Annotated in this window: 50 protein-coding genes, 4 tRNA genes and 1 other annotated feature; of the genes, 35 read left to right on the top strand and 19 right to left on the bottom strand. The window is 52.3% G+C overall.

Annotation, left to right across the window (positions count from 1 at the left end):
- The coding region (locus HEP82_RS17635) for a hypothetical protein (protein ID WP_225622541.1) at positions 1 to 635 on the top strand (635 nt) is incomplete at its 5' end.
- 291 nt (positions 636 to 926) lie between these two features.
- Positions 927 to 1,403 carry an NUDIX hydrolase gene (locus HEP82_RS17630; RefSeq protein ID WP_192459266.1) on the top strand — a complete coding sequence of 159 codons (477 nt, stop codon included), beginning with the start codon at positions 927 to 929 and terminating at the stop codon, positions 1,401 to 1,403.
- A gap of 38 nt (positions 1,404 to 1,441) precedes the next feature.
- Here the strand turns inward: HEP82_RS17630 and HEP82_RS17625 are convergent, their stop codons facing one another.
- The 3 genes from HEP82_RS17625 to uxuA form a co-directional block, all read right to left on the bottom strand.
- Positions 1,442 to 2,689: an MFS transporter gene (locus tag HEP82_RS17625; protein ID WP_192459265.1), complete on the bottom strand. Its 1,248-nt coding sequence runs from the start codon at positions 2,687 to 2,689 to the stop codon at positions 1,442 to 1,444.
- Between the two features lie 29 nt (positions 2,690 to 2,718).
- Positions 2,719 to 2,880, bottom strand: coding sequence for a hypothetical protein (locus HEP82_RS17620; protein ID WP_225622540.1), 162 nt, complete (start codon positions 2,878 to 2,880; stop codon positions 2,719 to 2,721).
- A 153-nt stretch (positions 2,881 to 3,033) separates the two neighbouring features.
- A complete protein-coding gene (gene uxuA, locus HEP82_RS17615) occupies positions 3,034 to 4,224 on the bottom strand; it encodes a mannonate dehydratase (protein ID WP_192459263.1) in 1,191 nt (396 codons plus the stop codon).
- Between the two features lie 325 nt (positions 4,225 to 4,549).
- Here uxuA and HEP82_RS17610 point away from each other — a divergent pair, with 325 nt between their 5' ends.
- On the top strand, positions 4,550 to 6,043 hold the full coding sequence (locus tag HEP82_RS17610; RefSeq protein WP_192459262.1) for a mannitol dehydrogenase family protein: 1,494 nt from the start codon (positions 4,550 to 4,552) through the stop codon (positions 6,041 to 6,043).
- A gap of 79 nt (positions 6,044 to 6,122) precedes the next feature.
- Here the strand turns inward: HEP82_RS17610 and HEP82_RS17605 are convergent, their stop codons facing one another.
- From HEP82_RS17605 to HEP82_RS17595, 3 genes are all read right to left on the bottom strand, one after another.
- Positions 6,123 to 6,857, bottom strand: coding sequence for an FCD domain-containing protein (locus HEP82_RS17605; RefSeq protein ID WP_192459261.1), 735 nt, complete (start codon positions 6,855 to 6,857; stop codon positions 6,123 to 6,125).
- 280 nt (positions 6,858 to 7,137) lie between these two features.
- Entirely contained in the window at positions 7,138 to 8,814 is a 1,677-nt protein-coding gene (locus tag HEP82_RS17600) for a dipeptidase (RefSeq protein WP_225622539.1), read from the bottom strand.
- A 111-nt stretch (positions 8,815 to 8,925) separates the two neighbouring features.
- Positions 8,926 to 10,347, bottom strand: coding sequence for a phosphatidylserine decarboxylase family protein (locus HEP82_RS17595; protein ID WP_192459259.1), 1,422 nt, complete (start codon positions 10,345 to 10,347; stop codon positions 8,926 to 8,928).
- Between the two features lie 524 nt (positions 10,348 to 10,871).
- On the opposite strand from HEP82_RS17595, the gene HEP82_RS17590 reads away from it, so the two are divergent.
- Positions 10,872 to 11,798, top strand: coding sequence for an alpha/beta hydrolase-fold protein (locus tag HEP82_RS17590; protein WP_225622538.1), 927 nt, complete (start codon positions 10,872 to 10,874; stop codon positions 11,796 to 11,798).
- A 142-nt stretch (positions 11,799 to 11,940) separates the two neighbouring features.
- Here HEP82_RS17590 and yjfF read toward each other — a convergent pair whose 3' ends face one another.
- The 4 genes from yjfF to ytfQ form a co-directional block, all read right to left on the bottom strand.
- Positions 11,941 to 12,930: a galactofuranose ABC transporter, permease protein YjfF gene (gene yjfF / locus HEP82_RS17585; RefSeq protein WP_192459257.1), complete on the bottom strand. Its 990-nt coding sequence runs from the start codon at positions 12,928 to 12,930 to the stop codon at positions 11,941 to 11,943.
- Positions 12,917 to 13,939 (bottom strand): galactofuranose ABC transporter, ATP-binding protein YtfT, encoded by a 1,023-nt coding sequence (ytfT, locus tag HEP82_RS17580; RefSeq protein ID WP_192459256.1) that lies wholly within the window; start codon positions 13,937 to 13,939, stop codon positions 12,917 to 12,919. The genes yjfF and ytfT overlap by 14 nt, the downstream gene beginning before the upstream one ends.
- 13 nt (positions 13,940 to 13,952) lie before the next feature.
- On the bottom strand, positions 13,953 to 15,458 hold the full coding sequence (gene ytfR, locus HEP82_RS17575) for a galactofuranose ABC transporter, ATP-binding protein YtfR (RefSeq protein ID WP_192459255.1): 1,506 nt from the start codon (positions 15,456 to 15,458) through the stop codon (positions 13,953 to 13,955).
- A gap of 99 nt (positions 15,459 to 15,557) precedes the next feature.
- Positions 15,558 to 16,514 carry a galactofuranose ABC transporter, galactofuranose-binding protein YtfQ gene (gene ytfQ / locus HEP82_RS17570; RefSeq protein ID WP_192459254.1) on the bottom strand — a complete coding sequence of 319 codons (957 nt, stop codon included), beginning with the start codon at positions 16,512 to 16,514 and terminating at the stop codon, positions 15,558 to 15,560.
- A 415-nt stretch (positions 16,515 to 16,929) separates the two neighbouring features.
- Here ytfQ and HEP82_RS17565 point away from each other — a divergent pair, with 415 nt between their 5' ends.
- On the top strand, positions 16,930 to 17,172 hold the full coding sequence (locus tag HEP82_RS17565; protein ID WP_192459253.1) for a hypothetical protein: 243 nt from the start codon (positions 16,930 to 16,932) through the stop codon (positions 17,170 to 17,172).
- 12 nt (positions 17,173 to 17,184) lie between these two features.
- Here the strand turns inward: HEP82_RS17565 and HEP82_RS17560 are convergent, their stop codons facing one another.
- The gene (locus HEP82_RS17560) at positions 17,185 to 17,754 is read right to left on the bottom strand and encodes a YbhB/YbcL family Raf kinase inhibitor-like protein (RefSeq protein WP_192459252.1); all 570 of its coding nucleotides are present in this window, start codon (positions 17,752 to 17,754) and stop codon (positions 17,185 to 17,187) included.
- A 115-nt stretch (positions 17,755 to 17,869) separates the two neighbouring features.
- On the opposite strand from HEP82_RS17560, the gene HEP82_RS17555 reads away from it, so the two are divergent.
- The 3 genes from HEP82_RS17555 to HEP82_RS17545 all read left to right on the top strand — a co-directional run bounded on the left by HEP82_RS17555 (position 17,870) and on the right by HEP82_RS17545 (position 21,119).
- Positions 17,870 to 18,709, top strand: coding sequence for a helix-turn-helix transcriptional regulator (locus HEP82_RS17555; protein ID WP_192459251.1), 840 nt, complete (start codon positions 17,870 to 17,872; stop codon positions 18,707 to 18,709).
- Positions 18,636 to 19,718 carry a DMT family transporter gene (locus HEP82_RS17550; RefSeq protein ID WP_225622537.1) on the top strand — a complete coding sequence of 361 codons (1,083 nt, stop codon included), beginning with the start codon at positions 18,636 to 18,638 and terminating at the stop codon, positions 19,716 to 19,718. The genes HEP82_RS17555 and HEP82_RS17550 overlap by 74 nt, the downstream gene beginning before the upstream one ends.
- A gap of 270 nt (positions 19,719 to 19,988) precedes the next feature.
- Positions 19,989 to 21,119 carry a YdcF family protein gene (locus HEP82_RS17545; RefSeq protein ID WP_192459250.1) on the top strand — a complete coding sequence of 377 codons (1,131 nt, stop codon included), beginning with the start codon at positions 19,989 to 19,991 and terminating at the stop codon, positions 21,117 to 21,119.
- A gap of 248 nt (positions 21,120 to 21,367) precedes the next feature.
- On the opposite strand, the gene HEP82_RS17540 is transcribed toward HEP82_RS17545, so the two are convergent.
- Positions 21,368 to 22,273, bottom strand: a complete 906-nt coding sequence (locus tag HEP82_RS17540) for a WYL domain-containing protein (RefSeq protein WP_192459249.1) — start codon at positions 22,271 to 22,273, stop codon at positions 21,368 to 21,370.
- 587 nt (positions 22,274 to 22,860) lie between these two features.
- Between HEP82_RS17540 and mgtS the strand changes: the two genes are divergently transcribed.
- Positions 22,861 to 22,956, top strand: coding sequence for a protein MgtS (mgtS, locus tag HEP82_RS17535; RefSeq protein WP_012764613.1), 96 nt, complete (start codon positions 22,861 to 22,863; stop codon positions 22,954 to 22,956).
- 229 nt (positions 22,957 to 23,185) lie between these two features.
- Here mgtS and HEP82_RS17530 read toward each other — a convergent pair whose 3' ends face one another.
- Together HEP82_RS17530 and HEP82_RS17525 are read right to left on the bottom strand one after the other, a co-directional pair.
- Positions 23,186 to 23,959, bottom strand: coding sequence for a (S)-acetoin forming diacetyl reductase (locus HEP82_RS17530; RefSeq protein WP_192459248.1), 774 nt, complete (start codon positions 23,957 to 23,959; stop codon positions 23,186 to 23,188).
- A gap of 131 nt (positions 23,960 to 24,090) precedes the next feature.
- Complete coding sequence (locus HEP82_RS17525) at positions 24,091 to 24,306, bottom strand: hypothetical protein (RefSeq protein WP_192459247.1); 216 nt, start codon at positions 24,304 to 24,306, stop codon at positions 24,091 to 24,093.
- 8 nt (positions 24,307 to 24,314) lie between these two features.
- On the opposite strand from HEP82_RS17525, the gene HEP82_RS17520 reads away from it, so the two are divergent.
- The 3 genes from HEP82_RS17520 to cybB all read left to right on the top strand — a co-directional run bounded on the left by HEP82_RS17520 (position 24,315) and on the right by cybB (position 26,606).
- Positions 24,315 to 24,968: a hypothetical protein gene (locus HEP82_RS17520; RefSeq protein WP_192459246.1), complete on the top strand. Its 654-nt coding sequence runs from the start codon at positions 24,315 to 24,317 to the stop codon at positions 24,966 to 24,968.
- 80 nt (positions 24,969 to 25,048) lie between these two features.
- Positions 25,049 to 25,678: a LysE family translocator gene (locus HEP82_RS17515; protein WP_192459245.1), complete on the top strand. Its 630-nt coding sequence runs from the start codon at positions 25,049 to 25,051 to the stop codon at positions 25,676 to 25,678.
- Positions 25,679 to 26,072: 394 nt separating this feature from the next.
- Positions 26,073 to 26,606 (top strand): cytochrome b561, encoded by a 534-nt coding sequence (gene cybB / locus HEP82_RS17510; protein WP_192459244.1) that lies wholly within the window; start codon positions 26,073 to 26,075, stop codon positions 26,604 to 26,606.
- Between the two features lie 159 nt (positions 26,607 to 26,765).
- Here cybB and HEP82_RS17505 read toward each other — a convergent pair whose 3' ends face one another.
- Positions 26,766 to 27,260, bottom strand: coding sequence for an SRPBCC family protein (locus HEP82_RS17505; RefSeq protein WP_192459243.1), 495 nt, complete (start codon positions 27,258 to 27,260; stop codon positions 26,766 to 26,768).
- Between the two features lie 1,586 nt (positions 27,261 to 28,846).
- Between HEP82_RS17505 and pncC the strand changes: the two genes are divergently transcribed.
- The 13 genes from pncC (at position 28,847) to luxS (ending at position 38,590) form a co-directional block, all read left to right on the top strand.
- The gene (gene pncC / locus HEP82_RS17500) at positions 28,847 to 29,365 is read left to right on the top strand and encodes a nicotinamide-nucleotide amidase (RefSeq protein WP_192459242.1); all 519 of its coding nucleotides are present in this window, start codon (positions 28,847 to 28,849) and stop codon (positions 29,363 to 29,365) included.
- 104 nt (positions 29,366 to 29,469) lie between these two features.
- A complete protein-coding gene (recA, locus tag HEP82_RS17495; protein ID WP_192459241.1) occupies positions 29,470 to 30,555 on the top strand; it encodes a recombinase RecA in 1,086 nt (361 codons plus the stop codon).
- Positions 30,556 to 30,590: 35 nt separating this feature from the next.
- Positions 30,591 to 31,079 carry a recombination regulator RecX gene (gene recX, locus HEP82_RS17490; RefSeq protein WP_192459240.1) on the top strand — a complete coding sequence of 163 codons (489 nt, stop codon included), beginning with the start codon at positions 30,591 to 30,593 and terminating at the stop codon, positions 31,077 to 31,079.
- Positions 31,080 to 31,216: 137 nt separating this feature from the next.
- Positions 31,217 to 33,844 carry an alanine--tRNA ligase gene (gene alaS, locus HEP82_RS17485; RefSeq protein ID WP_192459239.1) on the top strand — a complete coding sequence of 876 codons (2,628 nt, stop codon included), beginning with the start codon at positions 31,217 to 31,219 and terminating at the stop codon, positions 33,842 to 33,844.
- A gap of 324 nt (positions 33,845 to 34,168) precedes the next feature.
- Positions 34,169 to 34,354, top strand: a complete 186-nt coding sequence (csrA, locus tag HEP82_RS17480) for a carbon storage regulator CsrA (RefSeq protein ID WP_005972168.1) — start codon at positions 34,169 to 34,171, stop codon at positions 34,352 to 34,354.
- A gap of 304 nt (positions 34,355 to 34,658) precedes the next feature.
- Positions 34,659 to 34,751, top strand: a tRNA-Ser gene (locus tag HEP82_RS17475).
- A gap of 9 nt (positions 34,752 to 34,760) precedes the next feature.
- Positions 34,761 to 34,837, top strand: a tRNA-Arg gene (locus tag HEP82_RS17470).
- A 63-nt stretch (positions 34,838 to 34,900) separates the two neighbouring features.
- Positions 34,901 to 34,977, top strand: a tRNA-Arg gene (locus HEP82_RS17465).
- 52 nt (positions 34,978 to 35,029) lie between these two features.
- Positions 35,030 to 35,106 (top strand) — tRNA-Arg (locus HEP82_RS17460).
- 185 nt (positions 35,107 to 35,291) lie between these two features.
- Positions 35,292 to 35,858: a fructose-1-phosphate/6-phosphogluconate phosphatase gene (gene yqaB / locus HEP82_RS17455; protein ID WP_192459238.1), complete on the top strand. Its 567-nt coding sequence runs from the start codon at positions 35,292 to 35,294 to the stop codon at positions 35,856 to 35,858.
- Positions 35,855 to 36,283 carry a YqaA family protein gene (locus HEP82_RS17450; protein ID WP_192459237.1) on the top strand — a complete coding sequence of 143 codons (429 nt, stop codon included), beginning with the start codon at positions 35,855 to 35,857 and terminating at the stop codon, positions 36,281 to 36,283. The genes yqaB and HEP82_RS17450 overlap by 4 nt, the downstream gene beginning before the upstream one ends.
- Positions 36,284 to 36,359: 76 nt before the next feature.
- The gene (gshA, locus tag HEP82_RS17445; protein WP_192459268.1) at positions 36,360 to 37,916 is read left to right on the top strand and encodes a glutamate--cysteine ligase; all 1,557 of its coding nucleotides are present in this window, start codon (positions 36,360 to 36,362) and stop codon (positions 37,914 to 37,916) included.
- A 158-nt stretch (positions 37,917 to 38,074) separates the two neighbouring features.
- Positions 38,075 to 38,590 (top strand): S-ribosylhomocysteine lyase, encoded by a 516-nt coding sequence (luxS, locus tag HEP82_RS17440; protein WP_192459236.1) that lies wholly within the window; start codon positions 38,075 to 38,077, stop codon positions 38,588 to 38,590.
- A 67-nt stretch (positions 38,591 to 38,657) separates the two neighbouring features.
- Here the strand turns inward: luxS and HEP82_RS17435 are convergent, their stop codons facing one another.
- The gene (locus HEP82_RS17435) at positions 38,658 to 39,452 is read right to left on the bottom strand and encodes a cytochrome C assembly family protein (RefSeq protein ID WP_192459235.1); all 795 of its coding nucleotides are present in this window, start codon (positions 39,450 to 39,452) and stop codon (positions 38,658 to 38,660) included.
- A gap of 166 nt (positions 39,453 to 39,618) precedes the next feature.
- On the opposite strand from HEP82_RS17435, the gene ffh reads away from it, so the two are divergent.
- The 7 genes from ffh (at position 39,619) to tyrA (ending at position 46,260) form a co-directional block, all read left to right on the top strand.
- On the top strand, positions 39,619 to 40,980 hold the full coding sequence (gene ffh, locus HEP82_RS17430; protein WP_192459234.1) for a signal recognition particle protein: 1,362 nt from the start codon (positions 39,619 to 39,621) through the stop codon (positions 40,978 to 40,980).
- Positions 40,981 to 41,138: 158 nt separating this feature from the next.
- Positions 41,139 to 41,387, top strand: a complete 249-nt coding sequence (gene rpsP, locus HEP82_RS17425; RefSeq protein WP_192459233.1) for a 30S ribosomal protein S16 — start codon at positions 41,139 to 41,141, stop codon at positions 41,385 to 41,387.
- An 18-nt stretch (positions 41,388 to 41,405) separates the two neighbouring features.
- The gene (gene rimM, locus HEP82_RS17420) at positions 41,406 to 41,954 is read left to right on the top strand and encodes a ribosome maturation factor RimM (protein ID WP_192459232.1); all 549 of its coding nucleotides are present in this window, start codon (positions 41,406 to 41,408) and stop codon (positions 41,952 to 41,954) included.
- 38 nt (positions 41,955 to 41,992) lie between these two features.
- The gene (trmD, locus tag HEP82_RS17415) at positions 41,993 to 42,742 is read left to right on the top strand and encodes a tRNA (guanosine(37)-N1)-methyltransferase TrmD (RefSeq protein WP_192459231.1); all 750 of its coding nucleotides are present in this window, start codon (positions 41,993 to 41,995) and stop codon (positions 42,740 to 42,742) included.
- A 71-nt stretch (positions 42,743 to 42,813) separates the two neighbouring features.
- Positions 42,814 to 43,161 (top strand): 50S ribosomal protein L19, encoded by a 348-nt coding sequence (gene rplS, locus HEP82_RS17410; RefSeq protein ID WP_012768745.1) that lies wholly within the window; start codon positions 42,814 to 42,816, stop codon positions 43,159 to 43,161.
- A gap of 901 nt (positions 43,162 to 44,062) precedes the next feature.
- Positions 44,063 to 45,127: a 3-deoxy-7-phosphoheptulonate synthase gene (locus tag HEP82_RS17405; RefSeq protein ID WP_192459230.1), complete on the top strand. Its 1,065-nt coding sequence runs from the start codon at positions 44,063 to 44,065 to the stop codon at positions 45,125 to 45,127.
- 11 nt (positions 45,128 to 45,138) lie between these two features.
- On the top strand, positions 45,139 to 46,260 hold the full coding sequence (tyrA, locus tag HEP82_RS17400) for a bifunctional chorismate mutase/prephenate dehydrogenase (protein ID WP_192459229.1): 1,122 nt from the start codon (positions 45,139 to 45,141) through the stop codon (positions 46,258 to 46,260).
- Between the two features lie 46 nt (positions 46,261 to 46,306).
- Here the strand turns inward: tyrA and pheA are convergent, their stop codons facing one another.
- The 3 genes from pheA to bamD all read right to left on the bottom strand — a co-directional run bounded on the left by pheA (position 46,307) and on the right by bamD (position 49,072).
- Positions 46,307 to 47,464: a bifunctional chorismate mutase/prephenate dehydratase gene (gene pheA, locus HEP82_RS17395; protein WP_192459228.1), complete on the bottom strand. Its 1,158-nt coding sequence runs from the start codon at positions 47,462 to 47,464 to the stop codon at positions 46,307 to 46,309.
- 24 nt (positions 47,465 to 47,488) lie between these two features.
- Positions 47,489 to 47,613: a sequence feature (Phe leader region), on the bottom strand.
- Positions 47,614 to 47,718: 105 nt separating this feature from the next.
- Positions 47,719 to 48,054, bottom strand: coding sequence for a ribosome-associated translation inhibitor RaiA (raiA, locus tag HEP82_RS17390; protein WP_015854532.1), 336 nt, complete (start codon positions 48,052 to 48,054; stop codon positions 47,719 to 47,721).
- A 286-nt stretch (positions 48,055 to 48,340) separates the two neighbouring features.
- Positions 48,341 to 49,072 carry an outer membrane protein assembly factor BamD gene (gene bamD / locus HEP82_RS17385; protein WP_192459227.1) on the bottom strand — a complete coding sequence of 244 codons (732 nt, stop codon included), beginning with the start codon at positions 49,070 to 49,072 and terminating at the stop codon, positions 48,341 to 48,343.
- 134 nt (positions 49,073 to 49,206) lie between these two features.
- Here bamD and rluD point away from each other — a divergent pair, with 134 nt between their 5' ends.
- The 3 genes from rluD to clpB all read left to right on the top strand — a co-directional run bounded on the left by rluD (position 49,207) and on the right by clpB (position 53,622).
- Positions 49,207 to 50,184 (top strand): 23S rRNA pseudouridine(1911/1915/1917) synthase RluD, encoded by a 978-nt coding sequence (rluD, locus tag HEP82_RS17380; RefSeq protein ID WP_015854530.1) that lies wholly within the window; start codon positions 49,207 to 49,209, stop codon positions 50,182 to 50,184.
- Positions 50,185 to 50,188: 4 nt separating this feature from the next.
- Entirely contained in the window at positions 50,189 to 50,914 is a 726-nt protein-coding gene (gene yfiH, locus HEP82_RS17375; protein WP_192459267.1) for a purine nucleoside phosphorylase YfiH, read from the top strand.
- Between the two features lie 134 nt (positions 50,915 to 51,048).
- On the top strand, positions 51,049 to 53,622 hold the full coding sequence (gene clpB, locus HEP82_RS17370) for an ATP-dependent chaperone ClpB (protein ID WP_192459226.1): 2,574 nt from the start codon (positions 51,049 to 51,051) through the stop codon (positions 53,620 to 53,622).
- The last annotated feature ends 339 nt before the right edge of the window (positions 53,623 to 53,961 follow it).

The following is a 53,961-nucleotide window of genomic DNA, read 5'->3' as shown; positions in this document are numbered from 1 at the left end:
GGGTTAGAAGTACCTATCTCATATCCCAGATAATAATAATTATAAATAGAATTACAGAAAGCCTAGGAAATACAAATTCAGATTTGATAAAAAAGAAGATTTATGATGAAGCCTATTTTGCAATACGATCATCCATTAAAAAAAACACGTTGCGTGATATCGAATCATTAAATTTACTTATAGCTATACGAGATATTGATATTTCATACCAATTGTCATCCGAAATGTTAGAACAAATCATAGGATTAAATAATGAGAGTGCGACTAACTATTTCAGCTTAATGACTTGCTTGTATTACATCCGTAATAAAAAAGAGTTTTCCTCTACTAGGATTAAAGTCGTCAACTGCATTAAAAATAAACTCAAGAACAATTATTTAACAATAAAAGAGGATTCAGAACTAGCCCATTTGTTTTTCGATTCAATTAGCTGTCCATTTCTTACTGCATTGATGAAAAAAGAAATTGCAATTATCGCATTAAAAAAAATTAAATCAATTAACGATGAATTGATTGAATCAACTATGAATATTATTCAAGGCAGAAATTGGTTTATTGATTGGGACATATCATCTTCTGAATCAATTGAAAGATTATTGTTGAAGAAAGAATTGAAAGCTCCCTATGGAGACTGATAACATAGGAATTGCGCGTATTGTTAATACTGCTGACTTATGTTAGTTGTTTTCACACACGATCGACCAACAATACGCGCATTTTTTTACATTTCTAATAATCAAATTCCACATACTCTCTATCAAAGATAAGCGAATGAATTCAAATATAAATTCGACGTTCATCCACGATTCGATTTATCACAAGTTCATCGAATGGCTTCTTTTGCCGTCAGTATTCCTGGGTAATCACGCTAATACACATATAGCCATTTGCAGAAAACCGTGTTCATAAAACCATGAGGTGTATCGATGCGTCAGGACATTCCCGTCAGGTGCTTTTCTATTTCGCTATTGGTATTGAGCCGCGACGCTACGGTGTGTCGGGTTTTGCTGTTGCGGCGCAGCGGCAGCACTCAGCACGGTGCCTGGTGTCAGATTGCGGGCGGCATCGAGCCCGGCGAATCGGCATGGCAGACTGCGCGGCGTGAAGCGCAAGAGGAGACCGGGCTACGGTTGACGCAGTTGTATTCGGCGGATATCTGTGAGCAGTTTTATGAAGCCGATCGCAATGCAATCACATTGGCGCCGGTGTTTGTCGCCTACGTAGAACCAGGCAGCGCCGTGACGCTAAATCATGAGCACAGCGAGTATTACTGGGCGACATTCGATGAGGCGCAGCAGATGCTGCCTTTCCCCGGTCAACACCGCACGCTGCAGCATGTACGCCGGTATTTTGCCGATAGCGAGCCCAACGCAGCGTTGTTAATGCCGGGCGCCCAAGATTGAACAACGGCAATGGGCGCGCGGCGATGCACGACACCGGATTACTCAGGGGCTTTCAGCGGGATGGTCAACAGGCTGGCCAGAAAGTAAAGCAACGCGATAACCCATAGGGTGCCTTCAATCCCCAGCGGGACGATGCACAGGCTGACAATCAGCGGCCCGGCGAAGTTGCTCAGCCCCGAACCCAGATTCAGGCACGAAATGGCAGCGCCCTTGTTGCCGGGCGACAGGGTGGGGATCAACGCTGCCAGCGGGCCGAACGCGCCGAGCCCGATGGCGTATACCGCCAGTGCAGCGAAAATGGCAGCCTGACTGTGGCCGAACCAGACCGGCGCGTAGCACACCAGAATGGCGGATATGCCGCACAGAGTGCCGGAAAACCACACCACGGTTTTGCGCCAGCCGATGATGTCCCCCAAATAGCCAAAGAAATAGCCGGAAAACAGATTCAGGATGTTTACCGCCGACCAGATAGTCAGCCATTCGGCAATGCGAAAGCCGAAGCGGGGCAGGTAAATCGGCATCAGGATAATCAGCGAAAATTTGCCGATGTCATTGATGGTCTTGACGATCACCGCCAGCCCCAGTTTGGGTTGCTGAAACATGATCAGGAGCCCTTGCACGAACGCCCGGCCGGGGTTTTGCTCGCGGGTGTCCGCCGGTGGCCGGTCGTGGTTGAGCACCAGCGCGGAAAAGGCGCCTGCCGCCACGAACAGAAACCCGGTCAGCAGCACGCCCTGTTCCCCGATAAGCGGCATGGCCAGGCTGGAAAGCCAGGGGCCGAGAATCGTCATCCCGACCGCGAAGGCGCTCCAAAACCAGGAGACCGCGCGCCCGAGTATGGCTTTGTCCGTGCGCACGTTAATCCAGACCAGAAACGAATAGGCGAACAGGGGATACGCTACGCCGCGCAGCATGTAAGTGAGGATGATGGCATCGTAGTTTTTCCCCGGCAGGGCGTAGAGCACAAACGGCAGTGAGGTGACGAAGAAGACGATTGTGCCGGCCCACATCAGGGTACGCAGGCCGAATACCTGCGAGCCGATGCCGCTGAACCAGGACGAGAGCGCGACGCACAAACCGAAGGCCGATGAGATGACACCGATTTGAAAGCCGCTGTATCCGTAGGCAATCAACAGCGACGACAACCAGCTCTGTTCAATGGTGGCGCCGGTAATGAACAAAAAAATGCCGATATAACCCCAGAATAGTGGCTGCGGCAGTCCCAATTTTTGCCAGAGCCCGTCACGCCGGACGTGCGGCGGCGGGTAAAGTGATTCTTGCTGCATGAAGAGAGATATCCGAGTCAACTGATCGTTCAGGATCGCCTGACGGTGACGTCGGGCGATCGGTCTTTTTCCCGTAGCCCCAGTACCAGCGCGTTGAATTGGTGTTGGCGGGCATCGTCGACCACCCGGATGATGGTGTTCCACGACCACAGATCGCTTGACGTGATTTCAATCGCTCTGGTTTGCCACATGATGCCCTCGCTGTGATACCGGATGCTTGCGGCAGCCATTACAGCGCATCAGCGCGGCATGGACAAATCTGGCGTGACGAGGTGTGACGGCGATACCGGATGGCAATAACACCGCCGGGGGGGGGCGCCTCCCGGCGGTGGCATGGGGGTGGATTACAACAGTTCCGGGAACTGCAGTTTTTTCAACGTGAGTTCGACGCCGCGGACTTCCGCCAACCCTTTCAGACGGCCGATCGCGGAGTAACCGGGGTTGGTTTTTTTCTTCAGGTCATCCAGCATCTGGTGCCCGTGATCCGGACGCATCGGGATCGGGCGCAGGTCGCCGGCATTTTTGCGGCGCAGTTCCTCGGTCAGGATGGCTTTGACCACCTCCACCATGTTGACGTCGCCTTGCAGATGCGCCGCTTCATGGAAGGTTTTCGGGTTCTGTTCCCGACAGGTTGAGCGCAGGTGCGTGAAGTGAATACGATCACCGAATGCTTCGATCATGTTGACCAGATCGTTGTCCGCCCTGACGCCGTAGGAACCGGTGCACATGGTGAAACCGTTGTTGATGCTGTCGACGGTCTGCGTGAGCCAGCGCATATCGTCGATGGTCGACATCACGCGCGGCAGGCCCAGAATGGGGCGCGGCGGATCGTCCGGGTGAATTGCCATGCGGATGCCGACTTCTTCGGCGACCGGCACGATTTTTTTCAGGAAGTAGCCTAAGTGTTCGCGCAGTTTGGCATGATCGATACCTTGGTATTCCGCCAGACGGGCGCGGAACTGATCCAGCGTATAACCTTCTTCCGAGCCGGGCAGACCGGCGATGATATTGGCGGTCAGTTTGGCGATATCCGCCGATGTCATGGCTTTGAAGTAGACCGCGGCCTGTTCCTGTTCCTGCGCGCTGTAATCCTGTTCGGCGCCGGGGCGTTGCAGGATGTGCAGCTCGAAGGCGGCGAAGGCGATCTGGTCGAAGCGCAGGGCTTTGGATCCGTCCGGCAGTTCGTATGCCAGATCAGTACGAGTCCAGTCCAGTACCGGCATGAAGTTATAGCAGACGGTATCGACGCCGCATTGCGCCAGGTTACGCAGCGTCTGCTGGTAATTGGCGATGTAATGCTCGAAGCGGCCGGTCTGGGTTTTGATCTCTTCGTGGATCGGTACGCTTTCCACCACTGACCACACCAGGCCTTTGGCGGTCAGTAACGCTTTGCGCGCTTCGATTTCCTCTATCGACCAGACTTCGCCGTTGGGAATATGATGCAACGCAGTGACTACCCCAGTGGCGCCCGCCTGGCGGACATCATCCAGCGAGACGGGATCGTTCGGGCCGTACCAACGCCAGGTCTGTTCCATAGTGTTTTTACCTTTGATTCGGAGATGAGAGAAACCCGCAGCCTGTTGCCTATATCGGTCAGGCCAATTGGGCGTTGAATGGGTCACAAATTACACCAGATAAGACAGATATCCAAACACAAAGCCAAATAGGTTGACCAATATCACCAAAACGCCGTGTTTTGGACAAACAGGTTGCCGGCTTTCGGCAGAAAACAGTACAGTGTCCGGCAGCAGGTGAGCGCCGACAGGCGCTTTATTCCTATTTGGTCAGGCCAATTTGGGTTTGACGTACCGTTCCCGATGTTGCCGATTAACGGCCTTACACGCATTCAGGATTTCCGCTATGAAAACTTCACGCTCTGATGTCACCGCCTTAGCCGCGACGATCGCCAATACCCCGTTGCCGCCGTCCGTTCATCAACCGCATTACGACCGCAAAGCCTTGAAAACCCGACTGGTGCATATCGGTTTCGGCGCGTTTCACCGTGCCCATCAGGCGCTGCTGACCGACCGGGTGCTTAATCGACAGGGGGGCGATTGGGGCTATTGTGAAGTGACGCTGTTCGGCAGCGAAAACCTGCTCCAAAGCCTGCGGAACCAGGCGCATCGCTATACCGTGCTGGAAAAAGGTGCGGACGGCAATCAGGCGGTCGTCATCGGCTCCGTCAATGAATCGCTGCACGCCCGGCTGGAGGGGATCACCGCGGTGGTGGAAAAACTGGCGGAACCCCAGGTCAGCATCGTGTCGCTGACCATCACGGAAAAAGGCTACTGCATCGATCGCGGCACCAGCAAGCTGGATGTCGACAACCCCTTGATAAAAATGGATTTAGAGAACCCCACTGCGCCGTCTTCGGCGATCGGCGTGTTGGTGGAAGGGCTGCGGTTGCGCCGTGAACGCGGATTGCCGCCGTTTACCGTGCTTTCTTGCGATAACATGCCGGAAAACGGCAACGTGGTGAAAAGTGCGGTGCTGGAACTGGCCGGTTTACGCAGTGCCGAGCTGGCCGCGTGGATCGCTGCCAACGTCACCTTTCCGAACACCATGGTCGACCGCATCGTTCCCGCCGCGACGCCGGAAACGTTGCAGCAGATCGCCGATGTGCTCGGTGTGGCGGACCCTTGCGGCATCGCTTGCGAACCCTTTATCCAGTGGGTGGTTGAGGACAAATTCGTGGCCGGCCGTCCCGACTGGGAAGTCGCAGGGGCACAGCTGGTAGACGATGTGCTGCCGTTTGAAGAAATGAAGCTGCGTATGCTCAACGGCAGTCACTCTTTCCTGGCGTATCTCGGCTATCTGGCGGGGTATGAGCACATCAATGACTGTATGGCCGACGAGCACTATCGCCATGCGGCGCAGCGTTTGATGCTACAGGAGCAGGCGCCGACGCTGCATGTGGCGGATGTCGATCTGCCGGGCTACGCCGCCCAACTGATTGAGCGTTTCGCCAACCCGTCACTGAAACATCGTACCTGGCAAATCGCAATGGACGGCACCCAGAAGTTGCCGCAGCGCATGATGGAATCGATCCGCTGGCATGTGCAGCACGGCAGCGATTACCGTTGTTTGACGTTGGGCGTCGCCGGCTGGATGCGCTACGTCAGCGGCGTTGACGATAACGGGCAGGCCATCGACGTGCGTGATCCACTGGCGGAAAAGGTACAGGCCATCGTGGCGGAAACCGCGGACGGCGCAGCGCGGGTACGCGGCTTGTTGACGCTGACCGGCGTGTTCGGTGAAGATTTGCCGCACAACGAAGCGTTCGTCAGCCGGCTGATCGACGCCTACCTGACCTTGTCGCAACAGGGCGCGAAAGCTGCTGTGGCGGCACTGTAAGCCAGCCAATGTGGGCCCCGACAACGCGGGGCCCATGGGGGTAAGACGATTTTCCAGGGGAAAAGCGGGAATGCGGCGGTCAGGGTTCCTGCGGCGCCGGTACCGACTCGAACAGGTAGCCGTCGAAGGACGGGTCATCGACATCCGAGATTTCCAGCAGTTTGTTCTTCACATTTTCCAGATGTTGCCACATTTCCTGGCGCGCCAGTTTGGCGTCGCGTCGCGATACCGCATGCAGGATACGCTGGTGGTCTTCCAGCCATTGTCGCTGGTAGCTGAAATCCACCGTGTGAGAGTGGATGCCGCGCCACATCGGGCTGCGTTTGCGCGCCTGCCAGACGTCGTACACCATGTTGGCCAGCACACTGTTTTGCGTCGACTGGGCCAGCAGGCAGTGGAACAGTTCGTCGGCGCTTTCGTCCACATTGCCGTGATCCAGCGCCTGACGCTCCTGCTCGATCGCCTGTTTCATTTTAATGATGTCGTTTTTGGTGGCCTGCATGGCGGCGAAGGCGGCGACCTCGCTTTCCAGCAGCTGCCGGGCCTGCATCAACTCGAACGGCCCGTAGCCGCTGTCGGCGGCGGTGGTCTGGTCTTCCGGCTGCGGGATCTGAACGACATAAATGCCTGACCCTTTGCGTACTTCGATCAGGTTTTCCAATTCCAGCATGATCAGCGCTTCACGCACCACGCTGCGACTGACGGCATACTCTTCTGCGATATCACGTTCCGGCGGCAGGCGCGTCCCCAACGGGTAGTGACCATCCAGTATCTTTGACCGAATCTTGTTGCCTATTTCCTGATAGAGCCGCATAGGGAATGTTCCTGTAATGAGACATCGACAACGATAATTGGCAGGACCAATACCGAGGCGTGGCGATTGGGCGGAAGTATAGCATGAAGCGGGAACCGGCACGCCACAACATCCTCGTGCCCGTACTTCATCCTCGTGCCCTTTGCCTGTACTGCTCATTCAGGCGCAGCATCATAACGGTGGATTTTTTGGGGTATTTGTCCGACAGGTTTTAATATTGGTCTGTTAACTTTAGCGCCGGGTGCCGGATAAAAGGCAATCCGGCGCCCCTGTCGTGCCATCAGCGGCGGGTAGCCGCTGGGGAGACTGGCATGTCGTAGTCGATCGGCCCGTCGCGATAGTTGGTGATACCCAGCCAGTCGGCCGGATAACCGATGGGGATCGCGGGCTGATTCTGCGGGCGCTGCGGCGGCGGATTGATGTAGCCGTCGGAGTATTTGGCGATCAGCATGTCCGCCAGCGCCCACCAGCGAGCGAGTATCTCACCGGCGTTATCGTCGCACAGCCGGGCCAACTGCGCCGGATCCGGTTGCTGCGCCATGGCGTCGTCCCACGCTGCCACGCGCATTTCCTGTTGCGCTTCCAATTGTTGTTGTAATGGCTGGATGTCGACGTGGTACATCCGCTGGTAGTTGAGCCGGGCCCAGTTGGCGACGAAATCGAACGCCCACCACGCCGCCCGGCGATCGAACTGCTGAGGATCGCCGCTCTGGTAGGCGGCGGGCAGGTCGGGAAGTTTGGCCGGGAAGGGCGTAAAGCAGGTGGTGTAAGCCACGTCCGGGCCGAACCAGACGATGCCGCGGGTCAGTTCCGGCGCGGTGGGACGGGTTTGCGCCACATAGGTATAGCCTTGATAGAACACCGAGATGGCGCGTTCCCAAGCGCCGTGCAATGTGCGGTCGCTGGACACGTTATTCTGGTTGCCGTCGTAGGGGCCGACGTAACGGTTGGGATCGCCGTAGGGGCCGGCCGCGACGCCTTTGGTCAGGTCGAACGGCGTGCCTTCGTAGTGGTCGCGATACAGCGCGAACAGGTCGCGGGCGACGAGCGGGGTTTTTGGCGTGACCGAGAAGGGGTAATCGGTGGTGTAACTGCCGCCGTTTACCCACGGGCTGAGGCCGAGATCCGGGTTGAGGCGATCGAAGATGCGCCAGACGCGGCGCAGCGAATAGTAAGGATGGTTGTATTCCCCCCAACTGACCGACTTCAGCCAGTCGACCGGGCCTTGTTCCGGCGTCGCCCAGCCGACTTTTTTCAGACCGGGCAGCAGATGACGGGAGAACAGCTGAGCCGGGTCGCCTTCCCGGATTTCCCGGATGCGGAACTCGTTCGCCGCCACGAAAACAGTGCCGTCCGGGACGCGCTGGGCCACCCAGGCCGAATGATAGAGGTCATCCGGCAGCGCGCACATTTCAAACACCCAGCCTTCGTGGTCATCCGCGACCAGCAGGGTTTCGCCGGTGGAGAAATAACCGTAGGTGTCAATCAGCGATCCCATCAGTTCTACCGCCTCCCGAGCGGTTTTGCAGCGTTCCAGCGCAATGCGCGATAGCTCGGCGCTGTAGAACAAGCGGCAATGGGTGTCATTTTCGGCTGCCTGCTCTACGGTGACGTGCGTCGGCTCGTATTTGGCGCAGTTGGTGCATTCGCCGAACATCAGATGGTGTTCGTTCATGATGCCGTAGTTGCCGTCGAAGTAGGCGTAAGTGTGCTCAACCTGGGGGATGGCGCCGATCAACGGCGTTTCCGGCCAGCCTGGCGTTTGATAACCGGCGCCCCGATCCTGACTGATAAGGCGCGGATAGCTGACGTTGGTACCGTCGATGATCCCGCGTAAGCTGCCCGGCGCATGGTGTTGCGCCGGCACATGGATGAAACGCTGATCCGCCAACTCGTCGTCGTCCGAGTGAGTCACCATCGTCGAGCCGTCGGCGGTGGCGCCGCGGGTGATAATCATTGTAGTGCACATGATTTCTCTGACCTTAATGAAGCCGGAACGTGCAAGCGCAGGTTCCGGTCTGGGGGATAACCGGGCGCCGACTGCAACTGACGCCCGCTGCGGGGCTTATTAGCCTTTGCTATCCAGCGCAGTGGCGATCACGCTGCCCAACGGGGTGGGGTTTTTATCGTTGCGATGGCGAGCGGCGTTGATGGCCCATTTCTCCAGCGCCACCCGGTCTTTCTGGAAGATCATCATGTGGGTCGAACCGCCGAATTCGAAGTGGCCGATTTCGACGCCGCGGGTGATGCTGACCGGTTCGGCGCTCTCTTCAACGATAAAGGTGCTGGGTTCGATCACACAGCTGGAGACCTCCACCATGCCGATGCAGATCAGCGCCACGTAGCCGCAGGTCTTATGCCGGAAGATAAACACCGCTCGGGCCGCCACATGACCGAGGTAGGGCTGCGATTCGGTGCCTTCCCAGGTACCCTGATCTTCACCCTGTCCGGGACGCTGGGCGAAGTAAGTGCCCGGTTCAACCCAGGAGCGCACCAGAAAACCGTCCAGCGGCGCGTTCCAGCGATGGTAGTGGGTGGCGGAAAGGAACCCTTGATAGAGCTGACCGCCCTCGAACAGTTTGGCCCATTGCCGTTGCCCGCCGAACAAATCGAGCAGTGAATAGTGCATGTCCTTGACCCAGAATTTGCTCTCCAGTTGCAGCTTGTCGGCGTGGCGCCATGGCGTGGTTTCGCAACCGATGTCTACCTGGGTTTGCGGGTCGCCCTGGAAGGGACGCGCGCCGGGCACGAACTGGCGGATAAAGAAATCATTCCAGCTGGCGAAACCGTAGCCCGGCAGTTTAGGATCGTGCTGCATCTGGTGCCAGACGCCGGCCTGATGCGCGGCGGTGGAGATCCAGGAGCCGGCTTTTTCCGGCTGCGCGATGTCGAGTTTATCGAGCGAGGCGCTGCTTTTCAGGAAGCTGTTCCAGGCGTCCAACACTTGGCGGAACTGCTGATTAAAGGTAGCGTCGTGGAACAACGCCACACCGGCTTCCGTGCCCATCGCCACCGCCAAGAAAGCATTCATCGGCGTACCCACCTGTGCGGTGGTGTTGAACGATGGTGAGGTGGTGATGATTTCGTTGAGGATCTCGAAGAAGCTGTCGTAGCCGTCGATCCAGATAACGTCGCCATCGTCGCTGATTTGCTTGCGGGTGGCTTCGGGCAGAGAGGCGACATAGGCGTTGGATTGTTCGATCATGCTATTAATCCACATGCGGTAGACGCTGTGGCGAGTCACCCAGTTTTTAATGTTTTGGATCACCGGCTGCATCGGCGTCAGGGTATTGGCCTGTTTGCGTTTGGCGATATGTTCGCGCAGCGGTATCAGATAGGTGGCGGTGGCCCATACCCGATTAGGCACCCAGAACCCCATCTGTATCGGCCCGGCGTTATCCAGGTTCAGCAGGCCGTGCCCACTGCTTTCGTAATGCGGTTGTTGCTCCGCTTCAGGCGTACTGGCGGTGTGGTTTTTGCTACGAGTCATGGCATTTCCTCTCGAGAGAACGTGTCGATGTCGAAAAACATGTGCGTCGAAAAATGAATGTGCGTCGAAAAATGATGCAACCACCCGAAAAAACGTCGTACAAGCCAACCAGCCGGGCTGGCGGCAGCTTCATCTCGTTATGTGTAACCAACGTGCGACCTGGTGGCGTGATGAAAGGAAAGCGAAGGGTGGCAAGGGGGAAAAGCGCTATGGGGATACCCGTCATACTTCACGTTGCAGGTGCGTTGGCGGTGTCACCTTACGGGCCAACACGTTGCGTTGTTCAACACGCGAGCCGATTATCCTGCTACCTCGAATGATGTTGGGTATCTGGATGCCGGGTCGTTGCCCGGTGACAACATGCGCTATCCCTGTATTCAAACATAGGCGTATTCCGGCCGATGGCAAGTTTGCCGCCGGCGTGCGACATGGGCCAATGAGCAGGCGAATCGCGCTGGGAACCATTCGGAAGTGGGGTGTATTGGCATGGCGGTGGCTGAGGAGGGGCGGTGAAGATACCTTTAATGATATTGTTTTTACTGTTGTTTTTAAGCAACACCCTGTTGGCCGCGACGTTGCCGCCGGGGCGGGGAGACATGACGTTTCCACTGCCGGGAACCGGAAAGACAATCACGGTGTTCAGCTATGCGCCGGCGCAGGTTACGCCGCAGACGCCAGTCGTTTTCGTGCTGACCGGCGTTAAGCGCAATGCCGGCGACTACCGGGATGCCTGGCAAAAAAGCGCTGAAAAAAACCATCTATTGGTGCTGGTGCCGGCGTTTACCACGCAGGATTATCCCGGCGTCAATGGCTATAACCTCGGCAATCTGGTCGATGCCGCCACCGGGTTGCCCAATCCCCGAGCACAGTGGTCGTACAGCGTGATCGAGACGCTGTTTGATGCACTGCGACAACAAGGCGTTACGCAGCAATCCCGTTATTACCTGTTCGGTAATAGCGCCGGGTGTCAGTTTGTACACCGTATGCTGATGTTGGTGCCGGAAGCACATGTTAACGCGGCTGTCTGTGCCGCCGCAGGGTGGTGGACGCTGACTGACGACAAGGTGGCGTGGCCCTATGGATTGGCCCACGCGCCGGTGGCTCGCACCACTGACGATCTGGCGCCGTTGTTTGCGCTTCCGCTGCTGGTGGCGGTGGGGCAAAACGACAACAACCCGGCGCATCCGCTGTTACGGCGCACCGCGCATGCGATGGCGCAGGGCGACAACCGGTTGGCGCGGGCGAAGAATTATTACGCCGTTGCCCGCCAGCAGGCACAGCGTCGTCATGAGCCTTTCAACTGGCAACTGTCGATTGTTCCTCATGTGGGGCACAGCGGTTCGACGATGTCGGTCTGGGCGGCGTCGCAGTTGGCGCATTATGAACGCTATGGCACGTTTGATATCCGGGCGGCGGAGGCTTCGACGCCGCCAACGCGGAACACGCCGTGATGCGGTAGGTATTAATGCAATAGGTGTTAATGCGGTAAGTGGTAATGCGGTAGAGGTTAATGCGTCGAGCGCCAACGTAAAGGGGGCGGCCCCAGCGGCGCATCCCCCCTACGTTTAACGCGGGATTACCGGTTCTGCCGCATCAGTGCGGGGCGATACGGCGCACCGGCGCGTTCTGACGGTTTTCCCACAGCGAGGTCAGGCCGCGCTGCAAGGCGATGAAGATAAACAACAGAATGCCGATGGCGATTTTGGTCCACCAGGAGCTGAGGGTGCCGTCGAAATTGATGTAGGTCTGAATCAACCCCTGGATGGCCACGCCGAACAATGTGCCCAGCACGGTGCCGACGCCGCCGCTTAGCAGTGTGCCGCCGATGACCACCGAGGCGATGGCGTCCAGTTCGACCCCGACGCCCGCCAGCGCATAGCCCGCCGAGGTATAGAGCGAGAACACGATGCCGGCCAGCGTCGCCAGCCCAGTAGACAGCATGTAGATGCGCAGGGTTGTGCTGCGGGTGGAGATGCCCATCAGGTTGGCGGAGATGCTGTTGCCGCCGATGGCGTAAACCTGATTGCCGAAGCGTGTGTGCCGCGCCAGTACGATGCCGAGTACGACAATCAGTAGCATCAGCAGCCCCATGGCGCTCAGACGGCCGCCGCCGGGAATACACCACGCCAGCGACGAGAGCGTGTCGTAAATTGGATGGTTGATTGGCAGCGACTCTTCGGACACCAGATAGCTGGCGCCGCGCAGGAAGAACATCCCCGCCAGCGTGATGATGAACGCCGGGATTTTAAGCGCGTCGATCAACCACCCCATGAACGCGCCGAAGGCGCAGCCCATCAGCAGAATCAGCGGAAAGGCAACCAGCGGCGAGAGCCCCCAGGCGCCGATCGCCTTGGCCAGAAACACGCCGGTGAAGGCAATGACCGAGCCCACCGACAAGTCGATGCCGCCCGACAGGATCACAAACGTCATGCCGACGGCGATGATCCCCAGGAACGCATTGTCGGTGAGGATATTGCAGATCACCCGTGTAGAGGCGAAGCCGGGAAAGCGGGTCAGGCAGTAGAGGTAGCCCAGCACGAACACCGCCAGGGTGATCATCAGGGGGAGATTACGCTTTATCATGATGGCGGGCCTTCCTGAACAGGGAAACAACGCTGGGCGATTGAACAATCAGCACGCACAGCACCACGATGGATTTCACCACCTGATTCAGTTCCGATGGGAATCCGGACAGCAGAATCCCGGTGTTCATGCCCTGAATGATCAGCGCACCCACCACCGACAACACCAGATTGAAACGTCCGCCCATCAGCGAACCGCCGCCGATCACCACGGCGAGGATGGCGTCCATCTCCAGCCACAGCCCGGCGTTGTTGGCGTCGGCGCCGCGAATATCGGCGGTGACGATCACCCCGGCGATGGCGGCGCACAAGCCGCTCAGCACATAGGTCATCACCACCACGGTGCGGGTGCTGACCCCGGCGTTTTTCGCCGCGCGGATATTGATCCCTACCGCTTCGATAAACAGACCTAGCGCGGTTTTGCGCGCCAGTAACCAGAACAGGCACAGGGTCGCCAGCGCGATAATCACCGGCGTCGGAAAGTAGAACAGTGCGCCGCTGCCGATCCAAGCCAGTGGCGGCGAGTTAAAGGTGACGATTTGCCCGGCGGTGATCAATTGGGCGATGCCGCGCCCGGCTACCATCAGGATCAGGGTGGCGACGAACGGCTGAATGCGCAGCAGCGCCACCAGAATACCGTTCCACAACCCGGCCAGCATGCCGACGCCCAGCGCCGCCAGCAGCACCTGCACCAGTGTGTAACCTTGTACCGTTAGCGCCGCCGCTACCGCGCCGGCGATAGCCATCACCGCCCCCACCGACAGGTCGATGCCACCGGTGGCGATGACCAGCGTCATGCCGATAGCCAGCAGCGCCACTGGCGCAGCGCGGTTAAGGATGTCGATCGGGCTGCCGAACAGGCGGCCGTCCTGCACCACAATCTGAAAAAAGTGACTGGAAACCAGACTGTCCACCAACAGAATCAGCAGCAGGGCGGCGATTTGCGATATCCCCTGCGGCCAGCGAAACGGCGGTTTATTCGGGCCCGGATTGGCGAGTGAACGAGGCATCACAGGATCCTCCTTATGCTGCAATGGCATTCATGATGGCGGCGACCGATAGCTGCTCGAGCGGCAATTCGGCAATTTGCTGGCGATCACGCATGATCAGCACGCGGTCGGCATATCCCACCAGTTCCTCCAGTTCCGATGAGATCACCAGTAGCGCCAGCCCGTTGGCGCACAGGCTTTCGATCAGCCGGATGATTTCCGCATGCGCCCCGACGTCGATGCCGCGCGTGGGCTCATCAAGGATCAGAAATTGCGGTTTGGTCAGCAGCCAGCGCGACAGCAGCACTTTCTGTTGGTTGCCGCCGGATAGCAGTTCGACGGGTTGTTCGGCGCCCGGCGTGCGGATACCCAGTTGGCGGATAAAACGCTCGGCGATTGCCGACTGTTCCCGGCGCGGGATTGGACGTAGCCAGCCACGCTGGGCTTGTAGCGCCAGAATGATATTTTCCCGTACCGAGGCGGCGGCGATGATGCCGTCGGTTTTGCGGTCTTCCGGGCAGAAACCGATGCCGAGGCAAGAGGCCTGATGGGGAGAACGCAATGTCTGCGGTTTGCCTTTGACGACGGCGTTGCCGCTATCGGCGGGACGAATGCCGAAGATGACCTCGGCGGTTTCGGTGCGACCGGAACCGAGCAGCCCAGCCAGCCCGACGATTTCGCCGGGACGTACCGCCAGGTTGAACGGCTGAATAACGCCTTTCTTACCGTAGCCGCTGAATTCCACCACCGGTTTGTCGCTGAGCAGGGTGCGTCCGGCGCGTTGCAGGGCGTTCTGTTCCAGCTCGCGTCCGAGCATCATTTTTATTAGCTCGATTTGCGGCAGCGATGCGGTTTCGCAGGTGCCGACGAATGCGCCGTTGCGCAGTACGGTAATGCGATCCGTGACCTGATAGACCTGGTCGAGAAAGTGAGTGATGAAAATCAGGCTGACGCCCTGATCGCGCAACTGGCGCATCAGGGTAAACAGCATGTCCACCTCTTTGGTATCAAGACTGGCCGTCGGCTCATCAAGAATCAGCACTTTGGCGGACAGGTCGATGGCGCGACAGATGGCGACGATCTGCTGCATCGCCACCGAAAAGCGGTTCAGCGGTTCGCGCACATCGAGTTCAAAACCGTAGGAGGACATCAGTGCGGCAGCACGGCGTTCCATCTCACGGCGTTGTAACAGCCCGAACCGGCGTGGTTCCCGACCGATAAACAGGTTGTCCGCCACCGACATGTTGGGCAACAGGTTGACTTCCTGATAGACGGTGCCGATCCCCAATTGTTGAGCATGCGCGGTATTTTTCGGCGAAATGGCGCGCCCTTCCAGATAAATGGTACCCGCATCGCGCTGGTATACGCCGGTGAGCGTTTTGATCAGGGTGGATTTTCCAGCGCCGTTTTCACCCAGCAGCGCCATGATTTCACCGCGCCGCAGGCTGAAATCGACATTATCCAGCGCCTTGACGCCGGGGAAGGTTTTGCTGAGCCCGGCGGTGCGTAGAATAATGTCCGGACTGTCGAAGCTGTTCATGCGCTATCTCCCTTGGTGGTGGCCGGAGAGGTGAATGGCCGTTGCGTCCCGCCGCGGTGCGTTGGCACGCGGGGCGGGACGAGGGGGGACGACGGTCGGTTAATATCCCATGTTCTTTTTCTTATCGAGTTCGGCCTGCGCGCTGTCAGGCTTGAACAGGGTTGAGGGGGTCAGAATCAGTTTCGGCGGCACGGTGCCGTCCTTTTTGTATTTCTCCAGTGCATCGAACGCCGGGCCGGCCATATTCGGCGTCAGTTCGACGGAAACGTTGGCTTCGCCGGCCAGCATGGCGCGGAAGATATCCGGCACGCCGTCGATTGAACCGGTCAGAATATCTTTGCCCGGTTTCAAGCCAGCTTCCTTAATCGCCTGAATGGCGCCGATGACCATGTCGTCGTTGTGGGCGAAGACCATGCAGATATTTTTGCCGTTATTTTCCGACTTGATGAAGCTCTCCATGACCTGTTTCCCGCCGCTGCGGGTGAAATCGCCGGATTGGGAACGAATGATTTTGATATTCGCTGCGTTGGCGACAGTCTGTTCAAACCCTTTTTTCCGGTCGATGGCGACGCTGGCGCCGACGGTGCCTTCCAACTGCACGACATTACAGGCTTTCCCGTTTTCGGTTTTAATCAGCCAGTCGGCGATCAGCGCGCCTTCCTTGATATTGTCGGCGCGTACCGTGGTGAGATAGAGCGAGTTGTCTTTAACGTCGATACCGCGATCCAGCAGGATGACCGGAATTTTGGCGTCTTTGGCTTCTTTCAGCACCGGCTCCCAGCCGGTGGCCACCACCGGCGCGATGAAGATGGCGTCGACGCCTTGCGCGATGAAAGAACGAACGGCTTTAATCTGGTTTTCCTGTTTCTGCTGCGCGTCGGCGATCTTCAGCGTAATTCCCCGCGCTTTCGCCTGCTCTTTGGCGACCGTGGTTTCCGCCGCGCGCCAGCCGGATTCGGAACCTACCTGCGAGAATCCTACCGTCAGGGGGGCAGCCAGAGCCACAGACGACATGGACGCACAAATGGCTGAAGCTAATACTAAGCGTTTCCACATATGAATTGTCCTCTCGGGTCATGATTGGCAAGACGTCTTAGAGTGCGTCCCGCAATAAAATTTGGTGCTTGCGGTGTTTATTTCACTGTAGGGCGCAATCTCATCAATGATTGGCTTCCGTATCCGATAGCGGCGAATGGCGGCCAGTGTGATTCGGACGCGAAGGCGATGATGCCGGTTTTCTCCTGTAGGGCGGTGAGTCATAGCAGAACATTAGTTTTTACCGGCGCGAGAGGTCAGGGATTATTCGCTGATCTTATGGATAAAATGGCCGTTACCGGGGAATTTGTGACCGCAAGCAAATATTGCTTTCGGTCATTTTTCTGGTGGCGTCGGAGATAATCGGCGGCAGGCGGCGTGCCGGCTATGTTTTTAATTACAGGCTGATTCTCGTGCGATTGACGGGGAATACGCCATGACGATGAACCGCTATTTCATTCCTGATGTTGTCGGTAATGCGTCTGGAATATGGATAAATGGTTTCTGGTTTCTGTTCTCCGGGGAATCTGCGTACCGGTTGATACGCATGATGTCCGGCGATGTGGTGCGTCATGGCTGGAACATGATCCGGCGGCATTATGCATTATTCCGGGGCGCGATTGCGGTCGTGCTCCGGAATATCCGCCAGGGTGTGTTGAGCGCCGTCAACCTGCCATGACGGTATCGACGTTTATCGGCCGTAATAGGCGGTGAAGCTGGCTTTATCCAGCGTATTGGCGTTGATCATGTAACCCCCCAGCGCCGGGGTGGCATCTTTGGGAATGTCCAGCGTTTTCGTGTTCAGCGCATAGACGGTGAAAATGTAGCGATGCGGGTGATCCCCCTTCGGCGGACAGACACCGCCCCAGGCTGCGACGCCGTAGTCGATGCGCAACTGGCGCGCGCCGGCCGGCAGTTGCTTGCCGCCGGCATCGCCGGCGTTAGCCGCCAGACTGTGAGTGCCGGCCGGAATATTGACCACCATCCAGTGCCACCAGCCGGAACCGGTCGGCGCATCCGGGTCGTAAACCGTGACCGCAAAGCTCTGGGTGCCGGCGGGGGCGCCATGCCAGGCCAGCGGCGGCGACTGGTTTTTCCCGCTGCAACCGAAACCGTTGAATTCATAACTGGCGGGCAGGGTGCTGTCGGCGGGGATCGCCGGGCTGGAGAGCGTCAGGCTTGCAGCGTGTGCGCTGGTTGCCAGCGCCAGACCGGCCAGCAGTGCAATTCGGGGGAAGCGGTGTCGGGTCTGTCTTTTCATGGGGGTTTCCTGTGTCTCGTGTTAGGCTGAACCCCATGTTAGCGCTGCGCCGAATGCGCCATTGTTCCGGTTCGCGCAACCTCTGTTCCATTTTCATCATTAGCGATCTGCCCGCATGCTGAACGAATACATCATACCGTTGCCCGCCGAGGCTGAGCCGGTGCCGTTTTATGCGCCGATGAGCGAGGCGTTTTCCCATCAGGTCGTGGCGCGTCGTCAATACTTGCTGCGCACGGTGGTCATGCGTGCCGACCTGATTGGGTTGGTGGTGTCCGGTAATAAACAACTCGTCACCCCGGAAGGCGGCAATGTGTTTGTCCCCGGCGAATTGTTTGTGCTGCCGCGCGGCACTCAGTGGGATGTGATTAACGATCCCGCTCCGCAGGGGAACTATGTGGCGCGGATCCTGACGTTGCAGCCAGAGATAGCCGCGCGGTTTTATCAACGCTTCAGTCAGTTTGCGTTGTTAGGCCCGGTGCGGTCGTTCGCCCGGGTAGCCGGGCGTAACGGTATTCAGGAGGCGTTTTTGCGTGCGGTTGCGGCGCTGGAGACGGCGGGGAGTTCGGCCGCGTTGCGCGAGCACCGGGTGTTGGAGGTGTTGTTGCTGCTGGCGGAACAGGCTGGGGTGGTGCTGGCACCGCCATCGGCCTTGAGCTGGACGGAGAAGGTGCAACGGTTGGTGGCGCAACGCCCCCATGCGGATTGGTCCACCGCCGGGGTGGCCGCTGCACTGGCCGTCAGCGTCAGTACGCTGAACCGACGACTGGCTCAGGAGGGCGTCACCATCGCCGCTTGTGTCCGGGATATTCGGCTGGATGCGGCGCTGACGCTGTTACAATCGTCCGATCGGCCGGTCGCCGTCATCGCGCAGGATGTCGGTTATGTGTCGCACAGTAAGTTTACCGCTGCGTTCCGTCGCCGTTTCGGCGTGGTACCTTCGGCGCTGCGTCCTTAACCCGGCCGGGTTTTTTAAGGCACGACAGGGTGTGGTTATCTGCTTTACTATCAACCTATTGCTGATTATCCGTTTATCGAGTGCCTTTGTGGAAAAGCCGAAACAATCTGATGCCGTAGCCCGGAAGCCTTCGCGTTGGTTGGTTTTACTGATTATTGTGGCGCCCCCGCTGTTGTGGGCCGGGAATTTCATCATCGGCCGCGCTATCCGGGATTGGGTTCCCCCGGTGACGCTGACGCTGGCGCGCTGGAGCATTGCGTTGCTCTGTATTCTGCCGTTTGCGCTGAAGCACCTGCGCCATGACGCCCGTTATTATCTGAGCCACCTGCCATTGATGATCCTGCTGTCGGTGAGCGGGGTGATGACGTTTAGCCTGTGCGTTTATTTCGGGTTGCACTACACCTCCGGCACCAATGGCTTGTTGCTGAACTCGTGCATACCGGCGCTGATCATGTTGTTGGGGCGGTTGTTTTACGGGCAGATGCTACAGACGCGCCAGTTGGCGGGTATGCTGGTGTCGTTTGTCGGTGTGCTGGCGATTATTTTCAAAGGCGAACTGGCCGGGTTGCTGGCACTGTCTTTTTCCGTCGGCGATCTGCTGTTGTTGGCGGCGATGAGCAGTTTTGCCTGCTATTCGTTATGGCTCAGAAAGGTGCCGGTGGAAATCAATCGCACTGGGCTGTTAGCGGTACAGATGCTGATTACAGTGATCGCTACTTTTCCGCTGTGGATCGTTGAACATACCGCAGCGGCGGCCGCAGTGTGGAATGGCTTCACGCTGGCCGCCGTGGTGTTTCTTGGTATTTTTCCTTCCCTTATCGCCTATCTGTTTTTTAGCCGCTGTGTGGAAATGTTCGGCCCGGCCAGAGCCGGGTTGATCATTCACCTGATCCCGGTGTTCGGCGTGTTGTTGTCGATGCTGTTCCTGTCGGAGAGTCTGCATCTGTACCAGGTTGCGGGTATTACAGCGATTCTCGCCGGAATTGGGTTCGCCAGCGTTAAGCGCTGATCGGTGGCGGCTGATCATGGTCTTCCCGCGGTTTTTCCCTTCCTTTTCATGACGAAAAAAGAAAAGAGTATGGATAGTCAATTGATTGATTCTTAAAGAAGAGTTGTTTTTTGATTATGACGCTCCGGATGCGTAACTTTATTTTTATTGAAAAATAATGCGATGTAATGCATAGATTTTGACGGCATTTGTGGCTGATTAATGCCAGGTGCTATACCGTAATGATGCATTTTCGTTGTTTTTATCGTTTCTTTTTTTGGAATGGAAATAATGACTAATAACGTAGTCGCCGGAAAACGTCATTTAGCCTATGTGCTGGCGCTGACACTGGGATTGACGGCCTCTGCCGCCTCGTGGGCTGCAATCGATGTCATTAAGCCGCAGGCGCCCTATCAGGAATTTGTGACGCAGCGTCAGACGGTGGATCTGCTGCTGGGTGAGGCATATCAGGCGTTCAAGAGCCCGGCGCGCATTTCCGGCGCGGGTTTTACCGGTAAATTGCCGTCCAATATGGAAATTGTGGCCGAACGGTTGCTACAGGCGCACAAACTGGAGCCGTACCGTCTCGATCTGCTGTTCAGCGCTGCCAGCGCTTATATTTACAACAACGACATCGCCAAGGCAGTCGAGCTCTACACGCAAATTTTGAGCGATGCACCGGACAACGTTGATGCCTTGATCTATCTGGCTGCCTGGCTGCGTTTCGATGGCAAAGGGGCTGAGAGCGCCAGGTATGTGTCGGATTTGCGTGCGTTGAATCCGGGCAAGGCCGCGGATCTGGATAAGTTCTTTGCTGCGATCGACCACGCCGTCGCCACGCCAGTTACCGATAGCCTGTCGGCAGAACAGCAGAAACTGCTGGCGACCGGCGCAGATAGCAACGCGATCGTCACGTTGGGCTATGCGCTTAATCCGGATGGTTCGATGAACAGTGTTCTGATCGACCGATTGGAGAAAACGCTACAGGTGGCGAAAACCCTGCCGAAAGCATTGATCATCGTCACCGGCGGCGTGCCGCAAAACAATCAGACCGAAGGCCGGCTGATGGCGGACTGGCTGGTGCAGCATGGTATCAAGGCGGAACGGATCTATCAGGATAATTATGCCCGCTCGACGGTTGAGAATGCGCTGTACAGCCGCTATGCGCTGGCTAAACATCGTATCAGGAATGCCGTGATTGTCAGTTCCGGCAGCCATGTGCGGCGAGCCGACGCGATTTTTACGATCGCCAGTTGGGAAACCGGGCCGCGTGATATCCACTTTTTGACGGTGGCAGCCCCAGATAAACCATTGAATGAACTACAAAACGTGAACAAAAAAGACCTGATGGGCATCTACCGTGATGGGTTGAAGGCTTTCGGCCTGTGGAGTTTCCGTAGTTATCCGCTGGAAGAACGCTGAGGAGCCGGATTGCCGGTAGCGCCGGCGACGGGCGATTGAGCCGGGTCTCGTTATGGGAGGGCAACCGCCGTCGGTGGTCATTCCGTGGCGGCCCCCACCAGGCATGAAGGGCATTCTCCCTCCAGCTGCGCACTAACGACGGATTACGCGGGTCACTATGGTGCGCCTTCAGCCACCGGAAACGTTCCCGTGGGAACCGCCCACGGGAACGTTTCCGGTGTTTTAGCGTGGCGCCGCGCATGATGGCGCTAATATTCGGAAAACGGTTCGTCCAGATAAGGCTGTATGTCTTCCGGATTTTTCAGGATCAGCATCCCGGTGGGTAAGGCATTGCCTGTTGCAGGGCCGAGCCCGAGCCGTTGCAGCGTATAGCGCAGGAATGCTTGACGGCAGTTGAATCGCGTCTGGCCGTTTACCATGTCGTAGTCCATTTCCACGATGCGTTGCTGGGCAGCCGTCAAGGCGGGGTGGGGCGCTAGTACCAACGTCAGCATGCGGTGCCATTCGTGATCCTGTGTGATATCAATCTGGCTGGGTTTCAGGTCGAAGGTCTGGACGATCCGCGTGAGTACGAAATCCGTAAAGCGGTGTTGTTGATGACAATATGCTCGTACATGCCAGCGGAGCCCGTCGTAACCCAGCGCATGTGGCGAGATTAACTGCGTGTTGTCTTCCGGCTGTTCGACGGAACGGTAGAGAATGGTGATGGCCATGTTTTCCCGTATGGCGCGGATCACGCATTCCACCGTTTGTTCGTCAACGGCGCGCAATGGCAGAGATGCCCAATCGATATCCGGCGCGCTGCCGATGAAGCTGGCATCGGGATCCACGATTCCGGTGTGGGTTGCCAGTAGCTCTTCCAGGTAACGCTGGGCGGAGCTTTGCGGGTAGACCGGTTGGAATTCGGGCGTGGTGACGTAGGTTTTTGCGCTACGGTCATACATCATATTGCCCGGCGCAATCTCCATGTAACGGGAGATGTCGAGTGAAGCTTGTGGAATCGACAAACCAAAAAAGCCGGTCAGGTCGGTACGGTTGATACGCCCTTCCCAACGCAGGCGGAAATCGATGAACTGGAGGCGGCGTTCCTGCCCCCAGCTGCGTCCTTTGGGAGAGCGTTCGGCAGTGAGTTCTGTAACGGTATTGTTGGGCATGGGAATACAAGACGTATACTGAGAGTAAACAAAACGTATAATTATTATACTATAACGTTGCTTAATGCGTCCATGTGCTCGGCAATCACATCACATGCCCGATGGTGGATGACCAGTGCGATGTTGGCTAGAGTGATTGTGGGGTGTGTTTTTTTATTTATTTGATTTTTATGGGCTTGTCATTTTTTAACCCTAGGGACGTCACGCTATTGACGCCCGAGTGCTGTGGTTTACATGCTTTATTACCATTTATATAAAGATGATTTTCCCGTTGTTTTTCTTGCATCATCTTCGTTTTTATCCCGCTTTTTTAAACAAATCATCAGGCAGCAGTACGCCTGTCATGTTTTACCCAGCCAGAATACTCTGATTTAGGCATTATCGGGTTAGCGTGCGAGTTAGCCTGAGAAAGCCGGCCGTACGTGCCGTACATGCAGTCGAAATGGTTAAAATGCGATCCCGGTCTGGTCCGATGTTGGAAACCATCATGTTCGCTTAATATTCGGCCGATAGTATGAATTAACAGCGTATGCTGCCTGTGATCGTCATTAATGAGGTTGTGTTATATGCAGACGTAGGAGGAAACCATGTTGGAATCAGTCACTGTGTACCTGACCATTCTGGTTGTTGTGGGGATCCCCGGTTTTCTGGCCGCCTTTTTGAGCCCCAAGTGGAACGATTAATTCATGTTTGATCACGCCAGCTTCCCACCTGCCATCGCTGGCAATACGAGCGGTGACAGTGTGGGAGGTTTTATGTGATTTACCGTCTACGCGATACGTCCTTGTTTTTCGCCTGCGCTGATGTCCGAAACGTTGCCGGTATGAATAAACCGGCTATATGGCGATGTCGATCATTCCCACTTTGTCGATGGCTATAAAACAGCCGAGCGATCTGTGCAATAGCTCCGGATTAACTAAACACCATACCGCCGTCGATCAGCAGGGATTGACCCGTCATGTAATCGGAATCCGGCCCAGCGAGGTAGGATACGCAGGCCGCGACGTCTTCCGGCTCCGACAACCTACCGAGCGTGATGCGTTTGGCGAATGTTTCCGTGCCATAACCCAGCGGTTTGCCTGCGGCTTCGGATACTTGACGGTCTATTTCCGCCCACATCGGTGTTTTTACGATGCCGGGACAGTAGGCGTTGACCGTGATGCCGAGGGATGCCAGATCGCGAGCGGCGGTTTGGGTCAGGCCACGTACTGCAAATTTGCTGGAACTGTAAACCGCCAATTCAGGATTACCTACATGACCGGCTTGGGATGCGGCATTAATAATCTTCCCACCATGATCCAATTCCCTGAAGACTTTCACTGCGGCCTGAATGCCCCAGATCACGCCCTTTACGTTGATGTTGTAAACTTTGTCAACGATTTCTGGTGTGATGTCCTCAATGAGCGTGGTCGGTGCTATGCCAGCGTTGTTGACGATAACGTTGAAATCCCCCAGCCGGTCGCGGGCGGCGTGGACAGCGGCGAATACCTGCTCGCGATCCGAGACATCAGCGATAAGCGATATGGCGTTGCCGCCGTGGCTTTTGATCTCCTGGGCAACCCGATCGGCAGTTTCAGCGTTGAAATCCACAACGGCAACGGCGAAGCCATCTTTGGCCAAACGGCATGCAATAGCTTTTCCAATCCCCTGACCAGCACCAGTGACCAATGCGACTTTTTGTTTCATGGTCTTCCCTCTTCTGTTTGTGTGGTCTGCAGGCTAACGTACTTGAAGCGGGTATGAAAACTTATAATAAATGCCGTTTATTATGAGTTTGTTGGTTTTTATTTTGATCTATCGTGGTTGATGATTTTGTTTTATTCTTTTTTTATTTTTTTAATTGGATTTTTATTCTGTTGATGAATATAGCTCTTGGCGAGCGGCGAGAAGATTGCGGCGTTGCACATAAAGATTGACGCCGGAAGGGCGATAAATTGGTTATATTCTGTCGTGTATGCAGTCGCGCCTGATGGGCGCTGGCTGGAGGTCGCTGCTTTACATGGCAGGTTTTCTGTATTGATGACGTTGAACACCGGTAATTATGAGCTACATCGATACCATCAAACATGAGCTTGTCGGTTTCCTGAACGGACTGCCGATTTATCACCCACTGGAAGATGTGATGGAATCGCCGTGGGGTGCGGATGATTTTTCTTGCTCGCCCGACAATCTGGTGATTGGCGGCGGTGCGGGAGAACATCCCGCACTGGTCATTCATGAACTGGGGGCGCTGGTCGCTTCTTATCTGGTGCTCAGCCTGTACAAGCATAACGAATTCTTCCCTGAGCAGCCGGATCCGCTGCCTTCATCCACGGTGGATCGCCTGTATGAAATGGCCGACCGACGCAGGACGCTGGAGTTTTGCGGGTGGTCGATGAATCATGTCCGGGACTTTGTCGATTTGGCCTACTCACCGTTGCATCCCAACCCGCTGGAGGATCAAGGCAGTGCGGAGGAGTGGGTGGAGCATTCGATTGGCGAGTTCGTTTACTATTCATTGCCTGAGTTGAACCCGTTTGATGCGGAAATAGCCGCTTTGCCTGGTATGGAAAGTTGGTTTCCCGGCTATTGGATGTGTAATGTTACCTGTCCGCCGCCTAACTATGTGAAAACCAAAAAACAATCGTTGCTGTCGGGGTCTTTCCGCGAGCATGGTTTTTTCCGCTGGGATTACCACTACCCACCCGAAGAGTAGCTGGACGCTCGGTGGGGTGGGCTGTGATTAAACCTGAATTGTGGGGTTATTTCCTATCATCATCGGTCATGAGGTCTTTTATGGTCAGCTTTTCTCAATTATTACCTTTTGCGGCGATTGCATTCGGGTTGGTGTTGACCCCAGGGCCGAACATGATTTATCTGTTGTCGCGTTCCGTCTGTCAGGGAAAACGCGCAGGACTGGTTTCTCTGGCAGGTGTTGCGTTGGGGTTTCTGTTTTATATGACCGCTGCCGCACTGGGTATTACCGCGCTGGTTATGGCGGTTCCTCTGGCTTACGACGCATTGAGAATGGCTGGTGCTGGCTACCTGCTTTGGCTGGCGTGGCAAGCGGTGCGTAGCGATGGGGCGCCGTTTGCGTTGCGGACGTTGCGGCCGGATAGCAATAAACGATTGTTTATCATGGGGTTGGTAACTAATTTGCTCAACCCCAAGGCTGCGGTGCTTTACCTTTCGCTATTGCCGCAGTTTATCCGCCCGGAACAAGGACATGTGCTGGGGCAGTCTTTGATCCTGGGGGGAACGCAGATCGTCATTAGTATGACGGTTAATGCGTCATTGATTGTGATTGCGGGTTCTATCGCTGCCTTTTTGTCCGGGCGCCCGTTGTGGCAACGTGTTCAGCGCTGGTTGATGGGGACGATACTGGCTGGGTTGGCGATACGCATGCTGGTGGACTCCCGTCGCTAGTCTCTCATCGGTTGGCGGCTTGTATTCGGTTGTCGCCGCCAATCGCACTCATGACGCCTGCGCTACGTTTTTTCCGTGCTTAGTGCACGATTATGTCTGATGTTCCTTCCAATCTCGCCTTACATCCTGCTTATCAACCTTACTGTCGAATGACAGTTCTATACGTTCTGGCTGTTAGAGTTCTGCTCAACCCTTGTTGAATGTTGTGTGAGTTATCCCTGTCAGAGCGTAGTTATGTTTTCCCGCTATCCGGCGGGATTTTTTTTGCCCAATGGGGCAGGGGCGACAATACTGTTGTAGCGGGTTCGAAACTGTTGCGAGCGAAAAACTAATGCTGCCTTAATCTTTGTTTATTAGGCTGTGGTTCCTGTTTTTAGATTCGAGAAGGAATTCTATGAAAGCAAAATACCATTCATCCCAGATCGCGTTGCACTGGCTGGCGTTGTTACTGGTTATCCTGACTTACGCATCAATGGAACTGCGTGGTATCACCGCGCGAGGTAGCAGCGAGCGCGCCTTTATGATGGCAATGCACTACAGTTGCGGGGTTGCGGTGTGGGTATTGATGTTAGTGCGCGTGGCGCTGCGGTTTTTCTATCCGACTCCGCCGATTACACCCAAGCCGGAACGTATGATTGTGATCGCCTCACATGCGATGCACGGCATTTTGTATCTGATGTTTTTAAGCCTGCCGCTTCTTGGCATGCTGAGCATGTATTTCCGTGGTATCGAATGGGGAGTGTTTGGCATTTCGATGCCGATTGCAGCAGAGCCAAATGACGATGTGAAGGAGCTGTTGGAGGGGATTCATGAAGCCATTGCTACCAGCGGTTACTTTCTGATTGGTATTCATGCGTTAGCGGCGATTTATCATCATTATGTAGTCAGAGATGATACCCTGCTGCGGATGATGCCTGATAAGAAGTAATTTTTTTCGTCTATCATGCGGTGGTGTTGCCCACCGCATTTTCATTTTTTGAGTCAAGCCTCCCACTCTTTCTTCTTGTCCCGCCGTGCGTGCGTTTATTCCGAGCGACCCCTTCTTTTTTGCTGCGATGCGCCTTTTGCCGGTTGTTTCACCATGCCGTTAGAGCGCAGGGGGAATGACGCCGTTTTCAGCCAGACTTTTAAAACGACGCAGGGTTTTGTGCAGCATTTCTTTGGGAAGCAATTGGAACATCTGCCCGAGCGTCTTCCCTAAAAATCCCCCCGGCGGTTCGAAACGAATGGTCAGTGTGACTTCTGTAACCTGATCGGAAATCGATTGAAAAGTAAGGCGCCCTTCATTGGGAATACGCGCGCCAGGCAGTGAATGCCAGTATATGAGCTCGCCATTTTTTTCATCGGCAATCCGCGCCAGCCATTCAATGTACAAGCCAAGGGGCGCTTTCATTCGCCAGCGAGAGTCGGTGTTGTTGATAATATCAATGTGGGCGACATGACCCATCAAGATGGGGAGCGTTTCCGGCTTACGCCATAGAGTAAACAGTTCACTTGCCGGGCGAGCAATAACAATATTACTGCTGATTTGGTTCGCCGTATGCGAGTTGCTTTTTAAACCATTCGGAAAAGAGGCTAACACTTCGTATATCTCCCGATAACTGAATTTCCGGAACGCAATGATGGCAGAGCCACATTGCCACGTAATAGTTCTGAGTGCCAGAAAAAGTCATACCGGAGGGAATCTATAGTTGTCTATAGGTTCTCGGTAATTATGGTGACGGCGTTGACTGTATCGGCCAATAATATGTGAAGGCATAACATGAAATGATTTTCTTGCTAGTGTGTTTGGGGTTATTAATCATCTGATACGTTTTTGTTCTTCATTTGCTGATGTTTTTGTTATTTCCAATCTGATTTTTATCCTCGGTCTCTCTGTGATGATTTTTTTAAAATAAAATGCCGAGCGCTTCACATAAAAAGTGGTGATTTTTTTATGCGCTAAGGTTCATTTAATGTCTGGCGGTTATATTTGTTTTCAGGCAGCAAGCTGCCGCGTCACAAACACCAGGGTTTTAAGTTTTATAATAATGAAGTTGCCCACCTGATAGGTGGGCTTTTTTTTCGTGTTATATGGTTTGTTTGGCGATTTATTATTACGTGGTGAATTAAATTAATTCTGTTTTTTTAGTGGTGGCTAAGGTTAGCTTAATATTACTACGCTACGTTATATCACAGGCGGTAAAACAACTGCCTACCCTGTGTCTTCAGGAACCTCCTTGTCAGAGAATAGTGTGTTTAGCCCACCGAAAGGTGGGCTTTTTTTATATGTGGTGATGCTTGTTCTGGCGGTTATAATAACGCGATAAACAACATGAGCCTGTTTTTTTATTGATTGCTAAGGTTGGCTTAATGTTGGTGAGGTATGTTTTATTACAGGCAGCAGAACTGCTGTCTGCCCTGTGTCTTCAGGATCCTCCCTGTCAGAAAATTGTTTTTTTTGCCCACCTAATAGGTGGGCTTTTTTTATTTTTACTGTTAGTGATGATGGTCTTTATCCTTTCTATAAATGTTTTTTTTGGGTGGTGATGAATTAAGGTTGGTTTAAGGTTGTTGCTTTATGCTTTTAATCAGGCAGTAGATAGCTGCCATGCCAGTACTACCAGATATTTGCTGTTGATTGATTTAATAGCACGCCCACTGGATAGTGGGCGTTTTTTTATTCTTTATTTATCTTGTTCAGTTTTTTGATCTCGGTCACGAATGTCGTGGTGCGCTTTTATCCATGTGAACTAGATTATCAATAAGTGCATTATTCAAGGGCTAAAAAATGAGTCTGAATAAGGCATGTCAGCGTATTTTCATTTTATCAGAAACTGATAGCGTTAATTTTACTTTTCATAATAGGAATGTGTTTCTGTGGTTATGAGAACGTTGCGCTAAACCCCGCCAGGGATGAAACATAACAGACTGGTATTTATTCTTTATCCGCGAGTTTGTTGATCTGCCATGTAGCAAGCAGGATATACCGCGAACTTTTACCCCCACAGCGGCGTGTTGCCTTACGGTATTCGCCCGTACTTCTGTGGGGGTTTTCTTTTATCAGGCATTCCCCTCATGCTGCGAAGCGCTGCGCATTTCAGTTAAGCCGGCGGTATCCAATGGGAAAAATGCTACCCTGATGAATAATTCGTTCATTACTATGTAGAAAAGCGTGCGAGGAAAACGATGGTTGAACAGGTAACTGACCAGGTAACAGAGCAGGACGTTCTGCAACTCAGTAGTTTGATGGGGGAGCGGCTTAAGGCTTGCGGCGCCAGGGTAACTTGCGCTGAATCTTGTACGGGCGGCTGGTTGTCCAAAGTGATTACGGATATCGCGGGAAGCTCAGCGTGGTTTGACTACGGTTTTGTAACATACAGCAATCAGGCTAAGCAGGCGTTAGTTGGCGTGCGTGAGGAGACTTTGTTTCATCATGGCGCGGTCAGTAGCGAAGTCGTTGCGGAAATGGCAACTGGCGCATTGCTAAAAGCCAATGCGGATTATGCAGTAGCGGTAAGCGGTATCGCAGGGCCTGACGGTGGAACGCCGGAAAAACCGGTGGGTACAGTCTGGTTTGGCTTTGTCGATCGACTGGGCAATTCTTTTACCAGCAAGGTGGTTTTCTCTGGCAATCGTCATGACGTTCGTCTGCAATCCGTGCACTTTGCCTTGCGTGTCCTGCTGGATTCGTTTTTGCAAAAATAACCTTGATGCTGTATGCGCATACAGTATAATGCGCACATCAGTTTGGTGAATCATGAACAAGCAACAGCGTAGAAGCAGCTCCAGGCTGCGCGACAGGAGTAGAAATGGCTATTGATGAGAACAAACAGAAGGCTCTGGCGGCGGCTCTGGGGCAGATCGAAAAGCAATTCGGCAAGGGTTCTATCATGCGTCTGGGCGAAGATCGCTCGATGGATGTTGAAACTATCTCTACGGGTTCTCTGTCCCTGGATATCGCGCTGGGCGTCGGTGGGTTGCCGATGGGACGTATTGTCGAAATTTATGGTCCTGAGTCGTCTGGTAAGACCACGTTGACGTTACAGGTGATTGCCGCCGCGCAGCGTGAAGGGAAGACCTGTGCCTTTATTGATGCCGAACACGCCCTGGATCCTATTTATGCCAAAAAGCTGGGCGTTGATATTGATAATCTGCTGTGCTCACAACCGGATACCGGCGAGCAGGCGCTGGAGATTTGCGATGCGCTGGCGCGTTCCGGTGCCGTTGACGTCATTATTGTCGACTCTGTTGCCGCTTTGACGCCGAAAGCTGAGATTGAAGGCGAAATCGGTGATTCCCATATGGGGTTGGCTGCGCGAATGATGAGCCAGGCGATGCGTAAGCTCGCCGGTAATCTAAAGCAATCCAATACGCTGCTGATTTTCATTAACCAGATCCGTATGAAGATTGGTGTGATGTTTGGTAATCCTGAAACCACTACCGGTGGGAATGCCTTAAAATTCTATGCCTCTGTTCGTCTGGATATCCGTCGCATCGGTTCTATCAAAGATGGCGAGGAAGTCATTGGTAGCGAAACACGTGTCAAAGTTGTGAAGAACAAAGTTGCTGCACCGTTTAAACAGGCTGAATTTCAGATTCTGTACGGAGAAGGCATCAATATTTACGGTGAACTGGTGGATTTGGGCGTTAAGTTTAAGCTCATTGAGAAAGCGGGTGCCTGGTATAGCTACAACGGTGACAAAATTGGGCAGGGTAAGTCCAATGCGTGCAATTTCCTGAAGGAAAATCCGGCTATTTCTACGGAAATTGATAAAAAACTGCGGGAGATGTTGTTGCACAAGGGGAATGAAACCGTGACTGCGGCAGCCACAGTAAGCGGCGATGCTGAATACGATGCCGAGATTGCTGGCGAAGACGCTAACGGTGATTTTTAAACATTCACGCTATGTCCTCAATATCCTCGCAGCCTATGACGAAGTTATTGCGTTATGCCATGAACATATTGGCTATTCGGGATCATAGTGAATGGGAATTGCGCCGCAAAATTGCGGCGCAACTTCAAAATGATCTGGCGATAGAGTGCTGTGATGAGGAGGCCGTATCGGCGCATGAAGGTTCGTATATCGAACAGGTCATTGATTACTGTAAACAGCATGCCTGGTTGGATGATAGAGCATTTGCTAGCCGTTATATTCGTTCCCGTAGTCGAAAAGGTTATGGTTCGCAGCGAATTTGCGCTGAGCTGACTCAAAAAGGGATTGATAAACACACTCAGCGAGATGTTTTATTGGCGAGTGATATCGATTGGTATCAGTTGGCAAAAACATCAGCCACACGCAAGTTTGGCATGCCCCTTTCCTCAGACTGGAAAGAAAAAGTTAAGGTCCAACGTTATCTGCTTTACCGGGGGTTTACCTCTGACGAAATTCAATCGGTTTACATGAATTTTTCCGATTGAACGCATACGGGATTTTACTTCCCTCCTAAGAAAATTTATCTTATTCCCACTTTTTTGTTCGCGTTTGGCTAGGTCGCGTCAGCATGCCGCAATCGCCTTGCCCGCGACTGTTCTTTTAGCTTGATTTCAGGACAATTATGAGCAAGAGCACCGCTGAGATCCGTCAAGCGTTTCTCGACTTTTTTCAAAGCAAAGGACATCAGGTTGTTGCTAGCAGCTCTCTGGTGCCAAATAACGATCCGACATTGTTGTTTACCAACGCGGGGATGAACCAATTCAAGGATGTATTCCTCGGTCTGGATAAACGTAGCTATGTGCGAGCAACTACCGCCCAACGTTGTGTCCGTGCCGGTGGTAAGCATAACGATCTGGAGAATGTCGGTTATACCGCTCGCCACCATACGTTCTTTGAGATGCTGGGTAACTTCAGTTTCGGTGACTATTTCAAGCATGATGCCATTCTCAATGCATGGGAATTATTGACTGGGCCACAGTGGTTCAATCTGCCAAAAGAAAAATTGTGGGTTACGGTGTATGCCACCGACGACGAGGCCTATGATATTTGGGCTAATGTTGTTGGAATCCCTCAGGAGCGCATTATTCGCATCGGCGATAACAAAGGCGCTCCCTATGCCTCGGATAACTTCTGGCAGATGGGTGATACGGGGCCTTGCGGTCCTTGCTCGGAAATTTTTTACGATCATGGCGACCATATCTGGGGCGGACCGCCGGGAAGTCCCGAGGAAGATGGCGATCGCTATATCGAAATCTGGAATCTGGTTTTCATGCAGTTTAACCGGCAGGCGGATGGCACTATGCTGCCGCTGCCGAAGCCGTCAGTTGATACTGGAATGGGGCTGGAGCGTGTTTCCGCCGTTCTTCAGCATGTCAACTCCAACTATGAAATCGATGTGTTTCGCACGCTGATTGCCGAGGCAGCCAAAGTGGTTGGTACCAGCGATCTGAACAACAAATCGTTGCGGGTCATCGCCGATCATATCCGTTCCTGTGCTTTCCTGATCGCTGATGGCGTTATGCCGTCCAACGAAAACCGTGGCTATGTGCTGCGCCGTATTATTCGTCGCGCTATTCGTCATGGAAACATGTTGGGGGCGAAGGATACGTTTTTCTACAAGTTGGTTGCTCCTTTGATCGATGTTATGGGAAGTGCGGCCGATGAGCTTCGGACTCAGCAGACAGTTGTCGAGCAGGCGCTGAAAAGTGAAGAGGAACAGTTTGCCCGCACGCTCGAACGTGGTTTGTCGCTGTTGGATGAAGAAATCAGAACTCTGCAAGGTGATATCCTGAGCGGAGAAGCTGCATTTCGACTGTATGATACCTATGGCTTCCCTCTGGATTTAACTGCGGATGTCTGCCGTGAACGGGGACTGAAAGTCGATGAAATCGGCTTTGAGCGCGAAATGGAAGCCCAACGTCAGCGTGCACGCGAAGCCAGCGGTTTTGGTGCTGATTACAACAGTTTGATCCGTGTCGATAGTGCAACCACGTTCTGCGGTTATGATCATGCTGAACAACGTTCTCATGTTGTAGCGCTGTATCGAAAAGGTGAGCCCGTGCAGGAAATTTCTGCCGGTGATGAAGCCGTCGTCATTCTGGATGAAACGCCGTTCTATGGCGAGTCTGGCGGTCAGGTTGGCGATCAGGGTGTGTTGAAGGGAGTATCTGCATATTTTGTTGTTGATGATACCCAGAAATATGGGCGGGCTTTCGGACATGTCGGTAAGTTGACCCAGGGTTCTTTGCATGTAAACGATGCTGTTGATGCCGCTGTAAATGACGTTCGCCGCGACCGTATTCGCTTGAATCACTCGGCTACCCACTTGTTGCATGCCGCTTTGCGTCAGGTTCTTGGAACACATGTCGCGCAGAAGGGCTCTCTGGTGAATGACCGTTATTTGCGATTCGATTTTTCTCATCCGGAAGCGATGAAGCCGGATGAAATCCGTCAGGTTGAAGATATTGTCAATGCTCAGGTACGCCGCAACCTGCCGGTGGATACGGCGATTATGGCGATCGATGATGCAAGATCTAAAGGGGCGATGGCGCTGTTTGGCGAAAAGTATGACGATCAGGTTCGTGTCCTGACCATGGGCGATTTTTCTATTGAACTGTGTGGTGGTATTCATGCTCGCCGCACTGGTGATATCGGTCTATTTCGCATCGTTTCAGAATCGGGGACTGCTGCGGGGATTCGCCGTATTGAAGCGGTAACCGGCGAGGGGGCTGTTGCCTCGTTGCACCATCAAAGCGATTTACTGCAAGATGTCACGCTGCTTGTTAAAGGTGACGCGAATAACCTTATCGAGAAGGTGCGTTCACTGCTTGAGCGTAATCGCGGGCTGGAAAAAGAACTGCTGCAGTTGAAAGAACAGCAGGCCGCACAGGAAAGTTCTTCGCTTGCTGGCAAGGCTAAGGATATCAACGGCGTGAAGTTGCTGGTAACGCAATTGAGCAATGTTGAGCCCAAAATGCTGCGGACGATGGTTGATGATTTGAAGAATCAGCTAGGGTCTGCAGTGATCGTGCTATCAACAGTTGTTGAAGGCAAAGTCAGTCTGATTGCCGGAGTGACTCAGGGACTGACAGAGCGCGTTAAAGCGGGAGAGTTGGTCGGTTTTGTGGCTAATCAGGTTGGTGGTAAAGGCGGCGGACGTCCCGACCTGGCTCAGGCAGGCGGTAGTGATGCCGATGCATTACCCTCTGCGCTAGCTAGCGTTGAAGCGTGGGTCGCTGATAAGTTATAAATATTACAGAAGCGTTATCGCGGCAAAAACGCCATGCCTTTGAGTGGTTTTGGCGTTTTTGTCTTGTGATAAAGGACGATCGCGAGTGGGGCAGGTTGTGCGCTGTTTTCAGCGACGCTGAAAATGATGTATGAAGGATATATCTGGCTGTGATAACAAAGAGAGCAAGCTGTCTTATATCGACTAAACTTAACACCAGTAACAACTATGAGTGAGATGATGAGACATTTATTGTCATCTAGGTTTACGTTTTCCCGAACCATGATGGATAATGACGGGAAATCGGGGAGACCTGACTCTTTATAATCTTTCAAGGAGCAAAGAATGCTTATTTTAACTCGTCGAGTTGGCGAAACCCTCATGATCGGCGATGAGGTTACGGTTACCGTACTAGGAGTAAAGGGCAATCAGGTTCGTATTGGCGTCAATGCGCCGAAAGAAGTGTCTGTGCATCGTGAAGAGATTTATCAACGTATCCAGGCGGAAAAATCTCAGCCGACTTCTTATTGATTGACAAAGCGTCTCGCATTATCGAGGCGCTGTTGTTACCCCTGTGTTTTTTGTTTTTTTCTTAATTTTTCCCTTTTACTATCATTTATGTCGCCTATAGCGATTTTTGTCATTTGCTGTATCCAAAGGCCAACTTCGTTGGCGATAAAGCGTTCTTTTTGTTGCTATTATGTTCGTGTTGGGTGTGAAGTGCGCAAATGAATATGATATCGGAAAAATTGTTTGACTTATAAGTCCGGGAAAGTATTATGTGCGCCACGCAGTGCCGGTGAGTGCTAGTGAAAGCAGTTCGCCGGTAATGAATGGTGAGGTGGCCGAGAGGCTGAAGGCGCTCCCCTGCTAAGGGAGTATGCGGTCAAAAGCTGCATCGAGGGTTCGAATCCCTCCCTCACCGCCATTAAATATTGCATCCGTAGCTCAGCTGGATAGAGTACTCGGCTACGAACCGAGCGGTCGGAGGTTCGAATCCTCCCGGATGCACCATTTAATAGGTTGTGCTGGTCGTCGGTCAGCAATGTAAGAGAGTTTTTTCAGTATATCCTGAATGCATCCGTAGCTCAGCTGGATAGAGTACTCGGCTACGAACCGAGCGGTCGGAGGTTCGAATCCTCCCGGATGCACCATCGATACAATGCTGTTCCCTCTTCTCGTAATAATTAGTTGTAAGTCTGTTATGCATCCGTAGCTCAGCTGGATAGAGTACTCGGCTACGAACCGAGCGGTCGGAGGTTCGAATCCTCCCGGATGCACCATCATTTTCCTTTCCATTTTTTTAAATCTGCTTTTGCCTGTCTGTTGCGATTAATATTTCTATGCCAATTCATGGCTAATTATTTGTATTTACTATCTCTACATTTTTTATGTGGTTATTGAATCGGCGACAATGTCTGTTCTTTACGCTAAAGTACCCCCTAATTTCGGTGAGCGTGGAGTTATAATGTACGAGCATTATCAAGGGCTTATTTTCGACATGGATGGCACTTTGCTTGACACGGAACCCACTCATAGCTTGGCCTGGCAGCACGCACTGGCGAAATATGACATGCATTACGACAGCCTATCCATGACAGCGTTGAATGGTGCTCCCACATGGCAGATTGCAGAAGCGATTATCCGCCAGCATCGTTCTGATTTAGATCCTCACGTTTTAGCTGCGGAAAAAGCGGATATTGCTGAGGTAATGCTGATGGATACCGTAAAACCCTTGCCTTTAGTCGATGTTGTCAAAACATTTTATGGACGCCGGCCAATGTCAGTGGGAACTGGAAGTACCCATGCACTGGCTGAACGTTTATTGCGTCATCTAGGGTTAAGACATTATTTTGTCGCAGTAGTTGGCGCCGATGATGTGCAATATCATAAGCCTTTTCCCGATACATTCTTACGTTGCGCTTCTTTGATGCAAGTCCCTCCCGAACATTGCCTTGTTTTTGAGGATGCGGATTTCGGCATTCAGGCCGCCGGACGTGCCGGCATGGATGTTATTGACGTAAGAACATTATGAACGAGCTGTGGGCGATAATGTCTTTGTTCGGGAGTAGCTTCTTGAGCGCTACGCTCTTGCCCGGCAGTTCAGAAATAGTGTTGGTAAGTTTGCTGTTGGTGAGTAAGGTCAACCCTCTTTTGCTTATCGCTGTAGCAACGGTCGGGAATACGCTTGGAGGAGCCACTAATCTTATTGTTGGACGGTGGCTTCCTGAACCAGCGCGTCAAAAAGGCACGACAACGGCACAGCGATGGTTACATCGGTATGGTACTGTCGCTCTGCTATTCAGCTGGGTTCCGGTGGTTGGTGATGTACTTTGTGTTATGGCCGGATGGCTGAGGTTGTCCTGGCGTAGCGCCGTTATCTGGATTTTTATTGGTAAAGCCTTGCGCTATCTGGTGCTGGCTGGTGTGACTGTGCAGGGAATGGCATGGTGGTCATAGTGAGTTGTATTTGTGCTGCGCGGCCCCATATGTGTTTCTTGCACGTAACATTATTAATCTTGAGCGGGAGGTCGATTTGATCCCGGATGTATCAGAAACGCTAAGCTGGCTGGAAAAAAATCCTCAGTCGATAAAAGGGATTCAGCGTGGTATTGAGCGTGAAACATTGCGTGTTATGCCTAATGGGCACCTAGCAAAAACACAGCATCCTGAAAAACTAGGGGCGGCACTGACGCATCCCTGGATTACGACTGATTTTGCTGAGGCACTTCTGGAGTTTATTACTCCGGTAGATAAGGACGTCGATCACCTGCTGGCATTCTTACGCGATATACATCGACACGTCGCCCGCAATTTGGGGGATGAGTCCATGTGGCCGTTAAGCATGCCTTGTTTTATTGCTGCAGAGGACGATATTGAATTGGCTCAGTATGGTTCTTCCAATCTTGGCCGGTTTAAAACTTTATATCGTGAAGGACTCAAAAACCGTTATGGCGCATTGATGCAGACCATCTCGGGTGTTCACTACAATTTTTCTCTTCCTTTGGCATTTTGGCAGGCGAGAACTGGGATCAGTGATGCGGCGAGCGGTAAGCGTGAGATATCTTCTGGATATTTCCAGTTGATACGCAACTATTATCGCTTTGGGTGGGTTATTCCTTATCTGTTTGGCGCATCGCCCGCTATTTGCTCTTCTTTCCTGGCTGGTCGGGAAACCAATATTCCTTTTGAGCGTACAGAAACAGGCATGTGCTATTTGCCGTATGCAACCTCGTTGCGCTTGAGTGATTTGGGGTATACCAATAAGTCGCAGAGTAACCTCGGCATTACTTTCAACGATCTGGAAACTTATGTAGCGGCATTGAAGAAGGCGATCAGAACGCCTTCACAAGAGTATGCCCACATTGGTTTAAAGAAAAATGGACGGTATTTGCAATTGAATACCAACGTATTGCAGATCGAGAACGAGCTTTATGCACCAATCCGGCCTAAACGTATCACTGCTGCAGGCGAGTCTCCGTCGGATGCGTTGTTAAGGGGGGGCGTTGAATATATTGAAGTTCGCTCTCTAGATATCAATCCGTTCTCGCCTACAGGTGTCAGTGCTGATCAAGTTCGCTTTCTTGATTTATTTTTGATCTGGTGCGCGTTAGTTGATGCACCGGAAATGAGTGAGGGCGAATTGCTATGTACACGAAAAAACTGGAACCGAGTCATTCTAGAGGGGAGAAAGCCGGGGCAAACTATCGGTATGGGTTGTGAGACAAGCCGTCGTCCGATAGCTGATGTTGGACGGGTACTGTTTAGTGATCTGCGCCGTGTTGCGGAATTGCTGGATCAGGAACATGCTGTTCCTCATTATCAGCAAGTCTGTGATCGGCTTGCCGAAGCGTTTGATTATCCGGAAAAAACATTTTCGGCACGCATATTGGCGATGATGCTGCAGGGCGGTTGCGGTAATGTCGGCCTCGAATTGGCGAAAAACTACCAGGAGCAATTAGTGAGTGAGCCGCTGGAGATTCTTTCCGAGCCGCAGTTACATGCGGAAAGCGAGCGCTCTTGGCAGCACCAGCGTCAGTTGGAAGCTGAGGATACACAAGATTTTGATGATTATCTGGTCTCTCATGCCTGAGTAGTAGCCAAAGAAAAGGCCACCCGATTGGGTGGCCAAAAAACATCTCTGATATAGGGATGATGATAATAAATGCGCGTCTTTCACTAGTTAAGACTCGTATCGATAAGAAAAGTTTCCTTAAATCGTGAAATAAATTTTCTTGAGGAGGTGACGCGATGCCGTTACTAGATAGCTTTACCGTGGATCATACTCGTATGGCTGCTCCCGCTGTTCGGGTCGCGAAAACGATGACAACGCCTCATGGCGACACGATTACGGTATTTGACCTGCGTTTTTGTCGCCCGAATCAGGAAATTATGCCTGAGCGTGGTATTCATACATTGGAACACCTGTTTGCAGGGTTCATGCGTGACCATCTGAATGGCGATGGCGTTGAGATTATCGATATTTCTCCGATGGGGTGTCGTACCGGTTTTTATATGAGCCTGATTGGTACGCCGGAGGAGGCGCGGGTCGCTGATGCTTGGAAAGCCGCAATGTCTGATGTGCTCCGTGTTACCGAGCAGAAAAAAATCCCTGAGCTGAATGAATACCAATGTGGTACTTATGAGATGCATTCGCTCGCAGAGGCGCATGATATTGCGCGCCACATTCTTGAGCAGGGGGTGTCCGTCAATAAAAATGACGAATTAGCTTTGCCGAAAGAAACGTTGCGCGAATTACATCTTTGATGTGGCGATATCGTGAATTAATAAAAAAGAGAGCTAAGGCTCTCTTTTTTATTATTGGAAACCCATATCAGGCGGCGAGAAAATTTTGAATAACCCTGCTGCCGAAATAGGCTAATGTCAGCATCAACGCACCAATCAGATTGAACCATACGACGCGGCGTCCACGCCATCCTTCATGATAGTGCCCCCATAGCAGCAGGATGTAGACAAACCACGCCAATAGAGAAAACAGCGCTTTGTGCAAATTCTCTTTATTCGTGATCAGATCGTTCATATAAACCATGCCGGTACAGAGCGTCAGCGTCAGCAAGATGACGCCGACTTGCGTGATATGGAACATCTTTCTCTCAATACCCAATAACGGTGGCATGTCCGCTGCAAAATTCAGACGCTTGGTTTTTAACATATAATCGAGCAGCGCGAGCTGTAATGCATACAATGCTGCGATCAGCAAGGTCGCATAGGCAAACAGCGCCAGACCAATGTGGATCATAAGGCCGGGCGTGGCTTCCAGGTGTGTGATGAATTCGCCGGGAATAAAACTTGCGAATGCCAGATTGATAAAGGCAAAGGTATACACAATGGGCAATAGAAACCAGCCGCGGTTGCGGGAGGCGACGATGGTCATTACGGCGCAGATGATGAGGCTAATCAACGACCCGATATTCAATAAGCTGAGATTCTGCCCGGTATGCACATCAAAGATACGTTGATACAACGCTACGGCATGGCTGATTAGAGCGAGTATGGCCGATACCACAGCCAGACGGCGGTAGGCTCCGTTTTTCCGTACAATACTGGGAATGATGAGTCCTAGACTGACGAAATAAGCCACCAGGGCGACAATCGCGAACACAGACATGGCGGTTTTTAATGTTAACTGAGTAAAATGGAGGGTCAGTATAGCCTTAGTCGTTACGGGCACCAACCGGTATCCACACACAGCAGAGACGGTGTGGCTTTCGTGTTATACTCGACCCCATTTATATATGTCGCGATGGCGGCCTCTTTCACATTGAGCATGAGATATGTTTGAGAATTTAACCGATCGATTATCGCGCACGCTGCGCAACATCAGCGGCCGGGGACGGCTGACAGATGACAATATTAAGGACACGCTGCGCGAAGTCCGTATGGCATTGCTGGAAGCAGATGTGGCATTGCCGGTGGTACGGGAATTCATCAATCGGGTGAAAGAGCGCGCCGTAGGTCATGAGGTCAATAAGAGCCTGACCCCAGGGCAAGAGTTCGTTCGTATTGTCCAGAATGAACTGGTTACTGCTATGGGGGAAGAAAATCAGGCGCTGAATTTGGCGGCACAGCCGCCGGCGGTGGTGTTGATGGCCGGTCTACAAGGGGCCGGTAAAACCACTAGTGTGGCGAAGTTGGGTAAGTTTCTGCGCGAGAAACAGAAGAAGAAAGTGTTGGTAGTCTCTGCGGACGTCTATCGCCCAGCGGCGATTCGGCAATTGGAGACACTGGCCGAATCCGTTGGCGTGGATTTTTTCCCTTCGGATGTTAGCGAAAAGCCGGTGAATATCGTCGGTCAGGCTCTGCAGCATGCCAAATTGAAGTTTTATGACGTCCTTCTTGTGGATACCGCTGGGCGTTTGCATGTTGATGACGCCATGATGGATGAGATCCGCCAGGTTCATGCGGCGATTAACCCGGTTGAAACCTTGTTTGTTGTGGACGCCATGACTGGCCAGGATGCCGCCAATACCGCCAAAGCCTTTAATGAAGCGTTACCTTTGACCGGGGTCATTCTGACTAAAATCGATGGCGATGCCCGGGGCGGGGCCGCGTTGTCTATCCGGCATATCACTGGAAAACCGATTAAATTCCTTGGCGTTGGTGAGAAAACCGATGCGCTTGAGCCTTTTCATCCTGATCGTATTGCCTCCCGTATTCTTGGCATGGGGGATGTGCTCTCCCTGATTGAGGAACTGGAGAGCAAAGTTGATCGTTCCCAGGCCGAGAAGCTGGCAAAGAAACTGAAGAAGGGCGATGGTTTCGATTTGACCGATTTTCTTGAGCAGCTTCGACAGATGCGCAATATGGGGGGAATGGCTAGCATGATGAGTAAGCTGCCGGGAATGGGGCAAGTTCCCGACAACGTTAAATCTCAGATGGATGATAAAGTTCTGGTACGGATGGAAGCTATTATTAGCTCCATGACATTGCAGGAGCGCGCTAAGCCGGAAATTATTAAAGGTTCCCGTAAGCGTCGTATTGCTCAGGGCGCTGGTATGCAGGTGCAAGATGTCAATCGTCTGCTGAAGCAGTTCGACGATATGCAACGGATGATGAAGAAGATGAAAAATGGCGGTCTTGCCAAGATGATGCGTGGTATGAAAGGCATGCTGCCGCCGGGATTTCCCGGACGTTGAGCTCGGAAATTGGTCTGATGAAGCAGAAAGGTCAGGGCGGTTATACGCTTTAGATTGCTTTTTGTTCCCAAATGAGTAAAATTTTCGGGCTTTTTATATGACTACCGGGCCCCGTTCCTCGATGGGGCCTGGTTGTTTTATTCACTAAAGAGGATGTTATGGTAACAATTCGTTTGGCACGTGGCGGCGCTAAAAAACGCCCGTTCTATCAAGTCGTAGTGACCGACAGCCGCAATGCGCGTGATGGTCGTTTCATTGAGCGCGTAGGTTTCTTCAACCCGGTTGCTACCGGTAATGCAGAATCTCTACGTCTGGATCTGGATCGTATCGAGCACTGGGTTGGTCTGGGTGCAACCGTTTCTGATCGCGTGTCTGCGCTGATCAAAAACGCTAAAAAAGCAGCGTAATCTGTCCTGGTGGTGATGATGAGCAAGCAACTTGATCCGCAGTTTCCTGTTAACCCAATCGTTCTTGGGAAAATAGGGTCAACATACGGTATTAGAGGTTGGCTCAGGGTATTTTCATCCACCGAAGAGGCCGAAAGCATTTTTGATTACCAACCCTGGTTTATCCAGAACAAGGGGCAGTGGCAGCAGGTAGACATCGAAAGCTGGCGCTACCACAACCAAAGCTTGATCATCAAGATTAAACATATTGACGATCGGGATGCGGCGAATCTGCTGACTAATTGCGAAATTGTTGTAGATTCAACGCAGTTACCTAAGCTGGATGACGGGGAGTTTTACTGGAAGGATCTTATCGGCTGTGATGTCGCGACCGTTAGCGGTTATGAACTGGGAAAAGTCATCGATATGATGGAAACCGGTTCGAACGATGTTCTGGTTGTAAGAGCCAACCTGAAAGATGCTTATGGCGCGAAGGAGCGGTTAATTCCGTTTCTGAACGAACAGGTTATCAAGCATATCGACCTTTCTGCTCATCGTATCGAAGTGGATTGGGATCCTGGTTTTTGATCTCTGAACAATCGCCAGTAATTTAGTGGAACGATGTTATGTGGATTGGGGTTATTAGCCTGTTTCCTGAAATGTTCCGCGCCATTACCGATTATGGAGTCACTGGCCGGGCAGTTAAGAATGGCTTGTTGAGCGTGCAGTATTGGAGTCCTCGTGACTTCACATACGATCGGCATCGCACAGTGGATGATCGTCCATATGGCGGTGGTCCGGGCATGCTGATGATGGTTCAACCCTTACGGGATGCCATTCATACAGCAAAAGCGGCGGCAGGCGAAGGCGTGCGAGTGATATATCTATCGCCGCAAGGCCGTAAATTGGATCAGCAAGGTGTACGCCAACTCGCAGCCAACCAGAAGTTAATTTTGGTATGCGGCAGGTATGAAGGTATTGATGAGCGTGTAATTAAGGCCGAGATTGATGAAGAGTGGTCAATTGGCGATTACGTGCTCAGTGGTGGTGAGCTACCAGCGATGACGCTGATTGATTCCGTCTCCCGCTTTATTCCGGGAGTTCTGGGTCATGAAGCTTCGGCAGAAGAAGATTCCTTTGCTGAGGGATTACTGGATTGCCCCCATTATACCCGGCCTGAAGTGTTGGAGAGTATGGCTGTACCAGCGGTTTTACTGTCTGGCAACCATGCGGAAATACGCCGCTGGCGTTTGAAGCAGTCGCTGGGCCGAACCTGGCTTAGAAGACCTGAACTTCTGAAAAGCCTAGCTCTGACTGACGAGCAAGCGACGCTGCTGGCTGAGTTTCAACAGGAATATCAGTCTGAGCAGCATTGAGTATTAAGGGGCGCACTGAAGAACTATCAGGCGGGCCCAAATATCAGTTTACCTAGGGTAAGAGAGTAATTATGAGCAACATTATCAAACAGCTTGAACAAGAGCAGATGAAGCAAGACGTACCTGCATTCCGTCCGGGTGACACCGTGGAAGTTAAGGTATGGGTCGTTGAAGGTTCCAAAAAACGTCTGCAGGCATTCGAGGGCGTGGTTATCGCAATTCGTAACCGCGGTCTGCACTCTGCATTCACTGTTCGCAAGATTTCCAACGGCGAAGGCGTTGAGCGCGTGTTCCAGACTCACTCTCCGGTAGTGGATAGCATTACCGTTAAGCGTCGTGGTGCTGTGCGTAAAGCCAAACTGTACTACCTGCGTGAACGTGCTGGTAAATCCGCTCGTATCAAAGAGCGTCTTAACTAAGCATACGTTTTCGCGACATCCGAAAGCGATAAGGGGTGGCATTGTCCACCCCTTATTATTGTGTGATGAAAAATTAAACAGAGTGGTGTCGTGGTAAAAATGGAAGAGTCTGTGGGAGGTTAACACCGTTCGGGCACTGGGCTGAACGGTGTTTTTGTGGCGTTTGTTACATTATCAACTCAGTGATTTTTTGCTGTCTGTCAGTTCTTTATCGGACATTAACTTTAGTGTTGTATAGCTGCACATGTCGATACGGTTGCAGTAGTTATCAATAACAGCTTCTTAAGCTGTCTTTACTCTCTGCTTTGGTCTGAGTTTTAAATGCTTTCAGGCCGCTTTCTTCTATCATTCTGGCCGCTGATGCAGTGTTCATCCCAGTCACTTTCATTTCATCCTGAACGCGCTTCTGAATATATAGGGTCAAATCCACCGATAATGTTTCATTATCTCCGATGATAGTCCCATGGCGGCATCATTCTACTTTTCTTTAATGATTCCAATTCTCTGACTCTGCGTATGCCAAAAAGCGTAGTCCTCTGTTGAGGGGGAAGTAATATTTAGTTTTAAGGAAGGCAAGGATTTCGCTGTTTGATATTTATCGTGTATGTTTTTTTTTACACTTGGGATGATTAGGGGCCTGGCTGAGTGTGCCATTAGTCAGTGAGGGTTTTTGGTTAGTTATATGTTTTAAATATAAATTTAATCTCTTTTCGATGTGTGTTTTTTATGAAATCAGAGTTTTTTCGTTTGTTTTTTGCACTGTTTTTGTTTGTGTTGTATGGTGTGTATTCTTTACATGAGTGGTTTGATAAATTTACGGCCTATGTTAAGGTGTACACGTTGTCACTCAGGGCGACGTTATCGCTTTCATGCCAAAGGAATACATAGGATCATCACTATCATGCAAAAAGACACGCTTAATAACATCAATATCAGCGAAGAGCAGATTCTTATTACCCCCGATGAGTTGAAAGCCAAATTTCCCCTGGATGATCAACAGCAGCAAGCAATAGCGCGTGCCCGCAGAACGATTGCAGATATCATTCGCGGTAATGATAAACGGCTGCTGGTAGTGTGTGGCCCTTGTTCTATTCATGATACCGATGCGGCGTTGGAGTACGCTCGTCGTCTGAAGGCACTGTCAGCTGACTTGAGCGACCAGTTATATATCGTCATGCGCGTCTATTTTGAGAAACCCCGAACCACTGTCGGTTGGAAAGGGTTAATCAACGATCCTTACATGGATGGCTCCTTTGATGTGGAAGCCGGGTTACATATTGCTCGTGAGTTGTTGCTGCAGTTGGTCAATCTGGGGTTGCCGCTGGCGACAGAAGCTCTGGATCCAAATAGTCCACAATATCTGGGTGATCTTTTCAGTTGGTCGGCTATCGGCGCCCGCACTACAGAGTCACAGACACACCGTGAAATGGCATCGGGTCTTTCTATGCCTGTGGGTTTCAAGAATGGTACGGATGGGAGTCTAGGGACGGCCATCAATGCGATGAAAGCTGCGGCTATGCCACATCGTTTTGTGGGTATCAATCAATGCGGCCAGGTTTGTTTACTGCAGACTCAGGGGAATCCTGACGGCCATGTGATTTTGCGCGGTGGTAAAAAGCCAAATTACAGCCCAGCCGATGTGGCTGAATGTGAAAAACAAATGCGGGATGCAGGACTGAATCCGGCGCTGATGATAGATTGTAGCCACGGTAATTCGAACAAAGATTATCGTCGTCAGCCGCTGGTGGTGGAATCAGCGATTGAGCAACTGAAAATGGGTAACCATTCCATCATTGGGCTGATGCTGGAAAGCCATATTCATGAGGGTAATCAGTCTTCTGAACAGCCCCGTTCGGAAATGCGTTACGGTGTATCCGTGACAGATGCCTGCATCAGTTGGGAAAGTACCGAAACGTTATTGCGTTCGATTCATCAGGAACTTTCCGCAATCCGCGCCAATTCGTGAGGAGAAAATAAATGGTCGCTGAACTGACCGCTTTACGTGATCAGATCGATGAAGTTGATAAAGCATTATTGGCACTGTTGTCGCGTCGACTGCAACTGGTTGCAGAAGTCGGTGAAGTAAAAAGCCGTTATGGATTGCCAATTTATGCGCCTGATCGGGAAGCGGCGATGCTGAGTTCACGACGCGAGGATGCTGAGGTGTTGGGTGTTCCTCCTGATTTGATCGAGGATGTGCTGCGGCGAGTGATGCGTGAATCCTATACCAGCGAGAATGACAAGGGGTTCAAAACGCTGCGTCCAGAACTGCGGCCGATCGTTATTGTTGGTGGACGTGGGCAAATGGGGCGAATGTTTGACAAGATGCTCACGTTGTCCGGGTATCAGGTGCGGATCCTTGAACAGGGTGATTGGCCGCAGGCTGATGCTTTGCTGGCGGATGCGGGAATGGTGATCATCAGTGTGCCAATTCATATCACCGAGCAGGTGATCGCCCGCCTGCCGAAATTACCGGATGATTGTATTCTGGTTGATCTGGCCTCTGTGAAAAATGCCCCGCTTCAGGCCATGCTGGCGGCGCATCAGGGGCCGGTCGTTGGGCTACATCCCATGTTTGGGCCTGATACTGGCAGTCTTGCCAAGCAGGTAGTGGTGTACTGCGATGGTCGTCAGCCGGAAGCTTATCAGTGGCTGCTGGAACAAATTCAGGTCTGGGGAGCTAGATTGCATCGTATCAGTGCCGTTGAGCACGATCAGAATATGGCGTTCATTCAGGCGCTGCGGCATTTCGCTACTTTTGCCTATGGGCTGCATCTTGCCGAGGAAAACGTACAGATCGAACAGTTGCTGGCGCTTTCATCGCCCATCTATCGGCTTGAACTGGCGATGGTGGGGCGGTTGTTTGCACAGGATCCCCAACTGTATGCCGACATCATCATGTCATCAGGCAATAATCTGGCGTTGATTAAGCGTTATTATCGGCGTTTTGGTGAAGCGCTCGCTTTGCTGGAGGCCGGTGATAAAGAGGCATTTGTTGCCAGCTTCCGGAAAGTAGAGCACTGGTTTGGTGATTATGCACGCCGATTCATGGTAGAAAGCCGAGCCTTGCTGCGTCAGGCGAACGATATCCGACAGTGAAGGTTCTATTGATCAAAAAAGCGCGCCGTTAAAACGGCGCGCTTTTTTATGCGGGTTCGACTGGAATGACGTTCTCGCCGGGATAACAACCGAGAACCTTGAGAGAACGAGTGATAGCAGCGAGTTCTTGCAGTGCTTTTTGGGTTGGTTCACTGCGTAGATTTGCCTGTACGTCGATATAAAACATTTCTTCCCACGGGTTGCCGTGGATTGGGCGCGACTCCAGTTTGGTCATGACGATGCCGTGTTCACGAAGTACCAGCAACGCTTCTACCAGTGCTCCCGATTGTTGACCGGTCGCCATAATTAGCGTGGTCTTCGCCGGGACTTGTTCTGTAACATCAATCGGTTTGCGCGCCAGTACGATAAAGCGGGTAATATTCTGCGTCTGATTGGCCAGGTTGTGTTCCAATACCTGCAATTGATAGAGCATACCGCCGGCTTCGCTGCCTAACGCCGCCACATCGGGTGTGTTCAGCTCGGCGACTTTGGCCATTGCTGCCGCGGTACTCTCACAATACTCAATTTTCCAATGAGGAAACCGATTGATAAAGTTGCTGCATTGCTGGAATGGTTGCGGATGGCTGTAAACCGTTTTGATTTTATCGAGTTCGGTATCAACGGCGACAAGCACGCAATGGTCAATGGGGTTGTTCAGCTCGCCAACAATCGATAACCCTGTATGTTGCAGGAGATCGTAGACGTCGTTGATTGAGCCTGAACTGGTGTTTTCAATAGGCAATACAGCATAATCGGCCTGGCCGGTTTCTACCAGATTGACAATATCCTGAAAGCGCTGACAGCCACATTCGATAATTTGCTCGAAGTGACGGGCTGAATATTGCCTGGCGGCGAGGTGAGAGTAAGAACCTTTGGGGCCCAGAAAGGCGATTCTGGCGGAAGGAATGCCGCCGGGGTTTAGGTGCTGTTGCAACAATGCCTGTTGGGTGAGAACCGAGTCTTCAATAATCAGTTGGAAGAGGCGCGTAATATAGTGGCCGTCCAGATGACGTTTCTTGCCTTCTTCTACTAACCGGGAGAGTAAGTCCCGCTCGCGCTCCTTGTCTCTGATCGGTCGATGTGAATGTTGTTTGGCACGAGCTACTTCCAGCGCCAGTTCACGTCGTTGTGCCAGCAGGTCGAGCAGTTGCATATCCAGTGTGGTAATGCGCTCGCGCAGCGCCTGTAATGGATTATCGGTCATTGTGTATACCTGTTTGCTGTCCATATAAAAAAAGCCCCTTGGTCGGGGGCTTTTTTGTTCGTCTTCGTATTCTTACTTACACGATACATTCGCCCCACGAAGTGGAGAGGGTAAAAAAGAATACGAAGAAAAACGGGTGTAGTGTCATTAACAAAATCCTTAAGATGGATGCAGGTAAGGTACCTGCTGGCTTTTCATCCTGTCAATAAGAAACGCGCCTTTCGGCGCGTTGATATCAACAGAGGCAAAATTGTTTATTCTGCCGGTGCCTGCAGATTGGCATCTTTGATACAACTATCGGCGCGGCGAGATTCGCTCTTGTGCTGAACTTTGTTTAACTGACGTTCCAGCTTGTTTATCAACTCATTCACCGCGGCGTACATGTCTTCATGTTTGGCGCTGGCTACTAATGGGCCGTTTGGGGTGTTAATTGTTGCATCCACTACAAAGTATGGCGCTTCTTTCGACAGGATAATGTGCGGATTTATCAGGTGTGCTTGCCACTTATCCAGTTTGCTGAGACGGTCTTCGACATGCTGACGAATTGCGGGGGTAATCTCCATTTGCTTACTGGTAATATTGATAGTCATAAATACTTACCTCTCTGTCTTGTCCGTCCTGAATGATTTCAGCATACCCCGAGATATCGCAAATTGGGTGATTATGATCACTTTTTTTTGCTACTTTAGCCTGATAAATACCGATTTGTGAGATGCCTTCTGGAACGTGCGGCGCAAGCTTGTGGAGACACATCCGTTGTGCCAGAATCAATAAGATTTATTGGTTCAGTTTGGCGGTGTTTTTTATGCCAATCTGCTCCTGATATAGAAAACGGCAGCCGAAGCTGCCGTTTCAAGAGGTTTTTTTGGTGTTTTTTTATGCAGGGTTCGCGGCGATGATTTTCGCTACTTTGTCTGCCTCCCCGACTAGCTGCAACTCCCGGTAGGCGTTCTCCATCAGCGGCAGGGCCTTTCTGGTGGCCTGCGTGTCAGGATAATCCTTCAACATTTGTTCTACCCGATTCACTACTGCCACATAAGCGCCACGTTTCGTGTAGTATTGCGCAACGGAGAACTCATATTTGGCCAAACGTTCCTTAAGGTAAGCCAGACGTTTGCTGGCATCGGTTGCATACAGGCTGCGCGGATATCCCTGAACCAACTGACTAAACGCTTTGAAGGCTGAGCGAGCATATTGAGGATCTCGATCTGAGCGATCGACACCAAAGAAGCCCTGTAGTGCGCTATCATCCAGCGCCATGTTGGTCAATCCTCGCATATACAGCACGTAATCTACGTTAGGGTGTGTCGGGTTCAGTCGAATAAAACGATCTATTGACGCCTGAGCCAGAGACAGATCGGCGGATTTATAGTAAGCGTAGATCAGGTCCAACTGTACCTGCTGAGAGTATGGGCCGAATGGATAACGGTTATCCAACGCTTCCAACTGAGTGATGGCTGCTTTAAAGTTGCCGCTTTGTAATTTTTCCTGGGCGGTAGCGTACAGTTCTGCAGGCGGACGATCGGGAACTGTATCTTTTGAATTGGAACAACCAGCCAGCGCCAGGCTCAACGTGGCAGCAGCCACCAGGTATTTCATACGCGTCATGACGTTTTGATTATCCTCAGTGTGTTTTTTCCGGGAAACTGTCCGTTAAGCTCCCGATGAAGACCAGCTACAATAGTACATTATTTTAAACGGCGTCGCCGTTAAAACCCAACGTTAATAAAGAAGCTGCAAATATGCCCCAACAAGTACAACTCACCGCGACGGTGGATGAATCTCAACTAGGTCAACGATTAGATCAGGCTTTGGCCGAATTGTTCCCTGATTATTCGCGTTCCCGCATAAAAACATGGATTCTGGAGCAAAGGGTACAAATTAACGGCAATGTAATTGATAAACCCAAAGAAAAAGTGCTTGGCGGGGAGTCTGTGTCAATTACTGCCATAATCGAGGAAGACGTCCGTTGGGATGCTCAGCCGATTCAACTGGATATTGTGTATGAGGATGAGGATATCCTGGTTATCAATAAGCCGCGCGATTTAGTGGTACACCCAGGGGCGGGGAACCCTGACGGCACTGTCCTGAATGCACTACTGCACCATTATCCGGCAATCGCCGATGTTCCCCGGGCTGGGATTGTACACCGTCTTGATAAGGACACGACGGGGTTGATGGTGGTCGCTAAAAATGTTCCGGCGCAGACGCGCCTGGTCGAGTCGTTGCAGGCAAGGGAAATTACTCGCGAGTATGAGGCGGTTGCAAATGGCACGATGACGGCAGGAGGATCGGTTGCTGAACCGATTGCACGCCATCCGACTAAGCGCACGCATATGGCCGTTCATCCTATGGGCAAACCTGCGGTGACGCATTATCGCATCATGGAGCATTTTCGTGCCCACACGCGCTTGAGACTCCGCCTGGAAACTGGCAGAACCCACCAGATTCGTGTCCATATGGCACATATTAATCACCCATTAGTGGGCGATCCGTTATACGGTGGACGCCCGCGTTTTCCTAAAGGCGCATCGGATGAATTCCTGACGGTGCTGCGTCATTTTGATCGTCAGGCATTACATGCCACGATGCTGCGACTTTATCATCCTATCAGCTGTATCGAGATGGAGTGGCATGCGCCGTTGCCCCAGGATATGGTGGAGCTGATTGCTGCGCTTAAAGCAGATACTGAAGCTTTCAAAGATCAACTCGATTGGTGATTGTATGTTAATCAAGCCGGATTGGCCTGCGCCGGAAACGATTCGAGCCTGTACTACCACCCGAAATGGTGGTGTTAGCACTCATCCTTATGGAACCTTTAATCTCGGAAACCATGTTGGCGATGAACCTCTTTCTGTTGAGACAAATCGGAAGCATCTGGTCTCGATGGCCTCTTTGCCGGCCATGCCATTCTGGCTGGAACAGGTACACGGTACCCATGTCGTCAATCTTGATCCCGAACAGCCTGATACGCAGACCGGCGATGCGGTGTATACCACGCGCCGTGATCGGGTCTGCGCGGTGATGACGGCTGATTGCTTACCGGTGCTGTTCTGTTCTGCCGATGGTAAAGAAATTGCAGCTGCACATGCTGGATGGCGAGGGCTACAGGCTGGGGTGCTGGAACAGACGATCAGCGTGTTTCGCGCCCCTCCTGAGGCCATCATGGCCTGGATGGGGCCGGCGATTGGGCCGAGCCGGTTCGAAGTCGGTGGGGAGGTTAGAGACGCTTTTATCAGTAGTGATGTGGCGACAACTGGTGCTTTCGTCCCCCACAATAGTAAATTCTTCGCGGATATCTATCAGCTTGCCAGATTACGCCTGCAACGTGCCGGTGTGACCCAAATTTTTGGCGGGAACGCTTGTACCGTCAGCGAGAACGATAAATTTTTTTCTTACCGGCGGGATGGCGTGACCGGACGTATGGCAACTTTGATTTGGCTGATATAACCTATTGAATTAAGGCGATCCAGAACGATTAACGTTTTTCCTCCATTATTACTGGCAAAATAATCTTGAAATTTTGAGGGATGACCTCACTTAATCTCCAGTAGCAATTTTGACCAGTATGTATGGGAGGAGTTATGCGTCTGGATCGTCTTACCAATAAATTCCAGCTTGCCCTCGCTGATGCCCAATCTCTTGCTCTTGGGCGAGATCATCAATTCATCGAACCTTTGCATTTAATGAGTGCCCTTGTTTCTCAGGAAGGTGGGACGGTTGCGCCGTTGTTAACGGCCGCTGGCGCTAACATTGGACGGTTAAAACAAGACATTGCTCAAGCGATTGCGCGTCTTCCTCAGGTGGAAGGAACCGGGGGGGATGTTCAACCATCTAGTGAGTTGGTTCGTACTCTCAATATCTGCGATAAGCTGGCGCAAAAGCGCGGCGATACGTTTATTTCGTCCGAGTTGTTTGTGTTGTCTGTGTTTGAAGCTCACGGTACGTTAAGCGATTTGTTGATGCGTGCTGGTGCTACGTCTGAAAACGTCAATAAAGCCATTGAGCAGATTCGTGGTGGCGAGCAGGTAAATGAACAAAGTGCCGAAGATCAGCGGCAGGCGTTGAAGAAATTTACTATCGATTTAACTGAGCGGGCTGAACAAGGTAAGTTGGATCCCGTCATTGGGCGTGATGAAGAAATTCGTCGCACTATCCAGGTATTGCAACGCCGGACCAAGAACAACCCTGTGTTGATTGGTGAACCAGGGGTCGGTAAAACCGCGATTGTCGAAGGACTTGCACAACGGATTATCAATGGCGAAGTCCCTGAAGGTTTGAAACACAAGCGTGTGCTGGCGTTGGATATGGGCGCTCTGGTTGCCGGGGCCAAGTATCGTGGTGAGTTCGAGGAACGTCTGAAAGGCGTCCTGAACGATCTGGCTAAACAGGAAGGCAACGTTATTCTGTTCATTGATGAACTGCATACCATGGTAGGTGCCGGTAAGGCCGATGGTGCCATGGATGCAGGTAATATGCTCAAGCCAGCGCTGGCGCGCGGTGAGTTGCACTGTGTTGGCGCAACGACACTGGACGAATATCGTCAGTATATTGAAAAGGATGCGGCACTGGAGCGCCGGTTCCAGAAGGTATTTGTCGCACAACCGACAGTTGAAGACACCATAGCCATTTTGCGAGGACTGAAAGAACGCTATGAGTTGCACCATCATGTGCAAATTACCGATCCGGCGATCGTCGCCGCAGCCATGTTGTCCCACCGATATATCTCAGATCGCCAGTTGCCGGATAAGGCGATTGATTTGATCGACGAGGCTGCTTCTAGCATTCGTATGCAGATTGATTCTAAACCGGAGCCGCTTGATCGCTTGGATCGGCGCATCATTCAGTTAAAACTCGAACAGCAGGCGCTCAAGAAAGAGTCCGACGATGCCAGCCTGAAACGGTTGGAAATTCTGAATGCGGAACTGGAACAGAAGGAGCGTGAATATTCCAAGCTGGAAGAGGAATGGAAGGCGGAGAAAGCCTCTCTAACTGGAACGCAAAACATCAAAGCGGCTCTGGAACAAGCTAAGTTGGCGTTGGAACAGGCGCGGCGTCAGGGTGATTTAGGTCGGATGTCTGAATTGCAGTATGGCAAGATTCCTGAGCTGGAAAAGGAACTTGCGGCGGCAAATCAGGTGGAAGGGAAAACTATGCGTCTATTGCGTAACCGCGTAACCGATGCAGAGATTGCCGAGGTGCTTGCCCGCTGGACGGGAATCCCGGTATCCCGGATGTTAGAGAGTGAGCGTGACAAACTGCTGCGCATGGAGCAGGAAATGCATCAACGTGTTATCGGTCAGAATGAAGCCGTCGAAGCTGTCGCCAATTCTATCCGGCGTAGCCGCGCAGGGCTGTCTGATCCCAATCGGCCCATCGGTTCATTCTTGTTCCTTGGGCCGACCGGGGTGGGGAAGACGGAGCTTTGTAAAACGTTGGCCGCATTTTTGTTCGATAGCGATGACGCTATGGTTCGCATTGATATGTCTGAGTTTATGGAGAAGCATTCTGTTTCTCGTCTCGTTGGTGCACCTCCTGGATATGTGGGGTATGAAGAAGGCGGTTATTTGACGGAGGCTGTTCGTCGTCGCCCTTACTCTGTAATTTTGTTGGACGAAGTAGAGAAAGCTCACCCAGATGTATTCAATATCTTGCTGCAAGTGTTGGATGATGGGCGGTTAACCGATGGGCAAGGTCGCACCGTGGATTTTCGCAATACGGTTGTGATTATGACGTCGAACCTGGGTTCCGATTTGATTCAGGATCGATTCGGTGACATGAATTATGGGCAAATGCGCGATATGGTACTGAATGTCGTGAGTCACCATTTTCGGCCTGAGTTCATCAACCGTATTGATGAGGTGGTGGTATTTCATCCCTTGGCGCGGAATCACATTGCTTCTATTGCCCAGATTCAACTGCAAAGGCTCTATAAACGTTTGGATGAACGTGGATATAGTGTTTCTATCTCTGATGCCGCATTGGAGTTGTTGGGAAAATCCGGATTTGATCCTGTCTATGGGGCACGCCCGTTGAAGCGGGCCATCCAGCAGATGATAGAAAACCCATTGGCGCAGCGGATTCTGTCGGGCGAACTGCTTCCAGGAAAGCCTATTGTTCTGGATGTGCAGAATGAGTCTATCGTCGCACATCAGTAGCAGTGATGGCGTGAAAGTAAAAGCCCGGACACGATTTCCGGGCTTTTTAGTGAAAAAAGACTGCTTGTGATGAAAAAATAGCTTATTGGTTTAAAAGTGAGCGCTTGTTCGGTTTTTTGAAAATTAACGCTTGTCAGGTGCGGATAAGTCCCTATAATGCGCCACCACTGAGACGGCAACGGCGTAACGCCAGCGCGGTACAGGACGGAGAAAGCGAAAAAAGTCGTTGACTCCAAATGAGGAAAGCGTAGTATACGCCACCTCGCGACAGCAGGCTGTAAGCCGGTCGCACTGCTCTTTAACAATTAATCAGACAATCTGTGTGGGCACTCGCAGGAC

Origin of the sequence: Musicola keenii, from assembly GCF_014855505.1 — a bacterium.
GTDB classification, from domain to species: Bacteria; Pseudomonadota; Gammaproteobacteria; order Enterobacterales; family Enterobacteriaceae; genus Musicola; species Musicola paradisiaca.
The sequence above is the reverse complement of the archived record's forward strand: the minus strand, read 5'-3'. Positions and strand labels throughout refer to the sequence as shown.

Coding starts and splice junctions, on each gene's coding strand:
- HEP82_RS17630 (WP_192459266.1), top strand. CDS start 927: ATGCGTCAGGACATTCCCGTCAGGTGCTTTTCTATTTCGCTATTGGTA.
- HEP82_RS17625 (WP_192459265.1), bottom strand. CDS start 2,689: ATGCAGCAAGAATCACTTTACCCGCCGCCGCACGTCCGGCGTGACGGG.
- HEP82_RS17620 (WP_225622540.1), bottom strand. CDS start 2,880: ATGTGGCAAACCAGAGCGATTGAAATCACGTCAAGCGATCTGTGGTCG.
- uxuA (WP_192459263.1), bottom strand. CDS start 4,224: ATGGAACAGACCTGGCGTTGGTACGGCCCGAACGATCCCGTCTCGCTG.
- HEP82_RS17610 (WP_192459262.1), top strand. CDS start 4,550: ATGAAAACTTCACGCTCTGATGTCACCGCCTTAGCCGCGACGATCGCC.
- HEP82_RS17605 (WP_192459261.1), bottom strand. CDS start 6,857: ATGCGGCTCTATCAGGAAATAGGCAACAAGATTCGGTCAAAGATACTG.
- HEP82_RS17600 (WP_225622539.1), bottom strand. CDS start 8,814: ATGATTATCACCCGCGGCGCCACCGCCGACGGCTCGACGATGGTGACT.
- HEP82_RS17595 (WP_192459259.1), bottom strand. CDS start 10,347: ATGACTCGTAGCAAAAACCACACCGCCAGTACGCCTGAAGCGGAGCAA.
- HEP82_RS17590 (WP_225622538.1), top strand. CDS start 10,872: ATGATATTGTTTTTACTGTTGTTTTTAAGCAACACCCTGTTGGCCGCG.
- yjfF (WP_192459257.1), bottom strand. CDS start 12,930: ATGATAAAGCGTAATCTCCCCCTGATGATCACCCTGGCGGTGTTCGTG.
- ytfT (WP_192459256.1), bottom strand. CDS start 13,939: ATGCCTCGTTCACTCGCCAATCCGGGCCCGAATAAACCGCCGTTTCGC.
- ytfR (WP_192459255.1), bottom strand. CDS start 15,458: ATGAACAGCTTCGACAGTCCGGACATTATTCTACGCACCGCCGGGCTC.
- ytfQ (WP_192459254.1), bottom strand. CDS start 16,514: ATGTGGAAACGCTTAGTATTAGCTTCAGCCATTTGTGCGTCCATGTCG.
- HEP82_RS17565 (WP_192459253.1), top strand. CDS start 16,930: ATGACGATGAACCGCTATTTCATTCCTGATGTTGTCGGTAATGCGTCT.
- HEP82_RS17560 (WP_192459252.1), bottom strand. CDS start 17,754: ATGAAAAGACAGACCCGACACCGCTTCCCCCGAATTGCACTGCTGGCC.
- HEP82_RS17555 (WP_192459251.1), top strand. CDS start 17,870: ATGCTGAACGAATACATCATACCGTTGCCCGCCGAGGCTGAGCCGGTG.
- HEP82_RS17550 (WP_225622537.1), top strand. CDS start 18,636: ATGTGTCGCACAGTAAGTTTACCGCTGCGTTCCGTCGCCGTTTCGGCG.
- HEP82_RS17545 (WP_192459250.1), top strand. CDS start 19,989: ATGACTAATAACGTAGTCGCCGGAAAACGTCATTTAGCCTATGTGCTG.
- HEP82_RS17540 (WP_192459249.1), bottom strand. CDS start 22,273: ATGCCCAACAATACCGTTACAGAACTCACTGCCGAACGCTCTCCCAAA.
- mgtS (WP_012764613.1), top strand. CDS start 22,861: ATGTTGGAATCAGTCACTGTGTACCTGACCATTCTGGTTGTTGTGGGG.
- HEP82_RS17530 (WP_192459248.1), bottom strand. CDS start 23,959: ATGAAACAAAAAGTCGCATTGGTCACTGGTGCTGGTCAGGGGATTGGA.
- HEP82_RS17520 (WP_192459246.1), top strand. CDS start 24,315: ATGAGCTACATCGATACCATCAAACATGAGCTTGTCGGTTTCCTGAAC.
- HEP82_RS17515 (WP_192459245.1), top strand. CDS start 25,049: ATGGTCAGCTTTTCTCAATTATTACCTTTTGCGGCGATTGCATTCGGG.
- cybB (WP_192459244.1), top strand. CDS start 26,073: ATGAAAGCAAAATACCATTCATCCCAGATCGCGTTGCACTGGCTGGCG.
- pncC (WP_192459242.1), top strand. CDS start 28,847: ATGGTTGAACAGGTAACTGACCAGGTAACAGAGCAGGACGTTCTGCAA.
- recA (WP_192459241.1), top strand. CDS start 29,470: ATGGCTATTGATGAGAACAAACAGAAGGCTCTGGCGGCGGCTCTGGGG.
- recX (WP_192459240.1), top strand. CDS start 30,591: ATGACGAAGTTATTGCGTTATGCCATGAACATATTGGCTATTCGGGAT.
- alaS (WP_192459239.1), top strand. CDS start 31,217: ATGAGCAAGAGCACCGCTGAGATCCGTCAAGCGTTTCTCGACTTTTTT.
- csrA (WP_005972168.1), top strand. CDS start 34,169: ATGCTTATTTTAACTCGTCGAGTTGGCGAAACCCTCATGATCGGCGAT.
- yqaB (WP_192459238.1), top strand. CDS start 35,292: ATGTACGAGCATTATCAAGGGCTTATTTTCGACATGGATGGCACTTTG.
- HEP82_RS17450 (WP_192459237.1), top strand. CDS start 35,855: ATGAACGAGCTGTGGGCGATAATGTCTTTGTTCGGGAGTAGCTTCTTG.
- luxS (WP_192459236.1), top strand. CDS start 38,075: ATGCCGTTACTAGATAGCTTTACCGTGGATCATACTCGTATGGCTGCT.
- HEP82_RS17435 (WP_192459235.1), bottom strand. CDS start 39,452: ATGTCTGTGTTCGCGATTGTCGCCCTGGTGGCTTATTTCGTCAGTCTA.
- ffh (WP_192459234.1), top strand. CDS start 39,619: ATGTTTGAGAATTTAACCGATCGATTATCGCGCACGCTGCGCAACATC.
- rpsP (WP_192459233.1), top strand. CDS start 41,139: ATGGTAACAATTCGTTTGGCACGTGGCGGCGCTAAAAAACGCCCGTTC.
- rimM (WP_192459232.1), top strand. CDS start 41,406: ATGAGCAAGCAACTTGATCCGCAGTTTCCTGTTAACCCAATCGTTCTT.
- trmD (WP_192459231.1), top strand. CDS start 41,993: ATGTGGATTGGGGTTATTAGCCTGTTTCCTGAAATGTTCCGCGCCATT.
- rplS (WP_012768745.1), top strand. CDS start 42,814: ATGAGCAACATTATCAAACAGCTTGAACAAGAGCAGATGAAGCAAGAC.
- HEP82_RS17405 (WP_192459230.1), top strand. CDS start 44,063: ATGCAAAAAGACACGCTTAATAACATCAATATCAGCGAAGAGCAGATT.
- tyrA (WP_192459229.1), top strand. CDS start 45,139: ATGGTCGCTGAACTGACCGCTTTACGTGATCAGATCGATGAAGTTGAT.
- pheA (WP_192459228.1), bottom strand. CDS start 47,464: ATGACCGATAATCCATTACAGGCGCTGCGCGAGCGCATTACCACACTG.
- raiA (WP_015854532.1), bottom strand. CDS start 48,054: ATGACTATCAATATTACCAGTAAGCAAATGGAGATTACCCCCGCAATT.
- bamD (WP_192459227.1), bottom strand. CDS start 49,072: ATGACGCGTATGAAATACCTGGTGGCTGCTGCCACGTTGAGCCTGGCG.
- rluD (WP_015854530.1), top strand. CDS start 49,207: ATGCCCCAACAAGTACAACTCACCGCGACGGTGGATGAATCTCAACTA.
- yfiH (WP_192459267.1), top strand. CDS start 50,189: ATGTTAATCAAGCCGGATTGGCCTGCGCCGGAAACGATTCGAGCCTGT.
- clpB (WP_192459226.1), top strand. CDS start 51,049: ATGCGTCTGGATCGTCTTACCAATAAATTCCAGCTTGCCCTCGCTGAT.